Origin of the sequence: Bacillus marinisedimentorum (genome assembly GCF_001644195.2) — a bacterium.
Classification (GTDB): domain Bacteria; phylum Bacillota; class Bacilli; order Bacillales; family Bacillaceae_O; genus Bacillus_BL; species Bacillus_BL marinisedimentorum.
On sequence record NZ_LWBL02000026.1, the window covers coordinates 115,344 to 173,014 of the forward strand.

A 57,671-nucleotide genomic window follows, 5' to 3' on the forward strand; every position below is an offset into this window, starting at 1 on the left:
GCCGAATATTTTGAAGGAATGGAACTGAAGACGAAGGAAAAGCCTTATGGAATGGTTTTGGCCTACAGCATTGAAGATGAACCTGTGAATGAAGCGGCCGTAAAGAAAACGGTCCTGGCCAATGCGGCATTTCTATTTGCATTGGTCAAAAATGCGGATTGGATTACGTTTGCTTTTGGAGACCAGCGGTATACGGTGACAAAAGAAGACTTGCAAAAGTGGTATGGAAAGGAGTTAGCAAGTTTTAAAAGTGCGGATGATTTGGAAAATCTCATTCAAATTTCTTTACGGGATGGAATGAAAGTGGATGAATTCTTTAATGACATGAACAAGGCGCAGGATTCACTTTAACTGGCTGGGAGTGCAAGTAAAAAGGGACCTATTAGTTAATAAGGTCCCTATTTCTTATCTAGATTTTAAACCGCCGCACAACCTCCTGAAGCTCTTCAGCCATCTGTGAGAGCGCATCTGCCGATGATGTGATTTCTTCCATGGAGGCAAGCTGCTCCTCGGTGGAAGCGGCGACTTCCTGTGACGACGCGGAATTTTCACGGGCGATCGCTGACAGCTCAGCCGCGCTAAGAGAGAGTTCCTGCACACTTGCGGCCATTTGCTGTGCGGTTGCCGATACTTCTTCGATTTGCGGTGCGATTTCCCGCATTCCTCCGACGATTCCTTTGAATTTCCCGGCGGTTTCCCCGGCGATTTCCATGCCGTTTTTGACGTTATCACTGACATCCGCCATCGTTGTGACAGATCGCTCGGTATCTTGCTGGATTGCTGCGATCAAATCGGAAATTTGTTTTGCTGATAGTTTGGACTGTTCGGCGAGTTTCCTGACTTCGTCTGCGACGACAGCAAAGCCTTTGCCGTGTTCACCGGCTCTGGCCGCTTCGATTGCAGCGTTAAGTGCCAGCAGGTTTGTCTGTTCGGAAATACCGCTTATGACCTCGCTGATCTGTCCGATTTCTTTGGAGCGTTCACTGAGCGACTTTATGCTCTCGTTTGATTCAATTACCGCCCGGTCGATTGTGTTCATCTGATCGACGGTTTGTTTTACGAATGTTTCTCCGGTTTCGGCATGTTCGGCTGTTGAGTTGGCGAACTCGAAAACTTTATGGGTGCTTTCCGCGATTTTTGTAATGCCTGCTGAAACTTCTTCGATGGCAAACGTGTTTTTTTCCACTCCGCTAGTCTGGTTCTCGGCACTTCCGGCAATTTGTTCTATGGCTGAGGCGACCTGTTCGGTTGCGCTTGTCGTTTGGTCAGCACTTGCTGACAGCTGTTCGGATGCTGATGCTACGCTTTCGGATGTTGTGGTCACTTCCGTTATCAAGGATCCCAGTTTTTGTTTCATATTCTGGTAACTTGCAGCGATGACGCCAATCTCATCTTGTGAATGGTCCCGGATATCAGCGGTGAAGTCCCCTTCTCCCGCTTGTTCAAGGACCTCAGCGATCACCGTCAGGCGCTTGCGGATTCTGCGGGCAAACCAGATGCCAATAAGGTTGGTTATAAGAATGATGACGGCCAGTGCACCAAAATACACTTTATTGAAGCTGCCGAGTGTCGCCTGGATAAACTCTTCAGATGCCCCTACGTAATAAATTCCGATGATTTCGCCGCTGCTGTTTTTGATCGGCATATAGGCTGTTTGATAGTCTTTCCCGACGACATTTGCTTCGCCAAGAAAGACTTTGCCGTTTTTAAGCACAGTCTCATTCACTTCCTGCGAAACCGTCGTGCCGACCGCGCGTTTTCCATCCTTCTGGACATTCGTGGATATTCTTGTGTCCCCCTGGAAAATCGTCACCGTATCATGTGTCAGTTCGCCGATTTCATCGACGATTTCGTAGTTTTCGTTCAGTTTGGTATCGCCTTTGAAAAGACTCCCGCCCTTTATTTCCCAATCTCCCGGATATTTTTCATCAATATATCGATAAGACAGTGCGAGGTCTGACTTTGCTTTTTCAACAGCTGAATCTTTCAGTCCGCTTTTGACCTGAGTGTTGACGATGATTGAAACACTAACGGCCGTAAGGATAATTACCGAAACGATAAGAAGGTTGATCTTATGTCCGATTTTCAATTTCTTTAAAACATTCATTGACGAGTCCCCTTTTGTGTTATTAGTTGGCACGTGCAAGCAACTGTTCGACTTCTCCCATATTCGGAAGTTTTTCGATATCGAGGATGATGACCAGTCTGTTTTCCAGCCTGGCTACACCCGTTATGTAATCTCCATTGCTTTGCAAAAGCGGAGGCGCCGGCTGGATTGCTTTTTTCTCAATATCAAGCACCTCACTGCCTGAATCGACCAGCAGTCCGACATTGCCTCCGTTTAAAATGGCGATGATAAGGCGCTGCTGGCCGTCTGAAGCAGGAGGTGACGAGACAGCCATCCGCTTCCGAAGGTCTATGACCGGCAACACCTCATCACGGAGATGGATCATGCCCATTACATCATCGCTCGCATCTGGTACAGCAGTAATTTTCATCACATGTTCTATCGACCGGACCTGACTGATGCCGACCGCAAATTCTTCGTGCCCAAGCTGGACAATGATATACTTTGATTCCTGGTTTACGTCGATCATTTTTCTCCCCCTTTTACATGAGAATTTCAAAATGAAATGGAAGGCGCCGGTTTGAAATTTGAAGTTAATACGGGTATAGCACCACTCCCCTGTCACAAACAAAAACTTTCCCCATAAAAAAACTGCCCGATACAGTTTCAGGCAGGCAAAAACAGGCTCAATTAATCTTCTTGAAAAGAAGAGCAACTGGCTGGCGTGTCTACTGTGATAGAGTTAGCCCCTGTAGCTTTGCGTCCCGGCTTTTCAGCCGGTTTGCCAAAAACAGATATGTGTCCCTGGTGTGTGAAAAGTAATATGTATATGTGAATATTGTCATGATTCCATTTTACTGCATGTGAAATGGTAAGAATAGGGTATTGGGTAAGCGTTCTCAAAAAGTTCATAAAATGTAAATTTATTCATCATGACTTTACCGCAGTACCTAAATAAAGGTTTATTGTTGTCATATTCGGCTGGTTCCCTTTATAATTATGTTTACTGAAAATTCTAAATGGGGGAGGCCTGTGGGGTGCCGATAAATATTCCAAAGTTGCTGCCAGCCCGCGAAGTGCTGGAGAAAGAGAATATTTTCATAATGGATGAAGAAAGGGCGGTCACGCAGGATATCCGTCCATTGAACATATTGATCTTGAATTTGATGCCTGAAAAGGAGAAGACGGAGGGGCAGCTGCTTCGGCTGTTGGGAAACTCGCCGCTGCAGCTTAACATTTCGTTTTTGCGCACGGTCACGCATGAGTCAAAGAATGTAAGCAAGTCGCATCTGGAACAGTTTTATATTTCATTTGATGATATTAAGCACCGGCGGTTTGACGGCTTGATCATAACAGGGGCTCCGATTGAACATTTGCCGTTTGAACAGGTGAATTACTGGCAGGAGCTCACGGAAATTATGGAATGGTCAAAGGAGCATGTCACCTCAGTCATGCATATATGCTGGGGTGCGCAAGCTGCGCTATATTATCATTATGGAATCGATAAGGTCGGGCTTCCGGGCAAGTGTTCCGGCGTGTACCAGCATCAAGTGTTGCAGGCGCCGGGCATTGAACTGCTGCGCGGATTTGACGATGAGTTTCTGGCACCGGTTTCAAGGTATACCGATATTGACCTTGATCAATTGGAGAAAAGCGGGCAAGTGAAGCTGCTTGCATCTTCACCGGATGCGGGCCCGTTCCTGATGATGTCGGAAAACGGCCGCCATGTGATGGTGACCGGGCACCTCGAGTATGACACGGGAACGCTCGCTGACGAATATGCCCGCGATACCGCGAAAGGACTCGATGTGGAAGTGCCGCGCAACTATTTTCCCGATAACGACCCGGAAAAGAGGCCGCTGAACCGCTGGCGCTCACATGCCCATCTGCTGTTTTCCAATTGGCTCAATTACTATGTTTACCAGGCGACTCCGTTTGAATGGGAGTAGACAGGTGCCTGTCACCCGTCGAAGTTTGTCGAAGAAAAAACCGGTCCGCAAATAGTTTGCGGACCGGTTTTTGTATTTGTTAAGGAAATTATAAAATGTAAGCGTTGAGGATAAAAAGCCAGAAGAGAACCGTCCAGCTCCAGGCGCCAGCGGCTATCGTCATAAGCGGAGATCCCCTCCGGGAGGAAAGAGCACCTCCCTGCGGGAACCCCCGCTTATGCGTACGCCGCTATGCGGGCGCCTTGCGCATTTGTTCTTGGAAGGTCAGGCGGCGGCTTTTTTCTCCGACTCGTCAACGACAGCTGCTCCGACAATATCGCCCATGACGTTGGAGGCTGTGCCGGCCATGCCGATGATGACATCGACGCCTGCGACGAGCGCTACGATTTCAAGCGGCAGGTTGAACAGGGATAGCACAGCCGATAACGTAACGAGGCCTGCTGCCGGTATGCCGGCTGTTCCGACTGACAGCAGCGTTCCAGTCAGAACGATGATGAACAGGTCGGCTAGAGCGAGCTGAATGCCTGTGACGTTGGCGGCAAAGACGATCGACACACCCATTCTGAGCGCCCCTCCGTCCGAGTTGAACACGGCACCGAGCGGGAGACTGAAGTTGGCCGTCCGCTCTGAGATGCCAGCCCGTTTGGCGGCTTCAATCGCCACTGGAAGGGAGGCAATGCTGCTTGATGTAAAGAACGCCGTCGTATAGGCATCTTTTGTTTTGCTGTAAAACTGCTTCAGCGAAATTTTGGAGCTTTTTAAAAACAGGCTGTAGACGAGAATCCAGAGCAGCACAATGCCAAGATAGAAGACACCCGTAAACCGGAGAAGCGAATTGAAAGTGTCCCAGCCCTGCCCGGCGAATGAAGTGGCAGTGATCGCCAGGATACCGACAGGCGCATAAAGCAAAATCCCTTTTAAAACGAGGAAGAACATTTCATTGGCGGCCTGGAAAACCCTCTGCAGCAAATCCCCGTATTCGTTCATCGCCTCATCACCAGAAAAACGCATTTGTGAGATGGAAAAACCGATGATAACAGCAAGAAACAGGATCGCCATCAAATTTCCGGATGAGAATGCGGTAAACAGATTGTCAGGAATCATATTCAGCAGGACACCTGCAAATGAAGGCGATTCGGGCTTATCAACGGATGCATCAGGCAGCGTCAGCGACTCGCCCGGATTGAATAGGAGGGCGAGACCGAGGCCAATGAATACCGCAGCGGCCGTTGTCGAGATATAGTAAAGGACCAGTTTCCCGCCCATCCTGCCGAGCTGGAGCGGGTTCATCTGATTGACCGCAAGCACAACGGTCAGAAAAACGACGGGAACGGCTATCAGATTCAACAGTTTGATCAAAACCGTCCCGAGCGGCTCAAGAAAACTGACGGACGGCCCGAACAGAGCACCGGCAGCAAGCCCGAGGATAAAACCTGCCGTCATTTTTATAAGCAGTGACGTTTCTTTATACTTCGTCCATAAATTCACCATTTTCACCATCGCTTTATTAGTAATATGTGGTTAGTATACCATAGACCGTTACAGGTGCCTGTCACTTGTCGAATTCAATGCCGACATAAATCGACAAGTGACAGGCACCGCGACCTTAATTCCCCGCATACCTGGAGTAATACGACTTTGCCTCAGTGACATCTTCCACCCCCTGGACGAGGACACGGCCGTCTTTGAAAAAGATCATGGTGATGCGGTCATCGGGGGAAAAACGGACGAGGAATGGTGTTGTCTCCGTTTTCCCTGCTTTGTCAAGGCGCCGGGCTGTTTTTTCAAGATTTACATTCAATTTTGTGCGCGGATTGATTTGGACAGTGTCCCTGCCGCAGAGGGCAGTATAGTTTTCTTGGCTGCTTTCTGATTGATCGAGAAACTCATAGTGATGATGGACACACGCCGGGCAATCAGGGTTACGGCCCTGTGAGATATCCATCTGGAAAAAGGAATTATGCCAGATCTCGAATTTTTCAAGATTGGGGCTCGGCCTGGCTCCGGTCAAGAGTTTCAGCGCTTCGACAGCTTCAAAAGACCCGATGATATCCGTGATCGGCGAGATGACGCCAATCGTATCGCATGTTTCCCCAAGGCCAGACGGCAGATCGGGAAACAGGCAGCGGTAGCAGGGGGTTTCTTCCGGCACGATGACGGCAAACATGCCCCGCGAACTGACGGCACCGCCATAAATCCAGGGTGTATTGAACTTTATGGCGGCATCATTGATTAAATAACGCGTCATAAAATTATCTGTGCCATCGACTATGACATCAAACCCTTTGAGCAATTCTTCCGCGTTATCTGGATTCAAATCCGCAAGCACCGGATCGACAGAGACAGTTGAATTGATCCTGGCCAATTTTTTCTCGGCCGCAATTACCTTGGGGAGGCGGTCAGCTGCATCGTCTTCATCAAACAGAGTCTGCCGCTGCAGGTTTGATTTTTCCACAAAATCACGGTCTATTATTCTTACAAAACCGACACCCGCACGGACAAGGTGGTTGGCGATGACTGTCCCCAGGGCACCCATTCCCACGACTGCCGCCCGGCTTTTCATCAATTTCTGCTGGCCTTCTTCGCCGATCGGCTGGAAAAGAATTTGCCGGGAGTACCGTTCCATTTCCGAGTTCATTTTTTATCCCTGCTTTCCTGAAACATTTACTTAAATTATAAAGCATAGATTAAGATAGGCTGAATAAAAAAAGGAGAAAATTACTATTCATAAAAAGGGATTTTAGCAGATAAGTCGAAATTATAAGATAGTTGTGCCGTGTTATTTTGACGGAGAAAAGAATGAAAGAGGTGTGTAGGATCAATGAATCTCGGCGGGTTTAAAAACAAAGAAGTGCTTGTGGATTTGACGAGCGGTGACATTGGCTACAGGGAGATCAATGAAGAGGATGCCAAAAAGTATATTGGCGGACGCGGTCTTGGCGTAAAATATGTTTTTGACAATGGCCCTGATGTGGAACCGCTGTCAGACGAAAATATTTTATGTGTCATGACCGGGCCGGTTTCTGGATCAAGAACATCAATGAGCGGCCGGCTTGCGGTTGTTACAAAATCACCGCTTACCGGGACAGTGACCGATTCCCATATGGGGGGCTGGACAGCGGCAAGGCTTAAGTGGGCTGGCATTGATAATATTATTTTCAAAGGCAAAAGTGACAGGCCGGTTTACCTTTATATCGAAAATGGCAGAGCGGAGCTGCATGAAGCGGCCGACCTGTGGGGCAAGAGCACAAGGGAAACTGTCAAAGCGATGAAGGATGAATATGGCGAAGAGGATTTGAGCGTCATGACCATCGGCCAGGCCGGTGAGCATCTTGTCCGCTATGCCTGTTTCATGAACGAACATGACCGTTCGGCAGGACGCGGCGGTACGGCAGCCGTTGCCGGATATAAAAACCTGAAGGCGATTGTCATCAAAGGGTCGCAGAAAGGCAATATGCCTGAGCCGAAACTGAAGGATGAATACAAAGAAGCGAATAAAAAAGCTGTCAAAGCGATCATGGAAGGCGGGCTGACCGCGCCGAACAAAGGCGGCCTGTCAGTATACGGTACAAACGTGCTCACGAACATCATCAACGAAGTCGGCGCGCTGCCTACAAGAAATTCGCAGCTTACCCACTGGGATGAAGCTGAAAAGCACAGCGGTGAATATGTCAATGAGCATCTTCTGGTGGCTAATAATACATGCCATGCATGCCCGGTTGCATGTAAGATTGAAGTCGAGGTCAAGGATGGCAAGTATAAAACCCGTGTTGAAAGCTTCGAATTCGAATCCTCCTGGGCGCTCGGTACGAACAGCGGATTGAGCAATTCGGAAGCGATCGCCTACCTGATTGACCGCTGCAACGAGTACGGAATTGATACAATCGAACTCGGCAACGCGTTCTCCGCCACGATGGAAGCGCATGAAAAAGGCCTTGTCGACGAAAAGCTTGACTGGGGCGATGCCGATAAAATGATTGAAATGACAAGACAAGTCGCTTACCGTGAAGGATTCGGCGATGTACTGGCAGAAGGTCCTGCCCGCGCAACAGCAAGCTGGGGAGCGCCTGAACTGTCCATGTCTGTAAAAGGCCAATCCATCCCGGCTTATGACCCGCGCGGCATCCAGGGAATCGGCCTTGGCTATGCGACAAGTAACCGCGGTGCCTGCCACCTGCGCGGCTACACAGTTGCGAGTGAAATCGCAGGCATTCCGGAACCGACAGACCGCCTTGTGCCGGAAGGAAAAGGCGAACTGCTGAAAATATTCCAGGATATGCTGGCATTCTCTGACTCTATGGATATTTGTAAGTTCTCCTCCTTCTCTGAAAATGCCGAGCATTATGCCGAGCAGTACAGCGGCATGACCGGCATTCCGATGACTGCTGAAGATGTCATGAAGGCAGGCGAGCGGATTTACAATATCGAGCGTTACTACAATAACCTGGCCGGCTTCGACAAGCGCGAAGACGACTTCCTGCCGAAGCGCTTCACTGATGAGCCTGCTTCCGGCAACAGTGAAGGATCCGTCAGCCGCATGGATATCATGCTTGATGAATACTATCAAGTCCGCGGCTGGAAAGATGGCGTCGTCACTGAGGAGAAACTGAAAGAGCTGGGGATTGTTACACCGGCTAAGCAGTAAAACAGGATACAGGTGAATGATGAAAGGCTTCCGCTGTGCGGAAGCCTTTTTGGTTTGATCGGGGTTGCCTACGGGATTGCCTGGCAATTGCCTCGCAATTGCCAGGCAATCATAGGTCTTTTTGACTATCCGCCAATTCGGGTTGTTTTATAACGGTAGTTTTTAATAAGTTCATCAAGCTTCTCAGCTGACTCAGCGAGGAAGCGGATATGGACAGCGTTTACGATGAACGTTTTGGTGATGGCGACATCTTCTTCCCTGAGTATCTGGCCGCTCCAGCCGTCGCCTGTGTAGATGAGGGGAAAGGCGTCGGTATCGCTCATTTTACGTCCGCCCAGCTCCTCGAAGTACATGCCGAGATGATTTAGATTTATGCCCCTGAACTCAAGGTCCCTGCTTTTCATCTTAACCGCCTGCCACCGGCGGGAACAGTGCAAACTGATCGGATTCCTTCACAGTGGTCTCAAGCCCGCTGGCATGAATAATATTTTTGCCGTTAATAAAAACATGGACAAACGGTTTTAACGTCCTTTCTTCCGTAAACACTTCTTCTTCAAGGCCCGGATATGTTTCAGTCATTTTATTCAATACATCAATCACCCGATCGCCCTCAGGGTGGACCTCCACTTTATCTCCTCCGCAAATATCACGGAGATTGGCAAACACTTTGACTATCAAATCAATCGCCCCTTTCTTCCATACTTCTATATTACGGTGAGAAGCGGTGCCTGTCACTCACCGAGTTTTGTCGAAAAATGCAGGTGCCTGGGAATTGCCTGGAAATTGCCAGGCACCTCTATGAATCGACAAATTGTGACAAGTGACGGGTGCCGCGGAATGGTACAATAATTCTGACACTTATCATTAAGGAGGTACATATTCATGGGTGAAACTGTTTCCTGCAAGACTTCCATTTTTGCTTTCAGTAAAGATCATGAACCTGTCCGCCGGGTAAAGAGTGGAGAGTCGGTTACGATTGAAACATACGATTGTTTTGAAAATCAGATCACCAGCGAGAAAACAACGATGACTTCCATCGATTGGAACCGGGTGAATCCGGCAACTGGCCCGATTTATGTAGAAGGTGCGGAACCGGGAGATATTTTAAGGGTTAAGATTGATGAACTGAAAATCGGGGACCGCGGTGTCATGGCGACAGGCAAGGGACTTGGCGTCATGGGCCACCGCCTGGAGGAAGAGTTTGATGTGAAAATTGTGCCTGTCAAAGATAATAAGGCAATCTTTGATAAAAAAATGGAAATCCCGCTCAATCCGATGATCGGTGTAATGGGGGTGGCTCCGCAAGGGGAACCGGTTTCCTGCGGCACTCCCGGCGCTCATGGCGGCAACATGGATACGAAGCTTGTGACAGAAGGAGCCGTCCTCTATTTCCCAGTTTTCGCAGAAGGGGCGTTATTTGCCACCGGTGATTTCCATGCTGCGATGGGAGACGGTGAAGTGTGTGTATCAGGGATTGAGGTGCCGGGCGAAGTTACGGTTACACTTGATGTCATAAAGGGGCACAAACTAGAATTCCCGCTTCTCGAAAATGATGAAGGCTTTGCGATGCTGGTCTCGGCCGAAACACTCGATGAAGCAGTCAAAAAGTCGGTTGAAGATATGATTGATCTGCTGCTTCCGTATACGGGCCTCACGTTATCTCATATGACCATGCTTATGAGCGCTGTCGGCCAGACGCAGATCAGCCAGGTCGTCGATCCCCTTGTCACTGCGAGATTCTTTGTTCCCCGATCCGTTTTTGAAGCTTATGGAATTACATTATTTGAATAAGGCGAAAAGGGGATCTCCATTGTGAGATCCCCTTTTGTTTATAGATTGCCTGGCAATTGCCAGGCACCCCCATGAACCGACAAAACCCGACAAGTGACAGGCACCACCCGAATATTACAAATCGCTCGACTCCATGCTCTGGAGTTTCTTTTCTTTTTGTTTCTTTCCGTTTGTTGTTGGCGGAGCAAGGCTAATGATGGTGTCGCCGGGTTCTCCTTTCAGTTCGATTTCTGTCTCATCGGTGAAGAACTGCAGGACTCCGGAAGCTTTGACGATGACCATCAGAATGGTGTTTTCACTGCGCTCTTTCAGGTACTGCCCGTAAGTGTACTCTTCCGAAAGGGTTGTTTTCCGGAAACCAAAGCCCTGTGAAATTTTTGTATATAAGTCTTCAAGCGGCGGGCCGCCGTTGAACAGCACTCTGCCGCCGATGGTATTCCGCTTATTTTCGATGTCCTCACCTTCGCTGTTCTTAAGCCTCACTTGATAAAGGTTGCTGCGTCCAAGCGTAGGGACATACGTTGTGCAAACGAGTGTGTTATAGGCATCGTGTTCTGTTGCTGCAATCAGATATTCATGCTGGCTCATATCAAGCCGGTATTCAATTTGTTCTGAGAGAACGTCGCCGTGATAATAGGGGACATCCCGGTTTCTTGCACTATACAGCCTGCGCCAGGAAGAATCGACAACCATTACAGGAATCTTAAGATCCTTCAGGGTCGCAGCAAGTTCGGTTGTAAACCGGTTGCCGCCGACAATCATCACACCCGGCTGCCCCGCGCCTGCCAGACCCAGCTTCCGGCCGAGCCAGCCGAGGGAAATTCCATGAACACTGACGGTTGTAAACACCAGCGCGAATGTTAAGGAGTTAAGCATCGTTGCGTCTTCAAACCCTGAATCAAGCAAAATACTGGAAAAATAACCGGATACCGTCAGGGCCACAATCCCCCTCGGCGCAATCCAGCCGACCAGCGTTTTCTCCTGCCAGCTCAAACCGCTTTTTATAGTGGCCAGAAAAATGGAAAGCGGTCTGACAAGAAAAAGCATAAGCAGGACGAAAATGACGATGTTCCAGTTGAATATATCAAGCAAGGTATCTGTTGTTAATGAAGCAGTCAGCATAATGAAAATAGCCGATGTCAGCAAAATGGAGAGATTTTCCTTGAAATGCCGCATTTCAGCGATCGACGATAATCTCATATTGGCAAGTGTCATCCCCATAGCAGTAACGGCCAGCAATCCAGTCTCATGGGCAATTTCATCCGCAATGATAAAGCAGGCGAGAACGAGGATGAACACGACCGGAGACTTCAAATACTCAGGAACGAGCCCTTTTGTAAACGAAGTGCCGACCGCCTTGCCGATTCCCCAGCCAAAAAATATCGCAAAAATCGAGGCGGCCAGAAAGTAAATGAGTTCTCCTCCCGGGGAAGAAATGAATTTGATTATCTCAAAAGCAAAGACAGCAAGAAGTGCCCCGATGGGATCGACTATGATGCCTTCCCATTTCAATATTTTTGCAGGGCGCGCTTCCAGGCTGGCCTGTCTCAATAGCGGCAATATTACGGTCGGACCTGTGACAATGAACAGCCCGCCAATAACGAACGCCACGGCCCATGATAAGCCCGCAATGTAGTGGGCTGTGAGAGAGCCGAGCAGCCAGGCCAGCGCCGCACCAATCGTGACGATTCGCAGCACTGGTTTTCCCAGTCCTCGGACTTCACGGAAATCCAAATTCAAGCTGCCTTCAAAAAGAATAATGGCAACAGCGAGAGAAATCGTCGGTTCATATAGTTTTCCAAAAGCGACTTCAGGATCGATTAGTCCGGTAAACGGCCCTGCAAGCAGACCGACAACCGACATAAGGACAATGGCAGGGAACCTGAATCGCCAGGCGGCCCATTGTGAGGCGACGCCGAGCACACCTATGATCATCAATACGACTAAAAATGAATCCATCATAACTACTATCCCCTTCATGATTCGCACGTTAGTGACTGATAAAATCCGGTATTGCGAATTAGTGCTATGTAAAACGTTATTTGTCATGCCAGATAAGTACTGATAAATTATACTTTGCAGTGAAAAACAAATTTGATGCACCAGGTTTCTTCATACTGTTTCTGATGTATTCCCCAATTTCTGCGGGGTCAATCCTTTTCCAGTATCAGTTAAAATGTGTTTGGATATAAAAGGCTATGCTATAATAATTTCATAAATCAGGAAGAAGCGGGGGGAACCTCATGATCACCATCAAGGAAATCGCAAAGCTTGCCAATGTATCTCGCACAACGGTCTCAAGAGCGCTGAATAATTCCGGATACGTAAGTGAGGATGCGAGAAAACGCATCGAAAAAGTGATAGAAGAAACCGGATATGTGCCAAGTGAACATGCGAAATCGCTTCGTACGAAAAAGACAAAAGTAATTGGCGTGATTTTGCCGAAAATCAGCACAGAAACAGCCAGCCGGGTTGTAAATGGCATTGATGAGGAATTGGCCGGGGCTGGCTATCAAATTTTGCTTGCCAACACCAACCTCGATCGTTCAAAGGAAATCGAGTATTTGAAACTTTTAAAAAGCAGGCAGGTCGACGGCATTATTTTGCTCGCAACAAATGTAAGCGATACGGTTACAGCAGCCATCCATGATCTTGATTTGCCGTTTGTCGCAATCGGACAGGATATCCCGGAAGCCTCAAGTGTCCTCTATGATGATTACCATGCTGCCAGGGACATAACCAGGCTGTTTATCGAAAAAGGACACGAAAAAATAGCGTTTATCGGTGTAGATGAATCCGACCGGGCAGTAGGCTATTTGCGCAAAAAAGCATTTCTCGACACGCTTGATGCAAACGGAATAACGGTCAGGGAATCCTGGGTCAAAAATGGACGCTTCACAATCGAATCAGGCTATGATGCCATGAAAGCGATTATCGAAACAAATGAAGAAAAACCGACCGCTGTTTTTGCCGTTACCGACCGGCTGGCAGTTGGGGCAATGGAGTATTTGAAAAAAAACGGCTATCACGTACCGAACGATGTGGCAATCGCAGGAATCGGCGCATCAGAACTTTCAAAGTATGTAACGCCTTCTTTGACCACTGTTGCTTATCAAAACGAAGAAGCAGGGCGTACCGCTGGGCGCTTGATGTTGAAAAAAGTGTTAAACAGCGAAAATTCTGCAGAGAAAGTGGTTCTTTCTTATAGACTAATCAAACAAGATAGTTTATGATGAAGATGTAACCGATTCCATAGTATTTATGTATGCTGTGGAATCGATTACATTACTTTTTTATGTGGAATCGATTCACCATTTTTGGGTCATTTTCAATGAATAGGGAATAATAACCCTTGTATGTATTTCTTTTAATAAATAGGGAGGAGTGGACAAGTTGGATAATCGTCAAATTGCACAAGGCATCATCGATGCAGTCGGCGGCCAGGACAATATCATGTCAGCTGCCCACTGCGCTACCCGTCTGCGCATTATGGTCAAAGACAAAGAAAAGATTGATACGGACAGTGTTGAAAAGCTTGATAAAGTCAAAGGCGCTTTTTATAATTCCGGACAGTTTCAGGTTATCCTCGGAACAGGAACAGTAAACCGCATTTATGAGGAAGTCGTGAATCTCGGTGTGTCGGGGTCCACCAAGTCAGAGCAAAAAGAGGAAGTGAAGAAGCAAGGGAACTGGTTCCAGCGCGCCATCCGCACGTTCGGTGACGTGTTTGTGCCGATTATCCCGGCCCTCGTCGCAACCGGCTTATTCATGGGTCTGCGCGGACTTGTCATGCAGGAACAGATTCTGGCACTATTCGGCTTGACGCCAGATACAGTATCGGAAAACTTTATTCTGTTCACTCAGGTTTTGACAGACACAGCCTTTATCTTCCTGCCTGCACTTGTTGCATGGTCCACGTTCCGGGTATTCGGAGGAAGCCCGATTATCGGTATTGTCCTCGGTCTCATGCTTGTCAGCCCGGCGCTGCCGAATGCATGGGGTGTAGCAGGCGGTGACGTGGAACCGATCATGTTCATGGGCTTCATTCCGGTAGTCGGATATCAAGGATCCGTCTTGCCGGCGTTCATCACTGGTATTATCGGGGCCAAACTGGAAAAGTGGATCCGCAACCGCGTTCCGGAAGCACTTGATCTCATTTTAACGCCATTTTTAACATTCCTGATCATGATTACGCTGGCACTATTCCTGATCGGCCCGGTTTTTCACACGCTTGAGCAGATTATCATGGAAGGAACAACTGCTGTTCTTGGCTGGCCGCTTGGCTTGAGCGGACTCTTGATCGGCGCCCTTCATCAGGTAATCGTCGTGACAGGCGTCCATCACATTTTCAACCTGCTGGAAATCCAATTGCTGAATCAGTTTGGGGAAAATCCGTTTAATGCAATTATCACAGCAGCCATTGCAGCCCAGGGCGGCGCGGCGCTGGCAGTTGGTGTTAAGTCGAAAGCGAAGCGGATGAAGGCACTTGCACTTCCTTCTGCACTATCGGCATTCCTCGGTATCACCGAACCGGCAATTTTCGGTGTCAATCTCCGTTACATCAGACCGTTTGTGATGGGTCTTATCGGAGGTGCAGCCGGTGGATTCCTTGCCTCCATTCTCGGCCTTGCCGGTACGGGAATGGCAATTACGGTCATACCGGGTACACTGCTGTATCTGAACGGCCAACTGTCAAGCTACTTTCTGGTGAACCTTGTTTCCATCGGAACTGCATTTGTCCTGACATGGCTGTTCGGCTGGAATGACAAAATGCTTGAAAATAAGTAAGCTATAGAGGAGCCTGGAGGGACTTATCCCCTTTGGCTCCTCTTATTCGTTTGTAAAGGCAGGAAATAGGAAATGGTTAAATAGAAGGGATGTTAAGCATGAGAATAGGAAAGATTCATCATGTAGCGGTCATTTGCACAGATTATAAAAAGTCAAAAGCATTTTATACCGAGATACTCGGGCTAAAACCGGTGAATGAAGTATACCGGGAAGAGCGTAACTCGCATAAACTTGATCTTCAGGTTGGAAATCATGCGATGATTGAGTTGTTTTCATTTCCAAATCCGCCTGCACGGCCAAGTTACCCCGAAGCGGCAGGGCTCAGGCATCTCGCTTTTGAAACGGCCGATCTTGATAAAATGATAGAGTATTTGGCAGAAAACGGCGTCGAATGTGAACCAATCCGCATTGATAATGTGACGAATAAGCGGTTCACTTTTTTCAAAGATCCCGATGAATTGCCAATCGAACTGTATGAGAACTAACGGAGCACATTAATCTATTTGCAGAGGAAGAATAATATGGCGAAAACACGCAGTGAACGCGGCAGAAACAAGAAAAAGAGGTGGCTCTACTGGATTGGGGGGATGCTGCTCATTTTTATTCTGGCAGCAGGCGGATATGCATACTATTTGTATGATAAAGTAGCGGATACAGCCGGAGATATGCATGAACCATTGAAAAAGGAGAAATCCGATAAACGAGCGGAAGACGTGGTTGTTGAACAAAAGGATCCTATATCGGTTCTGCTCCTTGGCGTAGATGAACGTGCCGGTGACAGGGGCCGATCGGATACGATGATCGTATTGACTGTCAATCCGCAGAAAAACTCGATGATGATGTTTAACATCCCGCGTGATACAAGGACGAAAATTGTCGGTAAAAACAGCCAGGACAAAATAAACCATGCCTATGCTTTCGGCGGTGTGGATATGTCAGTTGATACAGTCGAGAATTTTCTCGATATCCCCATTGATTATTATGTAAAGGTTAATATGGAAGGTTTCCATGATATTGTGGAAGCCGTTGACGGTGTGACGGTTGATAACAAAATCAAGTGGACCGATACGGGTTATTATAAAAAAGGCCATACGTATGAAAAAGGTGAAATCACCCTCGAAACAGGCGATGAAGCACTGGGATATGTAAGGATGAGAAAACAGGATCCGCGCGGCGACATGGGCCGGAACGAGCGCCAGCGCCAAGTGATCCAGGGTATCATAAAAAAAGGTGCCAGCCTGTCGGGTGTGATGAACTTTGGTGAAATCATGGAAGTGCTTGGCGGCAATGTGAAAACGAATTTAACATTCGACGAAATGAAAGATCTTCAAAAGCATTATGCAGAGTCACGCAAAAATATGAAGTCATTTGAAATCGACGGCCACGGTGAGACAATTGATGGGATCTGGTACTATATCGTTCCTGACGAGGAGCGGGAGTCTGTTTCAGAGAAGGTGAAAGAGCATCTAAGGCAGGAGTGAAAAGTGACGACAGAAATCCGCCGCGCAGGCTGGCAGCATCAGCCGGAAACAGGCGGATTTTTATATTACATTTGGTTTAAAACCAAAGACATAGCCGGTGAAAGTTGGTAAAATCACATCTAAGCATAACAAACAGAAGTGGGATGATTGAAATGGGCAATACAAAAGTGGTCCGGTTTTCGTTTTACGGAATCGGACTTTTAATCCTTACACTCGGTATCGCATCAACCATTGTGGCAGGAGTAGGCACGTCTCCTTTTGACGCATTGCTTGTCGGCATGTCACAAATGGTGGGACTGACTCCAGGGAGCTGGGAGTTCCTTGTCGGTCTCGGATTAATTGGTATAAATGCAATCGTCATGAAGAAAAGGTTGAACCTGCTTGCCTTGATGACGGCTTTTCTGACAGGGGCGGGCATTGACTTTTGGCTTCTCGTCTACGGGCATACATGGCAGCCTGAAGAAATGATGGGACAGTGGTTCGTTTTTCTGGCTGGTGTCGTCATCGTCGGCTTTGGCATCTCCACGTATTTACAATCGCGATTTGCGCCGATGCCCCTCGACGAATCGATGCTGATGCTGAGGGAAATGTTTAACATGAAGATGTGGATGGCGAAAATGGTGTTATCGCTCATGTTCTTAATCCTGGCATGGCTTGTCGACGGACCGATCTGGCTCGGGACCATCGTCGTTGTATTCCTGAGCGGCCCGGTGATTGGTTTTTTCTATCCTATCATGGAAAAATTCTCTGGTAAATTTGAAACGGGGATAGAGCCTAAGCCGGATTTAAAGCAGAGGGAGTCCGTTTAGGCGATTGGACAAAATTTTTTGGGGTGAGGGTTTAGGTTTGGTGAAGGTTGCCTGGCAATTGCGAGGCAATTGCCAGGCAATATTAAGAAAAGGGACGATTCAAATGACAAAGTGGTTTATTCGGCTGCTCCCTATCCTTTACATGGGAATGATTTGGCGGATGTCCGCCAAATTTAATCCTGGAGACACGGCGGGCATTAATTTAGCAGAAATATTTAAGTATGTATCCATTCCAGTATTCGGCCAGGAGGGCGATGGAACGCCTGTTTTGGAACTGGGAATTATTTATGAAGCTGCTCACTTGATTGAGTTCGGTATCCTATACGTTCTATTGGCACTGGCCTATCTGACTTTTAATAAGCTTACGTTTAAAGCCGAAATTGTCCTGGCTTTTATCGCCATGAGTTACGGTTTAATTGACGAAATCCATCAGGCCTTCGTCCCTTACCGATCGGCCACAATCAATGATTTTGTAAAAGATACAATCGGCGTGATCGCTGCCTCTCTCCTGGTGCACACTCTTTATTTCAAGAAAAAGCGAAGCGGATTTGCAAGCTTTCTGCCTTCCCTTCATCCTTCTGGGAAGGAAAGGGAAGTGTGAGACTGTATGCAGTGTCCTCTTGATTGCCTGGCAATTGCCAGGCATTTTTTGTGCCGCAGAATTTGAAATTTTGGCAGGTTGCACAATATTTAACTCGAAGTTATCAGGGAAGATAACTTGGGAGAGGGGCGGTAATTAATTCATGAAATTTGATCATCTTGTCCATTTTTCAATAGACCCGGTGCAATCGATGGAGGAAGCCGGCCGGTATGGGATTCGGGCGTTTTTTGGCGGCGAGCATGAACCATGGGGAACGTATAACACACTGGCTTTTTTCGGCCTGCCATATATTGAGTGGATTGGAATCCGTGATTCGCGCCGAACAGAAGCAGAGCAGGATAATAGATTAATTCAGCAAGTGGCTGGTGAGCAGCACAAAGGAGATCACCTTCTAACTTTTGCGATGAGAACAGATGATATCAACCAGGAAGCCAGAAAGTTTGAAGCGAAAGGCATAAAAACAAAAGGCCCCCTTCCTGGCAGCCGGCTTCAGGAAAACGGGGAGCTGCTGAAATGGAGCATGCTGTTTATCGAGAATGAAAATGAAAATTCTGTTTGTCCGTACCCATTTTTTATTGAATGGGGCGAATCTGACGAAAAGCGACTTGAACGCCTGCAAGAAATGAAAAATGAAAAAATTCATCTTCAGGCGATCTATATTGCGGTCTCTGACCAACAGGCTGCATTGGCAGAATATCAGTCTTTATTCGGCTTAGAGGTAAGTGGAAGCTTCCACTCTGCTGAATTGGGTGCAGCGTGCACTCAAGTATACCTTGAAGGATGCAACCTTATTTTTTGCGAGCCAGCTGGAGATGGTCCGGTTAAAGAAGTAATCGAACAATATGGTCAGGTACCATTTAAAGTAGGATTAATCAAACAGAGCGGTGAGGGGACAACTACATTTCTCATCGGTAAGGTCCCTTATCAAATAACCAATCGGCCATAAAGCACTATATTACTACTAACAAAGAGCAGCTTGCATGCTGCTTCTTTTTTTGTACAGTTCGATAAAACTGGTTATAGCTTTGCACAAAAGTACCAGTACGGTCTTGTGTTTGTGTTAAGACGGTGTGATAATAAGGCAAAAGAAAAGCCGCCCCATGAAAAGGCGGATCAAAGGGCAGCATTGGCAGCAACTGAAACGACAGTCCCGAGAATAACCGCTCCCAACACAATAAAGCTGTAGAATAGCTGTTTCTTCCGCTTTGGCGTCAGCCATGAATCTTCCATCTTTCTTATCCTCCCTCATCATAAACCGAAGAAGGCCGTTTCGGCAGCTGGCTGGCATATGATCACAATAGTCATCATGAAGCCCCTTTAGCTTTGCGTCACCATTTTTCAATAGTTTTGCCGTTTCGACGATTTATGTAAGATCTTGTCAAAGTGCTTCCTTTTAATAATAGGAAATATTTAAGGGAAACACAACCAGTAATAAGTGTTTTGTCTTATATACTTATGCATTTTTTAAAGTGTCAGTGCAATTGTACTGTCTTTCAAGGTAACTATCTTTAATCATTTCAATAAAAGGTTCTACAAGTACAGGATCAAACTGTGTCCCGCTGCAGTTTCTTAATTCTGTAAAAGCCTCCTCGAACGACTTGGTAGCTTGATAAGGTCTTTCCGTTGTCATTGCATCAAAAGCGTCGATTACGCTTAGAATACGGGCGAGCCTGGGTGTATCTTTTCCTTTGAGTCCATAGGGATACCCTTTACCGTCATAGCGTTCATGATGTAATTCAACAAGAGGAGATAAATGTTTTAAGTGTTTATGTTGTTCGATTAAGTCCTTTCCCCAAGTTACATGTTTTTTTACAATTTCCCACTCTTCAGACGTCAATTTACCCTTCTTTTGAAGAATAGTACGAGGGATTTCTATTTTTCCGATATCATGAATTAGGGCCCCAAGTATTAGGGTTTGCTTTTCGTACGGATTCAGATGTAATCTACTGCTGAATTCAACCGCATATTTAAAAACACGTTTACTGTGCTTATACGTATTTACGTCTTTTGCTAAGAAGAAACTTAGTGGCTGCTCAAGTTCGTTAATTTCCTTTTCCATATCACTTATTATAAGTTGCCCAGTATCCTCATTAAATGCCAGTACCTGGTTTTTACCTTTTGCTTTTGCCAGATACATTGCTTCGTCTGCCTGATCAATCAACTGTGATTTATCATGCATTCCTTCTTGAAACTCAGCTACACCGACTGAAAAACTGATACAGCCAAAGGGGAAAATTTCTGCGCCTTCAAAATAAGTGTCGTTAATTTTTTTCCTCAATTTGTTCATGAAAACCAAGGCATCGTCCTGAAGTGTGTCAGGCATTAGTATTGCAAATTCTTCACCGCCATAACGGGCAACAATCCACTCTTCGTTTGTTACTTCTTCTTTCACCTTTTTAGCAACAAACTCTAATAATTGGTCTCCTTTGTAATGACCATGCGTATCATTGTATTTTTTGAAATCATCCATATCAAACATAGCTAATGTAAGTGGTTTATTGCTGGATTTTGTATTTTTGAATATTTTTTCGAGTTCCTCTTCAAAGTATCCATGGTTGTATAAGCCGGTTAAATAATCTTTAATAGCTTTTTTCGAAACCTCTTCAAAAAGCTTAAAATGTTGTTTGAATGTTACGGCTACCAGCATGCCGATGCTTGAGTATAAGAACAATCCGAAAATATGATGTGTGTGAACTAAAATCATTAATATTATTGATAGGAGTAGAGTAGTTATATAACTTGCTAGCGATTCTTTTAATACGTTCAAGTAAAATGTGAAAAAAGGCTCGGATTTTAACAAAGAATAATATGCCATTACCAGCGCCGTGTTTACTAAGAAATAAACCGCAAGTGCTACCATATAAGAATAAAACATTGAATTATCAAAAGGCCCAATTGAAGAGCCAGTCAACAAAAATGCTTTATAGGCAAGAACGATTGCGATAGAGTACACTGATAGATTCATAAGATGCATTTTGGTAGTAAAACCCTTATTAATAAAAGCTATAATTATGCTAGAAAAGATTAGTAAGTATAAAGAGTAACTTAAACCATAAAGTAAGAGTGCTGCAAGATATATAGAAGAATCCATAGAAAAGTATGCACCTGAAGGAGGCAACCGAATAGTCCAGTGACTTAAGACGAGTATTGATCCTATGAAAAAGTAAATACGGACCCATTCGCTATGTGTGGGGATATTATAGTCAATATTTAAAAGAAGAAGTAAGATGCCGCCAATAATTATAGAATTGGCATACAAATTAAAGAAGTTTATCTTAGTTTTGAAAGAAGCCAAATTCATAAAAAACCCTCCAAAGCCGAATGGGAAGGGGTCTTTAAAAAACCCCTCCCCATAAATGGATTACTTATGGTCCCACTCGGAAACCAGAAGTAAGAGAAATTATTACAGATGCGATGATGACTAGGTTAATTAAAACAGATTTCTTGTTCATTATATCACCTCCTTAAATATTACACATGTCTAATTTCTCGTTTATGATTATGTTTTAACATGAGATGCTGTAAAAAAATAAATGCTCCGATGTTCATGATGATATCACCAATACTAATAACCTGGCTACGAGGGTACGGTGGTTGAAGTGCAATAATATCACCAAGAAAACCAAGGTTTGTAGTATTATTCAAAATTGTATGCTTGGCATATAGGCCGTTCTTTAAAGCATCTATATAATGTGGATCCAAAACTGCAGCCGCTTCAACTGAAACAGGCATACGTCCTCCATTCACCAACATAACAATAAAATTTAAAAAGACACCAATAAATAAAATTCCAAAACCTTCATAAGAACGGTTAACCCATAGGAAATACAATCCGACAATGTATACGAGCATAAATGAAACAGAACTAAAGTTAGCTATCCACTCAAATGAGTTCTGCGTAAAATATATTATAAGCTGTACACCAAGCAAGACAGGGAAAACCCATCCGAATTTTAGTTTAAGATCTGCAATGCCTTTCAAATTCCCGCCTCTAAAAAAACCGATAAGCAGAGATAGAATTATTCCATCAAAAACCATCATATTCCTCCGCAAACTTATATTCTAAATTAAATTATAATACAAGAAATTCCATCAAGTTACATTATATCAAAAGAATCGGAAAAAATAGTTATAAAGTCATAACTTTGTCAAATCATTGTAAATAATAGGAGGTATTCAGTCGTTTTACAAGCAATTCGTCAGTTTTTGTAAAATTTTCCGAAAAATTATTTACACAATTATCAGATAACTATATACTACTAATTAGCGTGGTTTCTACTAATTTTTTACTATTAATAAGAAAATAGTCTTGCAACATGTGCTAGCTTTTTAAAAAAGGAAGGTGTTAAATTGATCAATCAAATTATCCTTGTCGGAAGGATGACAAAAGACCCGGAACTCCGCTATACAGCAGAAGGTAAAGCGGTTTCCAATTTCACTCTTGCTGTAAATCGAAATTTCAAAAGTCGAAACGGGGAATATGAAGCGGATTTCGTCAATTGCAATGTATGGCATAATTCAGCCGAGAACACAGCCAATTATTGCAAGAAAGGGTCTCTTGTCGGTGTGACTGGAAGAATCCAATCACGCAAATATGAAAATAATGAAGGAAGGATGATTTATGTAACCGAAGTTGTCGCGGATCGTGTTCAATTCCTGGAACCAAAAGCTTCTTTGCAACCCTGAAGCCCTCTGCCCCTCTCCATAACCTCAAACTAAACACTCCATGTTTCTTCACCTTAGTCTCCTATTGTAGAAATCACGCTGCAGGGAGCTGCCATGCTCCCTGTCTATTTCATAAAGAAGGGGGAAATTGTGAAAGTGGTGATACTAACCGAGAAGCTGGCCCAGAATCTCGTTTCCGAAACTTCGAGAATCATTGAGCATGACATCGAAATCATCGACTCTACGGGAAAAATAATCGCAGCCAGCGACAATGCAAAAGTCAATCAGCCGGCCGATCTTCTCGACCAAATAAAAGAGGCCTCCCAGAAATCTTACATAACGGAGAAAAACAAAACATACACAACATTGCCGATCGAATTTAATAATGAAAAAGTGGGGTTCATCAAGCTTGAAGGTTATCCGCATAAGGTATCTCGTTTTGCCATGATGATCAAAGTAGCATTAGAGGCGGCCCTGCTGGAAGTCTCTCAAGAAAAACAGTCCGAGATGGAACGGAGGCTGAGGGAAGAAGTTTTACAGGAATTGATTTTTGGGACAGATACGCCGGCCGTCACCTGGAACAAGGCAAGGCAGCTGAAAATAGACTTGAATGACGGCAGGATTGCGGCCGTATTCGAGGTGCTCCCGTTACAGGGTGAATCAGACAAAAAGCAAACTGCCGCAAAGAAAATTACCGCTTCATTGTATCGCAACCTATCCGCTAAAGACCTGGTAGCTTCACCGCTGCCAAATGTGGTTGTCGTGCTAAAGCATATTCCGATGTCTGAAAAGGATGATTTTTTAAATGTTGCCCAGTTTGATATCGAAACAATGATAGCTGGAATTGAAGAAGAATTCGAAGTAACGGTAAAAGGCGGCATCGGCAGGCGGTTTAATAGTATTGATCATGCTTCTGAATCATATAAAGCTGCCATGATGACTTTAAAGGCCGGTAAAATACTGTATCCCGAGAAAAACGTATATACGTATGAAAGCCTTTCTTATTTCACATTACTGGGAGATGCATCAGACAAGCAGGAGTATGAAGATCTTATCACTCCTTATCATCAAATTGTGATGGGTGATAAAACAGGTGAGCTTCGAGAGACATTTAAAGCTTACGTAAATGAAAACGGCGATCAGAAAGGTGCATCTGAAGCTGTGTTTATCCATCGCAACACATTGCGCTACCGGTTGGAAAAGATTCACCGGCTTACTGGAAAAAACCCAAGGGACTTGAAGGATTTAATTCAGCTGTATGCTTCGATGATGCTTTATGAGTTTACACAGCTGCAGGAAAATTGATTTTTTGTCCTCTTGCAATGAGAGGTGATTCCACAGATGAGTTTTTAGAAAGGAGGTTAAAAATATGGGGTGGAAGAAGAGCTATCAGAATTGGAAACAGAACAGCAAAACTGATCAAACCATGATAAAACAGCTTGAAGAAATAGAAAACCGGCCAGAAGAGCTCATTGACTGTTTTTCTGGCTCACTAAAAATCAAAAGAAATGGAATTGATGGGTACTTTGGTCCCGGACCAAACCGGTTGAATAAATATACCATTCGAAAGCTGTCGAAGAGTATTGCATTATATTCTAAATCAATAGAAATAAAAGAAAAGGTTTCAGCATCAAACGGTATTGTCATCGCTTATGATCGGCATAAAGAGTCCCCGGCGCTTGCCGTTGAAGCTGCTCGTACACTTGGGAAGCATGGGATAAAAACGTATTTATTTAAGTCAATAGAGGAACCGGCTGCTTTGAACTTTGCTGTAAGCTACCTTGGTGCCCTGGGAGGTCTGGGGATTTACTGCGCATCTGAATCTTATTCTGAAGGACTGGCAGGCATATCATTATGCGGCCCTGCTGGATGCGAGCTTCGAGAGCTGGATATCAGGGAACTGACACAAGGAATGCAGAAATTTGAAAATGAATTTGCCATTGAGGTGGCTGATGAGAGAGATTTGTTCGTCAATCAATTGCTGGATTTTATAGAAGGAGCGCCGGAAATATCTGAACATGAAGAGAAAGCCGGTACTACCCATATATGTTAAAATAAAACATATATCCGGCCGGTGCTGTCCGGCTTTCTTTTATTTAATCGAACGTTCATTGTTTATGGGAGAAAATTTCTTCATAATGAAGTATAGTTTTAGTGGATAACCTGATTAGTGAACAAAAGAGTTTGGGAGTGAGGCATCTTTGGGCAAACAGCCGATTTTTTTGAATCCAGTATTTAAGGAACGAATCTGGGGTGGAACGACATTAAGGGATGAGTTCGGGTATTCCATTCCTTCGGATGAAACCGGGGAAGCTTGGGCGATCTCGGCGCATCCAAACGGGCAGAGTACTGTCCGGAATGGCCAGCATGAAGGGGCGTCTCTTGGAGAACTGTGGAAAACATACCGGCACGAGGTGTTTGGAAATGCTTCAGGTGAAGTTTTTCCGCTTTTAACGAAGATTCTTGATGCAAATAAAGATCTTTCCGTTCAGGTTCACCCGGATGATACATATGCAAAGGAACATGAAAATGGTGAGCTTGGCAAGACGGAGTGCTGGTATATCATTGATTGCAAAGATGATGCCGAATTGATTTATGGGCACCATGCCAGAACACGCCGAGAGCTTGAGGAAATGATTGAAAACGGACAGTGGGGTGACTTGCTTCGGCGTGTGAAGATCAAGCCAGGTGATTTCTTTTATGTGCCAAGCGGAACGATTCATGCTCTTGGTGAAGGTACGCTCGTGCTTGAAACCCAGCAAAGCTCTGATACGACTTATCGTGTTTATGATTATGACCGTGTGGGTGCAGATGGGCAGAAACGGGAGCTCCACCTGGCTAAAGCGATTGATGTAACGACAGTTCCGCATGTCGATGGAGAGAATGATCTGTCGGTAAATCAAATGGCTGGCGGAAATGTGACAACTCTTGTGAACAGCGAGTTTTTTACAGTATATAAATGGGAAGTGAAAACTGAACTGAAGCTCAGCCAGGACAAACTTTTTATGCTTGGAAGTGTGATAGCTGGCGAAGGACAACTTACGAATGATGCCGGTGAGGCATCCGGACTCAAAAAAGGTGACCATTTTATATTGCCTTATGGACTTGGGGATTTCGTGATTCATGGTGAGCTGGAGGTAATTGTTTCTCATTTATAAAGATAAAACATCATAGGGGGAGCGTATATGGATTGGAAAACTGAATTTGACCGCTGGAATAACTTCGCGGAATTGGAGCCGGAAATACGGCAGCAGATGGATGAAATGGCTGGCGACGAAAAGAAGATGGAAGACAGTTTTTACAAAGAGCTTGAATTCGGAACAGGCGGCATGCGCGGAGAAATCGGCGCCGGTACGAACCGGATGAATATTTATACTGTGCGGAAAGCTTCAGAAGGGCTTGCCAATTATCTTGAAGAGACCGGCAATGATTATAAAAGCCGCGGTGTTGTGATCGCTTATGATTCACGCCACAAATCACCGGAGTTCGCGATGGAAGCTGCCCGGACGCTTGGCCGGCATGGGATAAAAGCATACGTTTTTGATGAATTGCGCCCGACACCGACACTTTCCTTTGCGGTCAGGCACTTAAATGGAGCAGCAGGGATTGTGTTGACGGCAAGCCATAACCCGCCGGAATATAACGGTTTTAAGGTGTACGGTGATGATGGCGGCCAGCTTCCTCCCAAAGAAGCCGGGGAGCTTGTTGAAAAGGTGAATAAGGTTGAGGATGAGCTGCTGATTGAAGTTGCCGATGAAATGGATTTGAAAGACTCAGGCTTGCTCGAGGTGATTGGTAAAGAAGTCGATGATGCTTACCTTGAAGAGTTGAAAGGAATCCGTGTGAATCCGGAAATGATCAAGAAACAAGGCAGTGATTTGAAAATAGTATTCTCACCGCTTCACGGTACGGCCAATAAACCGGTGCGGAGCGCGCTAGAAGCTTTCGGATTTATGAATGTTGCCGTGGTGAAAGAGCAAGAATTGCCGGATGCCGACTTTTCAACCGTTAAGTCTCCAAATCCTGAGGAGCATGCTGCCTTCGAAATTGCGATTAAGTACGGCAAGGAAATCGACGCAGATATTTTGCTGGCCACTGATCCGGATGCTGACCGTCTTGGAGTAGCTGTAAAGAATCCGGACGGGGAATATGTTGTGCTTACCGGTAACCAGACCGGGGCTCTTATGCTGGAGTATTTGCTTTCCCAGCGGAAGGCGAACGGCGTACTTCCGGAAAACGGAATCGTATTTAAGACGATTGTTACTTCGGAAATCGGCCGGGTCATTGCCAGGGAGTATGGGATTGCAACCGAAGACACACTCACAGGCTTTAAGTTTATCGGTGAAAAAATTAAAGAATATGAGCAAACAGGGGAATATGAATTCCAGTTTGGTTATGAAGAAAGCTATGGGTACCTGATTGGTGATTTTGTCCGTGACAAAGATGCTGTCCAGGCTGCATTGATGGCCGCCGAAACGGCTGCTTATTATAAGTCTCAAGGAAAGTCGCTTTACGATGGGCTGCTGGATATCTTTGATAAGTATGGATACTATCAGGAGACGCTTCATTCGATGACCCTGAAAGGAAAAGAGGGCGCCGAAAAAATTGCCGGCATGATGGACCAGTTCCGCAGCCAGCCTCCTGCAGAAGCGGCAGGACTGAAAGTGGCAGCGATGGAAGATTATCAAAAGAGCGAGCGGACTGAACTGGATACCGGTAATAAGAACGACATTGATTTACCGAAGTCCAATGTGCTGAAGTATTTCCTCGAAGATGGATCCTGGTTCTGCCTGCGCCCATCAGGCACAGAACCAAAGATTAAGTTTTATTTTGGTGTGAATGCTGAAACACTTGAAGGCAGTGAGCAGAAACTGCAGGACATTAAAAATGCGGTATTGAACCTGGTTTAATACTGTTTAACTATATGCAGCGAGCATTGAAAAACCCGGCGATAATGCCGGGTTTTTGTGTGGGGTGGGGCTAGTTGCAAATAATGCCTGGCAATTGCCTGGGACTTCCCAGGCAATTGCCAGGCAGCTACATTCCATTTATCTACACGTTATACAAATGGCGGTCAGGTTCTTCAAGTACTTTATCTTCCATATATTTGTGGAAGAACCACTCTCCGGCTGCAAGTGCCAGTGAAGAAACAACTGCTGCCATCAAGGCATTTTCAATTGTCATTCCAGCCAACAGCCAGATGAGCAAAAAGGTCAAACCGAAATCCGACAATGTCGCTACCAGGTTGTTTGTCTTGGGGAATATAAGTAAATCACCAATAAAATAGGCAACAGAACCTAGAATTACAGTCAAGAGCAGGATGTTTCCGAAGCTTATCCCGTAAAAGACACCCAGTACAAGGTACAATATTGCAATGGTCATGACACTTTTTATTCCAAGGGCTTTTAAGTGATCGTCCATGTTCATGTACCTCCTTTCGTGGTGTATAGGACATTTATCTTTACCCGATACATTCAAAAATTAATCAATAATGGGTTTATTTACCATATTCCACCCAAGGAAGCAAGTCCACAAAAAGGGCGGTCCGGAAGTGATAGGAAGAATAAAGAAAGCAGCTTCTGGCATCATAACCGAAACAATGATTCCAGCTGCACCAGCCCATCCTGAAACCCACCCTGCTTTCGTGAACAGTGAGCCAGTTTTGAATTCAGCCTCCATGGATTTGCTTAATAAAGATGAGCCAATCCATATTAAAGCAATGGCAAAATATCCGCTCAATAGTCCAAGACCGAAAATAGCACGATACAGAATAAAGGCCAGCGAATCGGGGCTATCTTCAGCCGCGGAGGCGATAATCGGCAATGTGACCAGTTCAGCCGCTAAAACAACGGTCCATATGGACAGGGAGGATATAAATAGCCGCGCTGCGTTTCGTGCGCCCATGTACGATTCTTTTAAATAGAACTCTGCACTGGATAGACCAAGAAGCCATAAAAAAATCCCGGCAAGCATGATGCTGTGATCAAACATCCATCTCAGGTAAGAATTATTGATATCGTGAAGGGCATGGGAACCGTCCCACGGGTCAACCACCGGCGGATGCAGCAGGGTTGATATCGCAACAAGGGCTGCACCGGCAAGAATCGAGATGCCCGCAGCTTTGTTTGATAACGAATTTCTCATTCAGTCCACACCTCCAAAACCTGTTTAATCCTACTCTACCCGAATTAAAAAGGGGTTAGACTTAGTTGCAAATAATGCCTGGCAATTGCCTGGGACTTCCCAGGCAATTGCCAGGCATTTTATCATTCTTACTGTCCGCCCAGCCTTTTAATGATGTCACTTTCAAGGTTTTTCATGTTATTTTCGAATTGAGACATGTGTTTTTCAAGAGATTGAAATTGCTGTTCGATTTCTTTTACTTGTTTTTGGATTGCATCGATAAACTTTCCATCCATTTGAATGCCACCTTTTCATCGTTTTATTACTAAATTATTCGAAAGGGTGGAACTGGTGAGCTGAAAAACAGAGATACTGAATCGGGAAGCCGTAACAAATCTGATGGCAAAATCGTCTAATCGATAAATAAAGAAATAGCCAGGAAAGGCGGGTCAATATGAAACGGTTTAAATGGGTCTTTGCTGTGATGGGAACGGTTATCCTCATATTTACGGCAGCATGCAGCGGCGGCAATGAAGAATCGGTTGTAACAGAAGATAATGTCTCGAAAAATGAAATGGCAACCAAGGAGGAGAGCGAGCAGGAAATCAGTGGGGAAGCAGGAGCAGGGGATGCGGCATCTACTGTTGAAGATAAGGTGCAATCTGAGCGGAAGGTTGCATATGAAGGCGATTTGTCGCTTGAAGTTGAAACGCTGGATGACTTTTTGCCGTTAGTTGAAAAGAAAACCGCTGAGCTGGGCGGCTATATGGTTGAATCCGCAGTTTACAAGGAATCCGAAGAACATAGGGGAGCACACCTGTCTGTCCGAGTTCCTTCCAAACATTTTCAGGATTTCATGGTTTATGTTGAAGAAAACAGCAAAGAAGTTAATAACCGAAATGTTCGGGGGCAGGATGTGACAGAGGAGTATGTGGATCTGGAGTCTCGTCTGAAAGCCAAGAAGGCCGTTGAAGAAAGGCTTTTGGCGTTTATGGAAGAAGCCCAAAAAACTGAAGACTTGCTGAAAATTTCAAACGATCTTGGCCGTATCCAAGAGGAAATTGAACAGCTTCAAGGACGCATGAAATATCTCGATAACCGAATCGAGTATGCAAGCATTACGATGAATGTTTCTGAATCCTACAGCCCAAAACTGCAGGATAGGGAAGAACTAAACACCTGGGATAAAACAAAGGATACGTTTATCACTACACTTAATGGACTGAGTGCTTTCGCAAGCTGGATATTCGTTGCACTTGTAGGCTTCTCACCGGTGCTCATTTTGCTGGCGATTATTGGCGCGGCCGTCTGGATGATTATGAGACGGAGGAAGCGGAAGCAAGGAGAATCGGGGAAATAATCCGGGGAATACTGCCTGGCAATTGCCAGGCAATTTTTTTTTTTGCCAAACATGTAAAATTGAATTTTAAGGCCGTTTTACTTCTGAAAAATTTAATTTTTCCCAGGAGAAAATTCAATTTTTACCCCTTAAAACCACTGTAAAATTGAATTTTTGCTTTTTTTCAATTTGAATCTATTCCTGTATGATTGGTTTATCTTAGAGGAAAGGAGGTTAACGATTGCGGGACCGTTATATGGAAGAGCTGCTGCGCAGGTTAGCCGAGGTATACAGCGATGTGAAGAGGCTGAAATCTGATTCTGTCACGAGGGCCGAAATCGAGATGATGGAAAAGAAGATGGATGCATTATCCCAGCAGGTTGCTGAAAATACCGAACGGGTCCATCCCTTTACTGAACAATTGAATAATCAGGTTTCGTAAGACTTTTTTATCCAACTACACTCTACCCGAGGGCAAATGGTACTCCCTTGCCAGATGAGGCCCTCACCAGAATCGGAAATTCCACCCTATCCAAACCCAAAACCCTTTGAAATCCACCTTGCATTTCTCGAGGTAAGATTGCCAGCCGTCCATCCGGGCGGCTGTTTTTTTTATGTTTGCTATTCGTTCACCAATCACACTCCATAATTTTACAATAACTGCAAACTGGTTTAACAGCAGGACAGTAACAATTATAATAAGATAATGGAAAAGTAATCGCCAGGTACTGATATCTTTAGAATAGGAGGGAGATCAATGCGTATTGCAATTGCCGGCACAGGTTATGTAGGTCTGGTAACCGGTGTTTGCCTTGCTGAAATCGGTCATGATGTGACCTGTTATGATATCGATCGTGCAAAGTTAAATCAGTTGAAGCAGGGGAACTCGCCGATTTATGAACCTGATTTACCACAATTGCTGAAAAAGAATATTTCGAGTGGCAGGCTCACCTTTACTGATCTTCCCGAAGAAGCATACCGGCAGGCAGAGGTCATTTATATTGCAGTCCCGACACCGCAAGCCGCCGATGGTTCGGCGGATTTATCTTATGTGAGCAGTGCAGCGGAACGTATTGCCAAATCTGTTGTGAAAGATGTTATCGTTGTTGTAAAAAGTACTGTTCCTGTTGGAACGAATGAGAGAGTCGGCGATCTGGTCAATGGACATTTGATGGTTCGTGGCTTAAAGGCGGATGTTGTCTCCAATCCTGAGTTTTTGCGGGAAGGCTCGGCGGTGCACGATATGTTCAATGGGGAGCGGATTATCATCGGTTCAGAATCTGAGCGGGCTGCGGAAATTGTGATTTCAATTAACGAACCGTTCGGAATACCTTTTTTAAAAACAGATGTACGAAGTGCAGAAATGATCAAGTATGCATCAAATGCTTTTCTGGCTGCCAAAGTCAGTTTTATCAATGAGATTGCGAGCATCTCTGAGAAGCTTGGTGCTGATATAGAAGCTGTAGCGGCCGGGATGGGAATGGATAAGCGGATTGGAGATCAGTTTTTACGGGCAGGGATCGGATACGGCGGTTCCTGTTTCCCGAAGGATACGCGTGCACTTGTTCAAATTGCCGGCAATACCGATCATAAATTTGAGTTGCTTGAGTCTGTCATCAAAGTGAATAACAAGCAGCAGTCCGTTTTGTTTGATAAAGCAAAGGGACGATTCGAAAATTTGAAGGGGAAAAAGGCGGCGGTTCTTGGCCTTTCCTTCAAGCCAAACACCGATGACATTCGTGAAGCAGCTTCCATCGTTCTCATTAATATGCTGTTGTTTGAAGGGGTGGAAGTCACAGCCTATGATCCAGCTGCCCTGCAGAAAACAAAAGCAATTCTGGGCAATCGAATAAAATATGCAAAGAACGGAGAAGAAGCTTTACAGAATGCGGATATGGCTTTCCTTGTTACCGAGTGGGATGAAATCAAGGATATCCCTTTTGATGACTATACCGCGCTTATGAAGAAACCGGTCATCTTTGACGGCCGCAACTGCCATTCCCTTGAGGAAGCGGCAAAGCATCCGGTCGAATACTATTCGATCGGGCGGCGTCCGGTAGTGAATGCCATGGAAAGCACTTTTTGAGGGCTGCGAAATGCCTGGCAATTGCCTCGCAATTGCCAGGCATTTTTTGTTCCTCTAAATTTTAAAGTTCATCGTTTTTTACAAATCCCACCTACACAACTGGCACTAAACCGGAAGATATGAAGGAATCTTCATTTTACTAATATTCAAAATCAGGATAAAATATTTTATAACAGCACGATCACCCACCTATGACCCTCCACCATATTTGAAGGAGCGTGAAACATGCCTCGAAACCGGATTGGCTGGTTTCCGGGTGCCCTGTATCACGTTGTCTCCAGAGGGAGCCGGCGTGCTCCCATTTTTTTTCACGACCGCGACCGCCTTAAGTACTTTAACCTCCTCCATGATACACGCCAGGTATTCCCTTTCGAACTTCATGCCTACTGTTTGATGACCAATCATGTTCACCTGCTGATTGAAGTTGATGAGACGCCTCTCGGTCCAATCATGCAAAAACTCAACCACCGATATGCCGTCTATTTCAATCGTACTCATGAATCAAGCGGGCATGTATTCCAGGGTCCTTATTTTGCAACACAGATTACAAGTATTGACGATAAGCTGGCGACTTCAAAATACATTCACCTGAATCCGGTAGAAGCAGGTCTTGTGAAAAATGCAGAAGACTACCCCTGGAGCAGCTGCAAAGCGTATGTAACAGGAGCATTCGATTCCCGTCTTACCTCAACCTCTCTATTAACCCACTTTAAAGCACCGGAACGTAAAGCCTACTATGATTTTCTTCAAGAACCTGAATTCTCAGTCGACTTTTCAAAACTTAAGCCAGATTGGAGGGATTCACGGCAACAAGATCCTGCACGGGCGAAAGTGGAGAAATGAAATATAAGTAGATATGCAGTGAAAAGCCATAATGGTAATTCGTTATGGCTTTTCGTCATGAGGTATTTTCTGTCTGTTGTAATCATGTTGCCACATCAGTTGTTGGCAGTTTCAAATGCCAAATATCGAAGGGAATGCGGTTATAAAGCAAAAGAGAATAACAAAGAGATAATCTTGCCCGGCAACAGTAACAAGGTTTGAATAAACAGCTGCCATTTGGTATAGAAAAAGAAATGAGATGAGCATCATGATAAAAAGAAGCAAGATATGGTATTGACATGTCGTTCTTCTTAGCAAGGAACGTACTATGTAAGTAAGAGGGTTGGCAATGAAAAAGAAAAATTGGAAAGGCAAATATAAAAATAAAAGGCAATGACAAAAAATCGAATCTTCTTTCAAGCACCATTCCGTATATAACCAGTAAAACAAAAAATGCCAGTGTGCTTATGGTTGTTCCCTTAACATGCTTAATAAAATATTGAATTTAGCTCTCCTTAATGTATGTAGTATGTATCCGCCATTCATTTAATTTTAAAAAAATCAGGCTGCTACTAAAAATTCCATTTTCCTCTTAAATCTATACTTCAAAATGGAAAAATGACTTAGGAAAAAATCAATTTTAGAACTATGAGAAGCCTTGAAAATTCAATTTTAGCCATTTTACAACAAAAAAGAACACCGATAAACTGAACAGTGTAATTCCTCTCACCTCTTTGGCACAATCCTCTTACAGACACCACTAAAACAACTAAGCCCGCCAGCCGGGCACTTCACCATGCGGGCCACCTGCAGGTGAAGTGGAGATCGTAACTTCCTCAGTTCCGTTTCTCCAAAAAAGCCGCCGGATCAACGTGATTCGGCGGCTTTTAGTATGATGTGTTTTTGTTGTTTTCTGGATTGCCTGGGAATTGCCAGGCAATCATAGGTCTTTATACTCATAATTGCCTGGCAATTCCCAGACAACCCCAAACTTCATTCCAACTCAAACAGTTCCCTTAGTTCATCAATGGACAATTCGGTGATCCATTGTTCGCCGCTGATGATTTGATCGTTGAGTTCTTGTTTCGTTTGCAGCATTTCGTCGATTCGTTCTTCGAGTGTGCCGGGTGAAATGAGCTTGTGGACGTGGACGAAGCGGTTTTGGCCGATTCGGTAGGCGCGGTCTGTCGCCTGGTTTTCGACGGCCGGGTTCCACCATCGGTCATAGTGGATGACATGGTTGGCCGCTGTCAGGTTGAGTCCGGTCCCGCCCGCCCGCAGCGAAAGCACGAATATCGGCACTTCCCGGTTCTGGAAACGGCTGATCATGTCATCTCGGGCTTGCTTGGTAATCCCGCCGTGCATAAACAGCACCGGCACGCCGAATTGCTCCTTCACCACTTTTTCAATTAGGTGGCCCATGCCGACATACTGGGTGAAAATCAGGCACTGCTCGCCTCGGTCGAGGATGTTTTCCACGAGCTCAATTACTTTTTCCATTTTGGCCGACCGTTTTACCGGTCTACGTGCTTCCTGTTCTTTTAAAAACAGTGCGGGATGGTCACATAATTGCTTCAGTCTGTTCAAGGAGGAAAGAATCAATCCGCGCCGCTGCATTCCTCCGAGTTTCTCCACCTGGTTGAACGTGTCGTCGACGACCTGTTCATATAGGGAAGCTTGTTCGGCCGTGAACGGACAGTATTCTTTTTGTTCCTGCTTTTCCGGCAAGTCGAGTGCAATTTTTGGATCCGTTTTTGTACGTCTTAATAAAAACGGCTGAATCAATTTTTGCAGCTGTTCGACTTTACCATGTTCACTGTCGCGTTCCACTGGCAAAATGAACCGCTTTTTAAACGATGCAAGACTTCCGAGATAACCCGGGTTCAAGAAATCCATAATTGACCACAGTTCAGAGAGCCGGTTTTCCATCGGAGTGCCGGTCAGTGCCACACGATGGTCGGCACTCAAGCTTCGGATCGCCTTACTCTGTTTCGTCTGGACGTTTTTAATATTCTGCGCCTCATCTAGGCAGACCGCACTCCAGATCATCTGGCTGATTGTCGTCCGATCCTGGGCGGAAAGCCCGTAAGTCGTCAACACGACATCTGCTTTCATGGCTTTGTATAGAAAATCGGTATCTTTTTTCCGTCCGGGTCCGTAATGGAGGTGAACCTTAAGATCAGGAGCGAAGCGTTCAAGCTCTTTTTGCCAGTTTCCGATCACCGAAGTCGGTGCGATGATAAGTGCCGGACGCCGGACTTGATCTTCCTTTTTCATATATAGCAGATAGGCGATTAACTGAATTGTTTTGCCGAGACCCATATCATCCGCAAGCAGGGCTCCGAGTCCAAGCTTCCGTAAATAAGCAAGCCAGCGGTATCCTGTAAGCTGATAAGGACGAAGCGTGCCGTGCAGTTCATCCGGGAGCGGCTGTTCTGGAAGATGGTCAGTTTCAAGCAGGCGGCTGAACGCCGTTTCCCAGTCATCATTCAGCTGAAAAAGTATTTCGTCGCCATCATCTTCGGATAGTTTGTTTTGAAAAACATCGATTGCCCGGCGATTTTGCTGCTTCTCCTTCTCGAGCCGCTTTTGCAAGCGGGATATCGTGGCATCATCCAGCACAAACCATTGATTTTGTACCTGTACGAGCCGTTGATTGTCCTTTACAAGCTGTGCAAACTCGTTTTCGCTAAAGTCTTTATTTCCAATCGCCACTTTCCAGTTAAAATCAACGACAGAATTGAGGCCGACGAACGAATGGCCCGTTGTGAACGGTGAGGTCACTTCGGCCTTCAGTTTCGCCCCTGGCCTCTTGTCATTTGCCCACCATGATGGAAGCATAACCGTTACCCCGGCACGAGCAAGTAGGATGCTCATTTCGTTTAGAAACGTCCATGCCTCCTGATCATCAATTCTCGTTATCAATAACCCGTGCTCGTCCTGCCATGAATTGCCGGCGAGCTGTCCCCAGTATTTCCTTTCCTGTTCTGCCTTCTGAAGATAATTCTCCCATCCATCAGGGAATTCGTGGTCCTCCAGCCCATAATGATGACCGGTTTCTTCATCCATCAGAACCGTTTCCAGCTTCCAGTCCTGCTGGCCACCCTCAGGTTCCTCAAGCCGGAGCGCAAACGAAAACGGCATTTCCGTAGCCTGCCAGCCGATTTTCTCGAGCCACATTTCCTCATCAAGGTGTGCCGGAATTGCCTGGGAATTGCCAGGCAATTGTGGGTCTTTTTGCTCATGGTTGCCTGGCAATTGCCAGGCACTTAACCGTTCTGTCACTTCCTGCAGGTGAGGGTCTTCAATAGTTCTTTCGTTTAGTACAGCCGAAAGCCAGCCCTTTGCAAAGGGGGTGAGGTTTGTTCCTTCGGCTGTCCAGGATGCTTTGCCGTTTTTCCAGGAGGTGAAGTCCGGTTTATATTTTTTTTCATTAAGGATATCTGCAAGTTTTTCCGCTGTTTCCCTTGCTTCATCTGCTTCGCCGACAAATAGTACGGGCATGAGTGAGGGAAGGAGGGTAAGCGCAAAGAAATCGACCGCATCACCGGGGGAAAGGATGACCTTGTTCAATTCGACCTCAAGTTCTGTCCCGTACAATGATGGTTCATGCCAGGCGAAAACGGCATTTTTCCACTTGTCGGGGTCAAGCGCCTCTCCTGTTTCATCTTCGGCATTGATGAAAAATCGATAGTTTTCATTCCATATGCAATTGATCCTTAGAAATTCCGCGTTAATCATGGAGTAAATTCCCTCTTTTCAATTCCTGTTGGAAGGCGCGCAGCCGTGCTGTTTGTTCAGTGAGCCGGCTGATATAGGCCTCCCATTTCCCGGTTCGCTCTAATTTTTTATAAATGCTCTGCAGATGCTCTAGCTCAGCGGCCGCTTTTTCATAGGCAGGGCGGCTTTTTTTGTTGATAAGAGCGGTGATTGACTGATGGAAGAGCGGCAACAGCATTTGCGGCGCGTTTTCTTCAATCTGTTTGATCTGTCCCTTTTTAAAATCGGATGCGTTATAACCCATTATAATTTGCAGTTCCACCCAGCGGCGGTAATCGTTGATCCCTTCAAGATAATCGGAATAATGGGAGTAGCTGTAGGGCAGGAGCCGCCGAAGCGCATGGCCGTAACTCGCTTCTTCATTGCTTTGCTCGGCGTACTTTTTATAAAAATCAAGCAGCACCGTTGTACGTTCCGTGCTTCCCTCAGGATTCTCAATTTCGAATAATGCGGCCGTTTTCTTTGCGGCAAGATCAAGCCAGCGTTTTGAACGGCTCCATTCCCCGTTTTCCTGACTTAATTTAATCCAGTAAAACGTATAGTCAACAGCAGCCGCTTTTAAGCCGGAAACGACATCAAATGCGATGTCGTCATTCCCTGACATGTAAGCGAAATGAGCGATGGCAATATTGTATTCAACCGTGAACGGATGGCCGAACGTTCCGGAAGACTTCAACACGTTTTCCTTGATGCGCGGCAGCATCTCAAGATCGATGCGATTGAGCCACTGCAGATCTTGATACAAAGTGCTCATAATGCTTCGGTAAAACCAAAGTCTGTCAGCAGCAAATGCTGGATCGAAGGTTAACAGATTTTCGATATGAGGCAAGCTTTTGGCCAGGGAATCCTCGTGTTCCCCGCTGGTGGAATTATTGATAAGATTGCCTGCAGTCCCAATAAGCCCGTCAAGTTCTCCCCGGATTTTTTCAATATACGGCAGGGCGTGCGCATACTGGCTCTCAGAGTAAAAATTTGCACCGGTGAAGGAAACGAGCTTCATGAATCCGGTAATGCCGGCCATGATCAGGTACAATGATTTCCGGAATGGATCATTGGGCTGGAACTGGACAAGCCCAGCATAATAGCTGTGATAAATATAGCCGAGCATATCGTGCGGGCTCCGGTTGAAACTCGCACCCGCCTGATGTTTATCGAGAAAGCGGACGTACTCCTGATTAAAAAAGGCGACCCATTCTTCGGGATCATACTCGTTAAACGGAAGCTCCGCTGCATTATGGGGATTTGATTTCGTTTTGAAAATGAGGTTTTTATGCTCTTTTTCTTCAGTCGGTGTTTGGCGCCAGTCTTCTACAAGTGCACCAGGACTGTCAAAATTCACGTAGACTGCGAAAAATGCGCCAAGCTGGTGTTCGCAAATCCCCGGTGTGGGACACGCACATTCGCTCAGCTCGAAGAAGTCCAGGTTCAATTCGACCTTATAAGGGGCGAAATCCTGGACGGTCGCATACAGCATTTCCTCGTCCGCTTTGATGTTATAGACACTGCCGCTGCGATACAGCTGCAGCCCGCTTTTAATTAACTGTTGATCTTTTTCGTTATCGGGATTGAGCAAATACCCAATCTTATCCGCACTGTGGCTGACCAGTTCCCTTGAAACCTCATCCGCAATCATGATGCACCGCTCCTAACGTCCAAATGTCTATCCCTCTATTATAACCGAGAATAACTGGAAACGTAAGAAACGGGGTTTTTGTGCTTATTAATGAAAAATTATGTTTTGTGAAAAAAGCGGGAACAAAAAATGCCACGCAATTGCCTGGCATTTGCCAGGCAATTGTGCGACACCAACCTCCACGACCCTAAGCTTCCATAAGAGAAGGGCCAGCCCCTTTTACAAGCTCAAAATCATAGGCATTTTCAAGGTAAACCTGATGCCAGAGCATAAACGTAAGGACGGTCCAAATTTTTCGGCTATGGTCCCGTTTTCCGGTGACGTGGTCTTCCAGCATAGACAAAACATATCTTTTATTCAGCAGATGCTCGGTGTGGCTGTCTTTGATCGTCTTTATTGTCCAATCATAAAGTTCATCCTTAAGCCAGTGGCGGATTGGAACGGGAAAGCCGAGTTTTTTCCGGTTCAGGACATGGGCCGGGACTACGCCGTCCATCGCTTTCCGCAAAATCCATTTGGTCGTCTGGTTGCTGATTTTCAACTCATGATGGATTTGAGAGGCCAGGTCGCACACCTCTTTATCGAGAAAAGGCACCCGCAGTTCAAGAGAATGCGCCATCGTCATTTTATCTGCTTTCAGTAAAATATCACCCCGCAGCCAGGTGTGAATATCGATATATTGCATTTTATCGACAGGATGAAACCCGGCACACTCTTTATAAAAAGGTCTTGTGATATCCATAAAATGGACCTTTTCATTATAGTTAGCAAGCAGTGACTGCTTTTCCTCTTCTAATAACATTTTTGCGTTTCCAATATAACGTTCTTCAAGCGGTGTTGTTCCCCGTTCGATGAAGCTTTTCCCCCTTACGCCTTCAGGCATTAAATCAGCCAGAGTGCGAAGTCCTTTTTTCAGCAAGGCTGGCATGCTATTGAATATCTTTAGGGACTCGGGCTCCCGGTAGATGTTATATCCGCCGAATAATTCATCGGCACCTTCACCGGATAAAACAACTTTAACGTGGTTACGGGCTTCTTTTGCTACGAAGTATAGTGGAATAGATGCAGGGTCTGCGAGAGGATCGTCCATATACCAGATGATTTTCGGCAATTCGTTTATAAATTCTTCGGGGCTGACCATCAGGGAGATATTTTCTACGCCGAGCTTTTCGGCAGTTTCTTTTGCAATACTGATTTCGCTGTAGCCGTTTTGTTCGAAACCGACCGAAAACGTTTTGATCGCCGGGTTGAACTGCTTTGCGATGCTCACAATCGCCGTGGAGTCAATGCCGCCTGACAGGAATGAACCAACCGGAACATCACTTCGCATATGGATTTTTACAGAGTCGGTAAGCGTCTGCCGGATTTTTTCGGCAAGTTTATCAGGGGTTCGATGCGTTCCGCTGAACGAAACATGCCAGTACTGGCTGATATTAAGCGGTTCACCGGGCTTTTTTATAAAATGGCTGCCGGGCGGCAGTTTATGGATCATTTGCGACATCGTCATCGGTTCAGGAACATATTGGTATGTCAGATAGTGCTGGAGAGCGGTGTAATCAACCAGGTCGTTTGGCATGGCGGCAAGAAGGCTTTTTTTCTCGGATGAAAAATAAGTATTGCCAGAGTTGGTGTAGTAGTAGAGAGGTTTAATGCCGAAAGGATCGCGGGCGCCGTATAGTTGCTTTTCATCTTTGTCCCAGATCAGGAAGGCAAACATCCCCCTTAATTTTTCAGCTGTTTTTTGTCCGTAAATGGAATAACAGGCAAGGATGATTTCGGTATCTGAATCTGTTAAAAAGGAACAGCCTTTGTTCAATAGGTCTTGCTTTAACTCCAGGTAATTGTATACTTCACCATTGAACACGATCCAGTATCGCTCATTTTCATAAGACAGCGGCTGGTGGCCGTGTTCTAAGTCAATGATGCTTAGCCGCCTGAAACCGAAATGTACCCATTCATCGAGATAGTAGCCGGAATCATCCGGTCCCCTATGTACGAGCAGTTCGTTCATTGTTTTGAGGAGCGCTTCATCTTCTTCTTTCACGTGATCCTGTTCATTATCATATAGGCGTCCTACAAATCCGCACATCCTTTTCCCCTCCGGTATTGAAAATTGAAAACAAATGGTTTTTGTTCAATTAGACAATTATGCAGGTTTTACCATATAACGAGGTTCAAAGAGTTTTTGTTTCACAGGTGGAAAGAACTTTGCGGCAATTTTAAATATTAGGCTTTGTTAAAGCTTAATGTTGGTTTTTTCACTAGTTGATTGGGGTGGAAGGTGCGAGACTCCTGCAGGACTAGCGGGACAGGTGAGACCCCATGGGAGTGGAGCAAAAGGAGGATCTCGCCGCCCGCCCAGTGGAAAGCGAGTACCTGCAACGGAAATCAACACTAATGTTTAACAGAGCCAAATGTTAAAAAAAGCAGGACATCTTTCTGAGTTATTCTTAAGAGGTTTATGAATGGTAAAAAAAGGAGCAATACGGAGGCTTAAAGAAAAATAACCATGAAAAAGGACCAGCGTAACCTTACTAACGCTGGTCCCTTTCCGTATATAAGGGAGGGGGGAGTTGCATGCTTATATGTTGTATTCCACGCTAACAGGATTTTAATCACTTTAAACAAAAAAACTCCATTACGTTTATGTGACGGATTAATCTTATTGTAATGAGTTTTGGTTGCCAGGGAATTGCTCGGCAATTCCCTGGCAATTAAAAAAAACAATAAGCCCACCTTAATTGAAAGTATGTCTATATCTACAAAATCTAAAATAAATGCATTGTTTTGGTGCCTGGCAATTGCGAGGCAATTGCCAGGCACCACATGATTGCACACATAGCCGGGTTATGGAAGAATAGGAGTTAAGAAATGAGGAAGAAAAGGTGAAGGCAGATGGCGCGGAAGAAACTTGAGCATCAGGAGTTAATGAAGGTGACGGAGGCATTGCTGCTGGAGAAGGGCTATGATGGCTTCCATTTCAAGGCACTTGCAGAACAGCTGAATATTGGCCGGAGTACGATTTATGAGTATTATGCGAATAAGGAAGAGCTTGTGACCGCATATATGCTGGATGTCATGCAGAAGGTTATGGCTGAAATCGGTGAGAACGCCAGCATTGATGATCCGCTGGAACAAATGAAAGCCCACCTTCAGACATTCATGAAATATTCCCAGGTCCATCACATTATTCAAATGATTCCTCTCGTTAATCCTGCCGCTTCACCGCGTGTGAAGCTTGCGCTAAAGAAATTATCAGACGACCATAAAGTCCTCTACCGATCTATGATCCATTTGATTGAACGCGGAAAAATGAACGGACAAATTCGAACCGATTATCCGAGTCCTGTCATAGCGAGTATGTTTTTTATTGCCATCCAATTAACGCCTGATACCCAGGAAACAGACTATGCTGCCTGGGGTGACATGATCTTCAATCTTATTTATGAAGGTATGGGATAGGAGATCATAAAACAAATTGACGACAGTGTCGCAAAGTAGGATAATTAAACCGACAACCACGTCGGGAAAGCAGAAATGAATAGGCTCGGCTTCCAAGAAAGAAAAGCCGGGTTTGTTATTTGCTTTTTCCGACATATGTGTCGGGTATAATGAAAACCAGAGGGGGAGCCAGTAAAATGAAGAATGCGCTCAATGCCGTCACATTCTTTTCCAGCAGTAAAAAGGGTGCCAAAATTGTCCTGATCTCATGGGTTATTCTTGTCGCCATACTCAGTATGATTGCGTCTCCAGCAAAGGACTTCGCCGTAAATGTCAGTGGGAGCGATCTGCCGGATAGTGCCGAGTCCGTCCAGGCGGAAAAATTGCTGCAAAACTATTTCCCGGGTGAAGAGGGGATGCCAGCACTCCTTGTATTCAACAACGAGGTTGGGTTGACAGGGGACAACCTTGGACAGGTTGCAAATGTCTCCTCCTATTTTCGTACCGAAGAAAAACCCGAACATGTAAAAGAAGTCATCCCGTTTGATGAGCTCCCGCCGCCCGCGCGCCAGGGCTTTGTTTCCGATGATAAAACGACGCTTGTTTTGCCGGTGATCTTAAAGGACAACCTTGAGATGTCCGAAATCAACGATACCGTAACGCTTTTAGAAGAGCGATCTGCTGATATGCTTACTGATGATGTCTCCTTGAAAATTACCGGTCCGGCCGGCATTGCCTCTGATACGATTGCGATTTTTGCAAGTGCTGACCTGGTGCTGTTGTTTTCAACCGTAGCCTTGATTTTGGTGCTGTTAATCATCATCTATCGTTCACCCCTGCTTGCTATTATCCCGCTCATCGTAGCAGGTCTTGTCCATCAGGTTGTTGACCGTGTGCTCGGCCTGGTCGGCAAACAAGGATGGTTTGCGATTGAAACACAGTCGCTTTCCATCATGATGATTCTCTTATTCGCCGCCCTGACGGATTACGCGCTGTTCATCTTTTCCCGTTTCCGTGAAGAGCTTAAGAAAACAAATGATAAGTATGCGGCCATGCAGGAAGCGATGAAACATGTAGGCGAACCTATTTTTTTCAGCGGGGCCACCGTTCTTGTTGCGATGCTTGTACTGCTTGCGACCGACTACAAGCCGTATGAAAATTTTGCGCCTGTCTTTTCCATCGCGATGGCGATTATCCTGGTGGCAGGCCTGACACTTATTCCGGCATTGTTCGCCCTATTCGGCCGCCGTGCGTTCTGGCCGTTCGTTCCAAAAGTCGGAGATGAAGTGATCAAGACGACTAGCTTTTGGAACCGTGTTGCCGGTTTTGTCGGTAAAAGGCCTGTCATTTCCAGCGGAGTCATCGCAGCAATGCTGCTTATTTTCTCCCTGAATATGTTTAATCTCGATTTCTCATTCAATATGATCAAGTCCTTTCCTGAGGACATGGGGTCACGCCAAGGTTTTGAATTGCTTGAAGAAAAATATTCAAAAGGGGAACTGGCGCCGACGAATGTCGTCATTGCATCTGAAGACGGAGAAGCAATCGATGTGGAGAAAGTGGCGGCACTCCGAAATGAGTTGGCTGGACACCCGGGGGTGGCTGCCGTCACACCGGAAGAAATCAACCCCCGAATGCCGACTGTCGTGTCGGGAAGCGGTGAAGCTGTTAAACTTCAGCTGAAATTCGAAAACAGCCCATATGACCAGGAGTCACTCGACCAGCTGGTTGAACTTCGAAATAGCAAAACAGAAGTCTTGAAGGCGAGCGGTTTTTCGCCAGATACAACAGAACTCGTATTCGCAGGGGAAACCGCCCACCAGGCTGATGTGCGTGAGATGAATAAAAACGATACGTGGCTGGCCGTCATACTCATCACGATCTTCATCACGGTTATGCTGGCTATGCAAACCAGGTCGCTCATCGCCCCGATTTATATGATCCTGACCATTCTGCTTTCATACAGTGCAGCAATGGGATTGAGCACCTTCATTTTCGACAAAGTGATGGGGATCGAACAGATCAGTTACCGGATTCCGCTGTATACATTCGTCTTCCTTGTCGCTCTGGGCGTCGACTACAACATCATGCTCATTTCACGGATCAAGGAAGAAGCCATGCGCATGCCGATTAAAGAGGCTGTCTATCAGGGGCTGTCCATGACAGGAGGCGTCATTTCGTCCGCCGGCTTGATTCTTGCGGCGACGTTCGGTGTACTCATGACCCAGCCGATTATGGAACTGTATTTGTTTGGTTTCACTGTGAGTGTCGGCATTTTGATGGATACGTTTCTGGTCAGAGGCATTCTTGTTCCGGCAATTGTTCAGTTGACCGGAAAGTGGAATTTCTGGCCGTCGAAAACCGTTCAGGATAAAAAAGAAAAGCCGCAAACTGTATAAAAGCATAAAAAATAAGCCGGGCATCCTGCAGATGCCCGGTTTTTTGTGCATTAGAATGAAAATATAAAAAGTAGTGCTCAATAAATGCCTGGCAATTGCGACGCAATTGCCAGGCAATCCCATAGGCAATCCCATACCCTCAAAAACCGGCCCATTTATCGAACGATTTAATAATTAATTTCGTATGCTGTAGTGGAAGTGAAATATAAGACTAATCTAACAAATGAATTGTTTTTTCGACTAATACATCAAAGTTCCTAGTATTCAACCGAAAAGCACTAGCATTTTACAAATTTGCCGTTATAATTATATTCATGTTGTGACCATTTATTAGGTGATAACGGTTTAACAATGGGAAAATCGGCTATTTAAAGAATACATGTTAAATACAGGGGTAAGTTACTGCAAATCACACAAAGAAGGTGTTTTTTAATGACTCCAAGGAAATCAATGAATATCGATCAGGAGAAGTTAGTAGAGATAATGAAAGATCTTTACTATAAAGGCCAAAATTCAGGGAAACATCTTTCAGCACAAGAATTGGTTGAAGAAATTTCCGGAAAGCTCCAAACATTCAGCTTGAAATAGTTTAAGGTAGCGTAAAGTTAACCTGTTCTTATGGTTTGTATAAAATGGTACATTAAAAGAGAAGGAAATGTATATCAAAATTGGAATGGGATTATAAGAGGAAGATAGTTAGAGAAAGAGAATTCAAGAAAATAAAAAGGCTTTTATAAAGAGATTGACCTCTTTATAAAAGCCTTTTTGTTATTTTAATCCCAGTTCTAACAGTGCAGTTCTTGAGATGGCTTTTTCACCTCCCAATACATAGATAGGTAATGTTTGTTCGGCAACATAGTCTTTTACAGCTGACATGCCCCTTATGTGATGTGAAAGAATTATATTACTGTTTAACCTGTTGGCTAATCCTGCAGCAGCAACCGCATCTGGATAGTCCTCATATTCGCTGCTAATTGATGTCCCTCTTACTAAGAGCATTGAAGAAGGTTGTGGAATTAACGATGCAGCTTTAATATTGGTTTTGAAACGATCATCGCCGGCAATCCGCAAGGTTTTGATGCCTTTACTGTTTAGTTCATGTTCAATTTCAGGGCTGACAGCATTCCTGCCCCCGAATATTGTGACCTTATTTATGTTAGTTGGCATATCCCTAGGTAAAGAAGTGGATTTTGTTAGATAAACTGGGATATTTTCAGCAGCTGCCCAGGCAGATGCAGATAGCGCATCTGCTACCGTTATACCATTTACGAGTATTGCTTCTCCGTTTTTGTAAGTCCCTGCTACTTCATTAATTTTTAAGGCTGTATCAAAGCGGTCTTTGCCAGAAATTCTTACCACCTTATAATTGTTTGAAAGTTTGGTTTCAATCGTATGATCAATTGCATTGTTTCCACCTAATAAATATATCTTTTGAGCCTTTAATCTTCTTAACTCAGTTTCTAACGATGAAGGGAGAGTTGATGAGTGTGTCAGTAGTATAGGAGCATCCTTGACTCCTGCAAGGCTGGCAGATGATAAAGCATCCGCAGGATTATCGGACCGTGCAATTATTACCGATTTTTCTGCGGAATCCAATCCATTTGGCCATCCTTTCTTAGATAACTCTATAGCAGTGTGAATCCTGCTGTTTCCAGATAATCTTGTGACAGTAGAAGCGTTTACTTTCAAAGTATATGGACTATCAGACCATCTGAAATTATAATCTACAACTCCTACTTTATATTCGCCGGGTTGTGCAATGAAATTATCTATCTCATTACTCCCTATTGATTGATCATCAATATAATACTCATTCTCTAATGAACCATTCTGGTAATATTCTACTAACAGAACTAAATCATTTATTGGATTGTTTTCTAAATTTATTTCAATATTAGTTCTTTCCTTAACGCTGAATGAGTACCAATCAACATCATCTGGTAAGTTAATTGTATTCTGATAATTTTTATTTAAAATAATGGCTTTTGGTGACTTGTGATTATTACTGACATCGTTAAGTGTAGATGGAATGTCTGCTGTTAGGGCGTTTAGTGTGTCAGGTTGTCCAAAACCTGTCCGGGGATTCCATCCTTTCTTGGTTGAGCTTTCGATGAGCCATTCTACTTGAGAGGGGGTGAGGTTCTCTCTTTCGCTTACAATCAACGATGCAAGACCACTTATCATTGGGGCGGAAAATGAAGTTCCATTAACAAGTGTGTAATCTTTTCCATAGTCTGTGGTTCTTATTTTTTCTCCAGGCGCTGAAATATCAAGTTGTTCTCCATAGTTTGAGAAGTCGGATCTCATTCCTTCTTCATTCACACTTCCCACACTTATTACAAAGGGGTATGCTGCAGGAAAAGAAACTGGAGAGTTTGAATTTCCGGAAGAAGCTACTAAAACAATGCCCTCATTAAAAGCAGTAAATAAAGCATCGAATTCTGCTTCACTAAAGGTATCAGATCCATAGCTCATATTTATAATATCTGCCCCGTTATCAATTGCATAATATATCCCGGTTAAAATATCCTTGAGATTAATATAATTTAAAGAACCTATAATTACAGGAAGTATTTTAGCATTTGGATTTATTCCGGCAATTCCTTCATTATTATTAGAGTTTGCAGCAATTATACCGGCAACATTTGTACCATGTGAATCACTGACCTGATAGTTTGATGTTGCGAAAATAGGCGGCATAAGCCTTCCTGTTAAATCAGGATGAGCACTATCAATTACTGTATCTAAAACAGCTACAGTTACTTCCGCATTGTTATTTAACAAACTCCATGCATCTGGTATTAAAAGCTGATTTAAAAACCATTGTTGATCGATATATGGATCGTTAGTGAGAGCATTAGGTTTAATTATATAATTAGGATTTACATATAAAACTTCTGTTAATTTGGATATGCTGTCAACCTTTTCATCAAATTTCACTCCGTCTTTAATCCTTGCCATCAGTAAATTGTTTTTCTTTAGATATGCAGGTGTTGAAAGGATTTCAAGTTCAGAATCACTCGGCAATAATGCTTCTTCTTTAGTTTTAATAATAATCTGTCTATCGTATATATTCTTTTCATCCAAAGACTGAAAACGTTTTTGGGTTTTCAGCTTTGGTTGATATTCGAACTTTTCCGCATGAACTGTCCCTAAATAAACTTGAGTTGGTACTATTAGCGACAAAAAGAATAATAGTAAAACTATTTTTTTAATGTACATGTACTTCCTCCCTCAATTATGTCTCTTTATTATTATATCGGATTACAAGTATAAAAATTAATAAATTTAGTAAAAAATGGTTTTTTTCTGTCGATATAAAGATAAAGGTTTTGAAAGTATCCCAATAAACACCAAGAGGGGGGATGTCGAAAGTTGTTGTAATGTTTGTAATAAAAACGTAGTTATTTAGACACAAAATGACAAACTGGAAAATTAGCCCTTCTAAATCCTGTAATTTCAATGATATAATTCAACTTGTTAACGTACACCTAGATTGCGGAGAAAAAGGAGAGAAGAACATAATGAAAATATTAAGCCGTCTATTTGTGAGCTTATTAGGAATTGTATTTTTATTTACATTCCCAGTAGACGCCCTGGCGGAAAAAGTGGTGGTTATTGATCCTGGTCACGGCGGCAAGTACACTGGCACTTGTGGATATACAAGAGAAAGCGGAAAGGATATTTGTGAAAGGGATGTAAACCTTGGGGTCGGTTTAAAATTAAGGGATGAGTTGAAAAAAGCCGGTTTCACTGTTTACATGACACGTGATACGGATAAGCATTTTTCTCCTTATCTTAGGACAGCTGATGGAGATGACACCGGCGGGGATTTTGATGTCAGGATGACCTTGGCTAATAGCTATGCAAAAGAAAACAATGACAATAGTGTTTTTGTGTCTGTTCACCATAATGCTAGTCCTACCTCTCCTTATGTAAAAGGATATGAGACTTATTATTATGATGGAGTGAATCATTATAAGTCATCCTGGCCGCCTGACCCTATACAACTTGGATATTTGGACTTTAGTAAGAGACTGGCATACAGCATTCACCCAAATGTTGTAAAATCTACTGGAATGTACGATCGTAAAGTACATAACGATCAAAGCTTTTATGTAATCCGTAATGCTCAAATGCCTGCAGTCCTTCTAGAGCTAGGTTATATGACTAATAGAGATGAAGAGAGATTAATAAAATCTGATAGTCGACAACAGAAGGCAGCAGAGGGAGTAACACAAGGGATTATAAATTATTTTAAAGTGTTTGAAGTTCAAGATGCAACCAAAAAGATCTTAAAGGTCTTCAGCACAAAAGAGCAGGCAATAAGTTATGCTAAAGAACAATCTAAGTTAGTTAAGGTTTTTGATAAATACAATCAGAATTATGTGTATTCTAATGCACGGTATACTATTGTCCATAAGCAGAAAGGCACACTGGGAGAATATGCAACAAAAGAGAATGCTGTCGGTGTAGCTAAACAAACTGCAGATACAAGAATTGTAGACTCTGAAAATAACTGGACAGTATGGTCAAATTATTTGGCACCTAAGTATAAAGTTACCCTCTTAGATGAAAATCAAACGTTGAATTTTATAGATTATAACGAAGCGTTAGGATTTGCTGAGAGACACTCTAATGCCCGGATTACCAAAAATGAAACAAATCAATTATTGTGGACTAATGTTTCAGGAGAGAATCCTCAAATCGTCTCAAAGCAAACAAAAATTGCAGGTTCAAGCAGATACTCTACGGCTATAAGCATTTCAAAGAAACTATACCCAAATGGCTTTGCCGATGAAAAAGAACATAAAACTGTTATTTTGGCAACAGGTGAGAATCCTTCAGATGCCCTTTCAGCTGGTCCGCTGACAAGAGTGTATGGAAAAGCCCCAATTTTGTTAACAAAAACAGAATCTCTATACTCTGGTGTTAAAACGGAATTAGAGAGACTAGGCGCTAAAGAAGTAGTTGTCATTGGTGGCCCAGCAGCAGTTTCAGATTCGGTGGTAAACGAATTGAAAAGCTTCGGCGTTCTTGTAAACAGAATTTCTGGAGCAAGCCGATACCATACTAATCAAGAAATTAACAAAAAGCTTAATAATGTGAATGGAGTCTTTGTAGCATCTGGTGACAGCTATGCTGATGCTCTGGCAGCAGCCCCTATTGCAGCAGCAAACAACTGGGCTATTTCATTGACGGGTAAAGACAAAATAATGGATAGTTCCCTTTCTTACTTACAGGGAAAGAAATCGATCATTCTTGGCGGTACTGCAGTAATTTCTAACAATGTCCAACAACAGGTTGCCGGTGTAACAAGTGCAGAAAGAATAGCGGGTTCCAGCAGGTTTGGAACTCTGGCTAAAGTACTCTGGTATTTTGATGGCTCAATCAATTCGAATACTGTCAATGTTACAACTGGCTGGAACTTCCCGGATGCTCTGGCAGCAGCTCCATTATCGATGGATAATAGCGCTCCTTTAATTCTGGTAGGAGATCAATTACATCATTCATTAGAGTCATATCTATTAAAGTATGCTGAGAAAGAAAGTGTAACTGAAGTAAATACAGTGGGCGGGGTCGTTGCAGAACAGGTTTCACAATCAATCACAGATAATGTAAGGTAACAAAATAGTCCGGTAAGTAGTTTTTTAAACTTACCGGACTGTTTTATAGGAGGAGTACTTAAAAATGTTAAAAAAAATGATTGTTTCTTTGTTAATTTTTCTCCTTTTATTAACAGCTGCTGGCTGCAATAATAATGACAAAGAAGAAGTGAACGAAAACGAGGGATCAATCGATAACTCTTCAGAAGAAAAGAAAGAGAATGACGTTCAGGATGAAAACCAGGAAACAGAAGAGATAGAAGAAAAGGAAAGTGCTGAGGAAGATAAGAAAGAACAAGTAAAGGAAAACGAGAAGGAAGACGCAAAGTCTGATGAAAGTAATAAAGATGATTCCATGTCCCAACAAGGAATGGAATTATATAAGCCTGCTAAAAAAATGAATAAGATTTTTATAGATAAAGAAGGGAATCCGGTATTCACAGAAAAAATAACAGCTATTAATAAAACTCATGTTCAAAGGACAATGCAATTTGGTGATCTTGAAACATTGCAAATCCTAAAGTGGACTGCAAATGATATTTCTATTGTATTTGAAGAAGAAAACCCTGAAAATCCTGACAACAATAGATTAGAAGATTTTGTTGTTGTTGATGACCCTGAAGTTTTAGTTGGCGAAAAGGGAAATGGATGGAAGGTTGTGGACGATAAGTCGCAAGTTGAAGTACCTTACCAAAACTTTAGTGATGTTTTAGTACTCCAAAAGGAAACAGATGATGGCGCAGGTAATACGATTATTCAAACACAGTACTATGCTTCGCAGTTCGGTTTAATTAAGGAAGAATACGAAGTTACCGGCGACCAGGGATATAAGGAATCTCTTTTACTGAACGATGTAAATTAGTGATAAAAGGCGGGGGATACAAGTGAAACAGAAAATAATCTATATTTTCTTGGCGGCTATTCTTATCGTTCCAATGTTTACGGCACCAAATGCAAGTGCGGCAGATCACGAAGTTGCTGTCAAGCTGGTAAATTATTTGGGAAATAAAAAATCTATTACTCTTAAAGTTGTAAAAGGAGAATATAAGGTTGTTGAAGATAGTACAATTACTTTAGCTTCAGGCAAAACTTATTATGTAAAACAAGTTAATGGCAAACTCGAGTTATATGAAGGCAGTTCTCGTTTAAAAACTTTTTCTTCAAGTGTTAACATTGAGCCTGTAACATATGGGGTTAATAACTATGTATCGATAAATAGCAGAGAATACCTTGGTAATATGGAATTTACAATCGAATCAAATTATGTAAGGCCAATAAACAGGCTTCCACTTGAAGACTATTTAAAAGGAGTAGTGCCTTATGAAATGCCAGCTTCCTGGGATAAAGAAGCTCTAAAGGCACAGGCGGTTGCAGCTCGGACATACGCTCTGGCAAGGATCAATCAGGTTATAAATGATACAGTAACCTATCAAGTTTATGGAGGATATATATGGAGTTCCTCTTATTACAGTAAATCGAACCAGGCAGTTTCAGAAACATCTGGCATGGTGCTCCGTTACGGAGGGAAGTTGATCCAAGCTTTATACTCTTCAAGTAATGGAGGACATACCGAATCAAATTCAGCATATTGGGGTACCCCACAGTTGCCGTATTTAGAAGCGAAACCAGACTCATTTGACCCGCAAATCCCATGGTCCTTAGCAATCAATAAACAGCAAATTGATATGTCATCGCTAGACCTGGTCAACCCTGAAAAATGGTGGAGTTCTGTTCAGGAACAAACTGAGGATGCAGCTGAAATTGGAAACATAAAATCATATATAAAAAAGAGTTATCCAGCCAATACGGATATCAAGGTTATAGGCGTTCCCGATATAAAAGTGACTGAAAAATCATCCTATGGAAAAGCGCGTAGAGGTACAATTAATGTTCAGTATTTAGTTAAAAATCCTGATGGTTCATATCATCGAGAAGAAGGAAGTCAACTATCAGAAGATTATGCTGAACAGTTAGCCGGCCCATCAAGATATCAAACTAGTGTAGCTGTATCAGAAAAGGGATGGGAAAATGCTAACTCTGTTGTCATTGGCCGCGGAGACATTTCTGTAGACGCTCTTGCAGGAAGTGTTCTAGCTAAAAAGCTTGATTCTCCATTGCTTCTGACAGAGTCAAATGAGGTGCCAACGAGTGTTCTTAATGAAATTAAACGGTTAAATGCTTCGAATGTATATCTTTTAGGCGGACAAGCAGCCATTTCTGATACCGTGACCAGGCAGCTTGAGGATGCCGGACTAACTGTATCCAGAGTAAGTGGGAAAAGCCGTTATCATACTGCTGTGGAGGTTGCACAAAGTATTAACAGTCCATCGGAAATCGTGATCACAAGCGGTGATGAAAAGTCTCCGGATGCCTTATCCATTGCATCTTATGCAGCCAGGAACCAGCTGCCGATATTGCTATCTAAAAAAGATGCTTTAAGCTGGGATGTAAAAGAATATATCAAAGATAATAACATCTCAAAAGCATACATTATCGGCGGGACCGCTGCAATTTCGGATTCTGTAAAAGAAGAGATCGCCCAATTGGGAATATCAAATGTAGAAAGAATAGCCGGCTCGGGGAGATATGCTACAAGTGTTGCAATCGCCGAACGGTTTAACTTCGATCTTAGCAAAACCTTTTTCTCAAGAGGCGATGTGTTCATTGATGCCTTGCCTGGCGCAAGTCTTGCAGCAAAATACAATGCACCGATTATTCTGACTGAGCAAGATCAGCTAGCCGGTGCAGCTGAAAACTGGCTTACAAAGCTGAATACACGCCCACGCATTTTTTACCTGGGGGGGGATTCTGCTATCAGCCCTGAGACCAGATCAGAGATAAAAAAATTGCTATTAGGTAATATTGAAGTTCAATTACTTAATAAAGAGAATGTAGATATTAGTGTTCTAAGATTTATGATGGGCGGCACTCTGTTTAAGAGTTTCCATATTGATAATGTCACAGACAGCTCAGGAAAACTTACTATTTACGGTAAAGGTTTTGGTCATGCAGTTGGCATGAGCCAATACGGAGCTAAAGAGCGTGCTGAGGCAGGAAAAACGTATCAAGAAATTTTAGGCTTCTATTATCCGAACACCAATCTTGGTAACTAGTGGAAAAGAGGGAGGCATATCTCCCTCTTTTTTTGTTGAAATTTGTAATTTCCTTGTAATATTTGCAACTATTTATTTATGTTAAGATTTGTAATAGATAAAGACAAACTTAGACAAACAGGGAGGATTTTTTTTGGGGGCTAAAAAAATCATTGGCGGTCTTTTGCTTGGTACTACAGTCGTGTTTTCATCACCACTTTTAGGGTCTGCTGAGGAATATAATGTTGAAAGAATTAGCGGTTCGAACCGGTATGATACGTCTATAGAAATCTCAAAAGAAGGCTGGAATAGTGCTGATACTGTTATTCTTGCGGTAGGTAATAATTTTCCTGATGCTCTTTCAGGTGCTCCATTGGCACACAACTTAAATGCACCAATTCTATTAACGGACAGTAAAACTATTCCATCCGGAGTTTTAAGTGAAATTAGCAGGCTGGGTGCAACAAATGCAATTATTTTAGGTGGGAAAAATGCAATATCTGAAAATGTAATAGACGTCTTAGAGAAAAAAGGCATTAATGTTAAAAGAGTCGCAGGGAAAGACCGCTATGAAACTTCGCTGAAAATTACAAATATGATGACAGATAAAGCGAATACTGCTGTTATTGCGTATGGGAAAAACTTTCCTGATAGTCTCGCTATTGCTCCTTTTGCATCGCAAAAAGGATACCCGATTTTGCTTACTGAAAAGGATACAATTCCAGAGGAAACAAAACTTGCTTTAAAAGGAATTGAAAGAACAATTGTGGTAGGTGGAAAAGGAGTAATAAGCGATAAAGTTGTTTCTCAATTACCTTCTCCAACTCGCGTAGCAGGTGGAGATAGGTATGAAACATCGGCAAATATTGCTCAGAGATTTGGTTCCAGTTTCAAGCCGGTATATTTAACAAACGGAAATCAATTTGCAGATGCTTTAACAGGCTCTGTTCTCGCTGCTAAGAATGGAACGCCCGTAGTGCTAGTGAAAAAAGAAGCAATTCCTGATTCCGTAACAAAGCTGCTTAACGCCAATACTGTTACAGATTTGACGCTAATTGGCGGTAATGGTGTTATTTCTAGTAATATCACAAACGCTGACTCTTCAAACATAGATGCAATGATTTCTTTTGCAAAAACATATAAAGGTGTTCCATATGTTTGGGGAGGAACGACTCCATCTGGGTTTGACTGCAGTGGTTACTTAAATTATGTTTACGGTCATCATGGTGTCGATTTGCCTCGTACTGTGAGTGATATTTGGAGAGCAGGTACTTCGGTAAGCAGCCCGAGCCCAGGCGACATGGTTTTTTATGAAACATATAAAGCTGGTCCATCACATGCAGGAATTTATATTGGCAATAGACAATTTATTCACGCTAGTTCTTCTAGAGGTGTCACAGTTAGTACCATGGATTTAAGTTATTGGTCTACTCGATATCTTGGAGCAAAGAGATATAACTAAGTTTTTAAAAAAGGATCCCATATATCAGGGATCCTTTTTGTATGGATTAACATTTATATACTTATTTTGTTTCATTATGAATGTGAATGTAGATCAATAACAATATCTTCTATTTTTTTTGCATTGATTTTCCAGCTATAGTTTTCCTTGATGAATTGTTGAGCATTTGTTCCAAGTGTTTCTCTTTTATCAGGATGATCTGCTAAATAGTTAATTGCATCAAAAAGTTCATCATTAGAATTGTTAGACATGATAAGCCCGTTATATTGGTTTATTACTAATTCACTAATTTGGCCATAAGGAGGGGCGATAACTGGCGCCCCGGCTGCCATATATTCAAAAATTTTGAGTGGCGAAAAATGAAAAAAGTCAATGTTATGATAGGGTGCTACTGCAAAGTCAAAAAGCTTTAGGGACCCTGGTACATATTTATAGTCGAGGAATCCGCTTATATATACATATTTTTGCAGCTTCAAGTCGGATATTTTCTGTTCTAGTTTTTTCCGTTCCTCACCACCGCCAATAACTAAGAAACGGATGTTTTTATTTACGGCTATAATATCTGGCATTATATCAATAACTCTTTCCACTCCATGCCATGTTTTTAAGCTTCCTAGAAAACCCACTACAATTTTATCATTCCACTCTTCTTTTATCTTTTCTATTTCAGGAGGTATCTCATTCATTGCAGAAAAGCTTTCGAAATCAACTCCGTTAGGTGTGACTACAGTGTTCTCCATATCATAGCCCTGTTTCGTAAAATACTTCTTTAATTCTTCGGAAACCACTAGAGTTGCATCTGCTTTTGCAAATATCCTTTTTTCAACAAATTTTGCAAAGGGCTTAATCAAATACATGTTTTTGATTTCTCTTTCATACACAGCTGAAGCATTCACTTCATATATAATTGGTATGTTATTAAATAGCTTGGCCAGTAAAGGTGAGAGATCGTATATGGCATACCGGTTAATGATAGCATCAGGTTTTTCGGCTCTAATAATTTTCATTAACCGGAAGAATCTTGGTATATTCATAGCAATAGATTTTAATTCAGTCAAAAGGTTCCTTCTAGGCGGACTATTTTTATTTGTTTGGTTTTTTTGGTCTAGCTGTTTTGAACTGCGTAACGACAGCTCTACTGGAATAACCTGATGGCCAAGGTTTCTCATGGCATTCATAAATTCTTTTGCATGGACCTGGGATCCTTCACCAGAATTGAACCAGGAAATATAAATGATTCTCATTCATTACCAACCTTTACCGTTTTATTGTAAAACAATCCCAGTATAGCAAAGAAAATTGTCATCGATTGTATATTGAACCATGTTTCAGCGACCATAGCCATAACAGCATACCCAACAATGATTAGGTTAATGCCAAGACCAAATAACTGAATGGACTGTGATCGATTTTTCGTCACACTTTTTACTGTAGACCAATAGAGATACCCAATAAATAGAGCACCAAGGGTAAGGCCTACTATTCCATATCGTGCCAAAACATATAAATATGAATTATCAGCAAAGTCAATAAAGCCTTTTTTCATTGGCCCCATGCCCAAGACAGGGGATTGCAGGAACTTTTCATAATTCATTTGCCAGTAATCATAGCGGCTTTTAAAGCTGCTTACCGACTCAAGTGATTTTTTTACCTTACTATTGTTTTCTTTTTGAGTTTCAGAATTTTGATTTTCATCAGTATCCGATTCTTCTGTATTGTTGTCTTCAATCTGAAGATTGGTCATTATTTGATTGGCTGCATAATCGAGATATTTAATATTTGGTACTAGAACTAAAAAGACTAAAACAAATAAAATAGAAATTTGGAGCCATAACATAAAAATCCGTTTTAATTCTTTTCTGATGAAAATCAGGTTAAAGAGAAGCCAATACATAATTAATCCAGCTGCAGTTATAACAGCAGTTCTGGAGGTGGTAAGAAAAACGCTTGTAATTGTAATAGCGATTAATAAGCTTAAAAGAATTTTCTTTTGTACCGTGTCAGCCTTATAGAAGTTCAAATAAGAGAGAAGCAAGGAGATTACGATAACTAAGAAAGAACCGTACAAATTAGGGTTAAGGAAAGTGCTTATTACTCTATGTTGGCTGATTAGCATATTATGGATAGCTTCAGTCGGTGTGTATATTAACCCAAGATTATTATTTACATTAAATAAATTTGTAAATTGCATAATTCCGAATACTTCTACAACCAGGACGAGGATAACGAAGCTTTTAAATAGTTGATTGGCAGACTGCAACTTAATATGTTTAGCTATAAGGTAAAAAGTCATGTAAAGCACTATTCTGTATAATTCAGTAATGTTCATAATTGTTTTGTTTTGAGGTTCTATGAGTGAACCGGCTACCGTTGAAATGATAATAACAAGGGAGCTTGCAAAGAGAAAGATCAATGTGTAGTCCTGTTTTACTTCAGAAAGGAAATTTCTATCTATAACACCCTTAATGTAAAAAAGGAAAACTGTAACAAATGCTAAAGCAAGTACAAATAACAAAATGCCTTTTACACTTATCTGGCCTAATAAGATTCCCGGGGCAGGTTTGAGTATCAGGATAGATATTAGGAATATGAATACTATAGTACGGTTAATGCCAGTATTATTGCTCATGCTTACCTCCTGTTGCATTTATAAAAAGAGTTTGAAGTCGGTCGTTATAAAATTGGGTCTATAAATATATTCATAAAATCAACGCAGTCGTGGAAAGACAGATTTCTTTTTTGTTTGGTTTTGTTAGACGTCGTTGCTGATTTCCGCTGCAGGGGCTCGATTTCACCATAGGCACAAGGGCGACTTCTGTTCCTGCTCCCTACGGTCGCACTCACAGTGTCTTCTTTGCCGCGGGGCGGGCGCTGAGCCTCCTCGTCGCTACCTCCTTGGAGCTTATTCAATGTCCTGCGGGGGCTCAGCTGTCCCGCTGCTCCCGCAGGGTCGAGCCACTTCCGCTCCAATCACTTCAACAAAAATCAAAATTGTATTTTAACAAAGCCATTTGTTTATTAACAACTGTGTTATCGCTTTTAATTTAACTCAGATATAAAATCCTTGAATTTCCCGTTCCCTTTAGGAATA

Annotated in this window: 45 protein-coding genes, 1 pseudogene and 2 riboswitches (2 of these 48 cut by a window edge); of the genes and pseudogenes, 27 read left to right on the forward strand and 19 right to left on the reverse strand. The window is 43.6% G+C overall.

The features are described from left to right. Positions 1-351: the 3' portion of a DUF4825 domain-containing protein gene (locus tag A4U59_RS08115; RefSeq protein WP_066172769.1), read on the forward strand. Its footprint begins 156 nt before the window's first position; the window shows 351 of its 507 coding nt (coding positions 157-507); its start codon lies beyond the left edge, outside the window; it ends in the stop codon at positions 349-351. 58 nt (positions 352-409) lie between these two features. Here the strand turns inward: A4U59_RS08115 and A4U59_RS08120 are convergent, their stop codons facing one another. Then, positions 410-2,107 carry a methyl-accepting chemotaxis protein gene (locus A4U59_RS08120; protein WP_066172772.1) on the reverse strand — a complete coding sequence of 566 codons (1,698 nt, stop codon included), beginning with the start codon at positions 2,105-2,107 and terminating at the stop codon, positions 410-412. Between the two features lie 22 nt (positions 2,108-2,129). After that, positions 2,130-2,597: a chemotaxis protein CheW gene (locus tag A4U59_RS08125; RefSeq protein WP_066172876.1), complete on the reverse strand. Its 468-nt coding sequence runs from the start codon at positions 2,595-2,597 to the stop codon at positions 2,130-2,132. A gap of 178 nt (positions 2,598-2,775) precedes the next feature. Then, positions 2,776-2,864, reverse strand: a riboswitch (cyclic di-GMP riboswitch). Positions 2,865-3,105: 241 nt separating this feature from the next. On the opposite strand from A4U59_RS08125, the gene metA reads away from it, so the two are divergent. After that, a complete protein-coding gene (gene metA / locus A4U59_RS08130) occupies positions 3,106-4,017 on the forward strand; it encodes a homoserine O-acetyltransferase MetA (protein ID WP_066172776.1) in 912 nt (303 codons plus the stop codon). A 264-nt stretch (positions 4,018-4,281) separates the two neighbouring features. Here metA and A4U59_RS08135 read toward each other — a convergent pair whose 3' ends face one another. Next, positions 4,282-5,508: a dicarboxylate/amino acid:cation symporter gene (locus tag A4U59_RS08135; RefSeq protein ID WP_066172777.1), complete on the reverse strand. Its 1,227-nt coding sequence runs from the start codon at positions 5,506-5,508 to the stop codon at positions 4,282-4,284. A gap of 115 nt (positions 5,509-5,623) precedes the next feature. After that, positions 5,624-6,655: a ThiF family adenylyltransferase gene (locus A4U59_RS08140; RefSeq protein ID WP_245680519.1), complete on the reverse strand. Its 1,032-nt coding sequence runs from the start codon at positions 6,653-6,655 to the stop codon at positions 5,624-5,626. Between the two features lie 183 nt (positions 6,656-6,838). Between A4U59_RS08140 and A4U59_RS08145 the strand changes: the two genes are divergently transcribed. Further along, positions 6,839-8,662 (forward strand): aldehyde ferredoxin oxidoreductase family protein, encoded by a 1,824-nt coding sequence (locus tag A4U59_RS08145; protein WP_066172780.1) that lies wholly within the window; start codon positions 6,839-6,841, stop codon positions 8,660-8,662. Positions 8,663-8,787: 125 nt separating this feature from the next. On the opposite strand, the gene A4U59_RS08150 is transcribed toward A4U59_RS08145, so the two are convergent. Both A4U59_RS08150 and A4U59_RS08155 read right to left on the reverse strand, forming a co-directional pair. After that, the gene (locus tag A4U59_RS08150) at positions 8,788-9,066 is read right to left on the reverse strand and encodes a MoaD-like domain-containing protein (RefSeq protein WP_066172783.1); all 279 of its coding nucleotides are present in this window, start codon (positions 9,064-9,066) and stop codon (positions 8,788-8,790) included. 1 nt (position 9,067) lies between these two features. Continuing rightward, positions 9,068-9,340, reverse strand: a complete 273-nt coding sequence (locus A4U59_RS08155; protein WP_066172785.1) for a ubiquitin-like small modifier protein 1 — start codon at positions 9,338-9,340, stop codon at positions 9,068-9,070. 204 nt (positions 9,341-9,544) lie between these two features. Between A4U59_RS08155 and A4U59_RS08160 the strand changes: the two genes are divergently transcribed. After that, the gene (locus A4U59_RS08160; protein ID WP_066172787.1) at positions 9,545-10,453 is read left to right on the forward strand and encodes an acetamidase/formamidase family protein; all 909 of its coding nucleotides are present in this window, start codon (positions 9,545-9,547) and stop codon (positions 10,451-10,453) included. A gap of 114 nt (positions 10,454-10,567) precedes the next feature. Here A4U59_RS08160 and A4U59_RS08165 read toward each other — a convergent pair whose 3' ends face one another. After that, positions 10,568-12,415 carry a cation:proton antiporter gene (locus A4U59_RS08165; RefSeq protein ID WP_066172789.1) on the reverse strand — a complete coding sequence of 616 codons (1,848 nt, stop codon included), beginning with the start codon at positions 12,413-12,415 and terminating at the stop codon, positions 10,568-10,570. A gap of 281 nt (positions 12,416-12,696) precedes the next feature. On the opposite strand from A4U59_RS08165, the gene A4U59_RS08170 reads away from it, so the two are divergent. The 7 genes from A4U59_RS08170 (at position 12,697) to A4U59_RS08200 (ending at position 19,078) form a co-directional block, all read left to right on the forward strand. Continuing rightward, complete coding sequence (locus A4U59_RS08170) at positions 12,697-13,686, forward strand: LacI family DNA-binding transcriptional regulator (RefSeq protein WP_066172791.1); 990 nt, start codon at positions 12,697-12,699, stop codon at positions 13,684-13,686. A gap of 160 nt (positions 13,687-13,846) precedes the next feature. Then, a complete protein-coding gene (locus tag A4U59_RS08175) occupies positions 13,847-15,241 on the forward strand; it encodes a sucrose-specific PTS transporter subunit IIBC (protein ID WP_066172793.1) in 1,395 nt (464 codons plus the stop codon). A 98-nt stretch (positions 15,242-15,339) separates the two neighbouring features. Then, the gene (gene gloA2 / locus A4U59_RS08180) at positions 15,340-15,726 is read left to right on the forward strand and encodes an SMU1112c/YaeR family gloxylase I-like metalloprotein (RefSeq protein WP_066172794.1); all 387 of its coding nucleotides are present in this window, start codon (positions 15,340-15,342) and stop codon (positions 15,724-15,726) included. Between the two features lie 36 nt (positions 15,727-15,762). Continuing rightward, positions 15,763-16,722 carry a polyisoprenyl-teichoic acid--peptidoglycan teichoic acid transferase TagU gene (gene tagU / locus A4U59_RS08185; protein WP_066172798.1) on the forward strand — a complete coding sequence of 320 codons (960 nt, stop codon included), beginning with the start codon at positions 15,763-15,765 and terminating at the stop codon, positions 16,720-16,722. Between the two features lie 152 nt (positions 16,723-16,874). Beyond that, on the forward strand, positions 16,875-17,531 hold the full coding sequence (locus tag A4U59_RS08190) for a YczE/YyaS/YitT family protein (RefSeq protein ID WP_066172801.1): 657 nt from the start codon (positions 16,875-16,877) through the stop codon (positions 17,529-17,531). A 103-nt stretch (positions 17,532-17,634) separates the two neighbouring features. Continuing rightward, complete coding sequence (locus A4U59_RS08195; RefSeq protein WP_083270750.1) at positions 17,635-18,132, forward strand: VanZ family protein; 498 nt, start codon at positions 17,635-17,637, stop codon at positions 18,130-18,132. A gap of 142 nt (positions 18,133-18,274) precedes the next feature. After that, positions 18,275-19,078 (forward strand): VOC family protein, encoded by an 804-nt coding sequence (locus tag A4U59_RS08200; RefSeq protein ID WP_066172802.1) that lies wholly within the window; start codon positions 18,275-18,277, stop codon positions 19,076-19,078. Positions 19,079-19,401: 323 nt separating this feature from the next. After that, positions 19,402-19,494: riboswitch (cyclic di-GMP riboswitch) on the reverse strand. A 91-nt stretch (positions 19,495-19,585) separates the two neighbouring features. On the opposite strand, the gene A4U59_RS08205 is transcribed toward A4U59_RS08200, so the two are convergent. Beyond that, entirely contained in the window at positions 19,586-21,433 is a 1,848-nt protein-coding gene (locus A4U59_RS08205) for a diguanylate cyclase (RefSeq protein ID WP_066172803.1), read from the reverse strand. Positions 21,434-21,603: 170 nt separating this feature from the next. Beyond that, on the reverse strand, positions 21,604-22,170 hold the full coding sequence (locus tag A4U59_RS08210; RefSeq protein ID WP_066172805.1) for a DUF5317 domain-containing protein: 567 nt from the start codon (positions 22,168-22,170) through the stop codon (positions 21,604-21,606). Positions 22,171-22,482: 312 nt separating this feature from the next. On the opposite strand from A4U59_RS08210, the pseudogene ssb reads away from it, so the two are divergent. The 5 genes and pseudogenes from ssb to A4U59_RS08235 form a co-directional block, all read left to right on the forward strand. Continuing rightward, positions 22,483-22,800, forward strand: a pseudogene (gene ssb, locus A4U59_RS08215) (single-stranded DNA-binding protein); the annotation flags it as partial. A 147-nt stretch (positions 22,801-22,947) separates the two neighbouring features. Next, positions 22,948-24,102, forward strand: a complete 1,155-nt coding sequence (locus A4U59_RS08220) for a sugar diacid recognition domain-containing protein (RefSeq protein WP_169823935.1) — start codon at positions 22,948-22,950, stop codon at positions 24,100-24,102. A gap of 64 nt (positions 24,103-24,166) precedes the next feature. Further along, a complete protein-coding gene (locus A4U59_RS08225) occupies positions 24,167-24,850 on the forward strand; it encodes a hypothetical protein (protein WP_066172811.1) in 684 nt (227 codons plus the stop codon). A gap of 148 nt (positions 24,851-24,998) precedes the next feature. Next, positions 24,999-25,955, forward strand: a complete 957-nt coding sequence (gene manA, locus A4U59_RS08230; RefSeq protein ID WP_066172814.1) for a mannose-6-phosphate isomerase, class I — start codon at positions 24,999-25,001, stop codon at positions 25,953-25,955. 27 nt (positions 25,956-25,982) lie between these two features. Next, a complete protein-coding gene (locus tag A4U59_RS08235) occupies positions 25,983-27,707 on the forward strand; it encodes a phospho-sugar mutase (RefSeq protein ID WP_066172816.1) in 1,725 nt (574 codons plus the stop codon). 142 nt (positions 27,708-27,849) lie between these two features. On the opposite strand, the gene A4U59_RS08240 is transcribed toward A4U59_RS08235, so the two are convergent. From A4U59_RS08240 to A4U59_RS21320, 3 genes are all read right to left on the reverse strand, one after another. Continuing rightward, positions 27,850-28,218: a YndM family protein gene (locus tag A4U59_RS08240; RefSeq protein ID WP_106406309.1), complete on the reverse strand. Its 369-nt coding sequence runs from the start codon at positions 28,216-28,218 to the stop codon at positions 27,850-27,852. Positions 28,219-28,278: 60 nt separating this feature from the next. Further along, on the reverse strand, positions 28,279-28,941 hold the full coding sequence (locus A4U59_RS08245) for a hypothetical protein (RefSeq protein ID WP_066172819.1): 663 nt from the start codon (positions 28,939-28,941) through the stop codon (positions 28,279-28,281). 128 nt (positions 28,942-29,069) lie between these two features. Further along, positions 29,070-29,216: a hypothetical protein gene (locus tag A4U59_RS21320; RefSeq protein ID WP_157888153.1), complete on the reverse strand. Its 147-nt coding sequence runs from the start codon at positions 29,214-29,216 to the stop codon at positions 29,070-29,072. Between the two features lie 158 nt (positions 29,217-29,374). On the opposite strand from A4U59_RS21320, the gene A4U59_RS08250 reads away from it, so the two are divergent. The 4 genes from A4U59_RS08250 to A4U59_RS08265 all read left to right on the forward strand — a co-directional run bounded on the left by A4U59_RS08250 (position 29,375) and on the right by A4U59_RS08265 (position 33,188). Then, positions 29,375-30,280 carry a DUF4349 domain-containing protein gene (locus tag A4U59_RS08250; RefSeq protein WP_066172820.1) on the forward strand — a complete coding sequence of 302 codons (906 nt, stop codon included), beginning with the start codon at positions 29,375-29,377 and terminating at the stop codon, positions 30,278-30,280. Positions 30,281-30,500: 220 nt separating this feature from the next. Then, positions 30,501-30,701: a hypothetical protein gene (locus A4U59_RS08255; RefSeq protein ID WP_066172822.1), complete on the forward strand. Its 201-nt coding sequence runs from the start codon at positions 30,501-30,503 to the stop codon at positions 30,699-30,701. A 315-nt stretch (positions 30,702-31,016) separates the two neighbouring features. Further along, on the forward strand, positions 31,017-32,345 hold the full coding sequence (locus A4U59_RS08260; RefSeq protein ID WP_066172824.1) for a UDP-glucose dehydrogenase family protein: 1,329 nt from the start codon (positions 31,017-31,019) through the stop codon (positions 32,343-32,345). Positions 32,346-32,570: 225 nt separating this feature from the next. Next, the gene (locus A4U59_RS08265) at positions 32,571-33,188 is read left to right on the forward strand and encodes a transposase (RefSeq protein ID WP_066172827.1); all 618 of its coding nucleotides are present in this window, start codon (positions 32,571-32,573) and stop codon (positions 33,186-33,188) included. Between the two features lie 972 nt (positions 33,189-34,160). Here A4U59_RS08265 and A4U59_RS08270 read toward each other — a convergent pair. The 3 genes from A4U59_RS08270 to asnB all read right to left on the reverse strand — a co-directional run bounded on the left by A4U59_RS08270 (position 34,161) and on the right by asnB (position 40,669). Then, the gene (locus A4U59_RS08270) at positions 34,161-36,908 is read right to left on the reverse strand and encodes a DEAD/DEAH box helicase (protein WP_066172828.1); all 2,748 of its coding nucleotides are present in this window, start codon (positions 36,906-36,908) and stop codon (positions 34,161-34,163) included. Beyond that, the gene (locus tag A4U59_RS08275) at positions 36,901-38,580 is read right to left on the reverse strand and encodes a hypothetical protein (RefSeq protein WP_066172830.1); all 1,680 of its coding nucleotides are present in this window, start codon (positions 38,578-38,580) and stop codon (positions 36,901-36,903) included. The genes A4U59_RS08270 and A4U59_RS08275 overlap by 8 nt, the downstream gene beginning before the upstream one ends. A gap of 187 nt (positions 38,581-38,767) precedes the next feature. Beyond that, positions 38,768-40,669, reverse strand: coding sequence for an asparagine synthase (glutamine-hydrolyzing) (gene asnB, locus A4U59_RS08280; protein ID WP_066172832.1), 1,902 nt, complete (start codon positions 40,667-40,669; stop codon positions 38,768-38,770). An 806-nt stretch (positions 40,670-41,475) separates the two neighbouring features. Here asnB and A4U59_RS08285 point away from each other — a divergent pair. The 3 genes from A4U59_RS08285 (at position 41,476) to A4U59_RS21325 (ending at position 45,008) form a co-directional block, all read left to right on the forward strand. Beyond that, positions 41,476-42,042, forward strand: a complete 567-nt coding sequence (locus A4U59_RS08285; RefSeq protein ID WP_066172834.1) for a TetR/AcrR family transcriptional regulator — start codon at positions 41,476-41,478, stop codon at positions 42,040-42,042. Positions 42,043-42,218: 176 nt separating this feature from the next. Beyond that, complete coding sequence (locus A4U59_RS08290) at positions 42,219-44,420, forward strand: MMPL family transporter (RefSeq protein ID WP_066172836.1); 2,202 nt, start codon at positions 42,219-42,221, stop codon at positions 44,418-44,420. A 450-nt stretch (positions 44,421-44,870) separates the two neighbouring features. Then, the gene (locus A4U59_RS21325; RefSeq protein ID WP_169823936.1) at positions 44,871-45,008 is read left to right on the forward strand and encodes a YwzD family small protein; all 138 of its coding nucleotides are present in this window, start codon (positions 44,871-44,873) and stop codon (positions 45,006-45,008) included. A gap of 180 nt (positions 45,009-45,188) precedes the next feature. On the opposite strand, the gene A4U59_RS08295 is transcribed toward A4U59_RS21325, so the two are convergent. Next, positions 45,189-47,642, reverse strand: a complete 2,454-nt coding sequence (locus A4U59_RS08295; protein WP_066172838.1) for a S8 family serine peptidase — start codon at positions 47,640-47,642, stop codon at positions 45,189-45,191. 302 nt (positions 47,643-47,944) lie between these two features. Here A4U59_RS08295 and A4U59_RS08300 point away from each other — a divergent pair, with 302 nt between their 5' ends. From A4U59_RS08300 to A4U59_RS08315, 4 genes are all read left to right on the forward strand, one after another. Next, positions 47,945-50,047: a cell wall-binding repeat-containing protein gene (locus A4U59_RS08300; RefSeq protein ID WP_066172840.1), complete on the forward strand. Its 2,103-nt coding sequence runs from the start codon at positions 47,945-47,947 to the stop codon at positions 50,045-50,047. Between the two features lie 64 nt (positions 50,048-50,111). Further along, positions 50,112-50,888 carry a hypothetical protein gene (locus A4U59_RS08305; RefSeq protein ID WP_066172842.1) on the forward strand — a complete coding sequence of 259 codons (777 nt, stop codon included), beginning with the start codon at positions 50,112-50,114 and terminating at the stop codon, positions 50,886-50,888. A 22-nt stretch (positions 50,889-50,910) separates the two neighbouring features. Continuing rightward, positions 50,911-53,139, forward strand: coding sequence for a SpoIID/LytB domain-containing protein (locus tag A4U59_RS08310; RefSeq protein ID WP_066172843.1), 2,229 nt, complete (start codon positions 50,911-50,913; stop codon positions 53,137-53,139). 133 nt (positions 53,140-53,272) lie between these two features. Continuing rightward, entirely contained in the window at positions 53,273-54,580 is a 1,308-nt protein-coding gene (locus tag A4U59_RS08315; RefSeq protein WP_066172844.1) for a cell wall-binding repeat-containing protein, read from the forward strand. Positions 54,581-54,654: 74 nt separating this feature from the next. On the opposite strand, the gene A4U59_RS08320 is transcribed toward A4U59_RS08315, so the two are convergent. From A4U59_RS08320 to A4U59_RS08330, 3 genes are all read right to left on the reverse strand, one after another. Next, a complete protein-coding gene (locus tag A4U59_RS08320) occupies positions 54,655-55,824 on the reverse strand; it encodes a glycosyltransferase family 4 protein (RefSeq protein WP_066172846.1) in 1,170 nt (389 codons plus the stop codon). Then, positions 55,821-57,209 (reverse strand): O-antigen ligase family protein, encoded by a 1,389-nt coding sequence (locus A4U59_RS08325; protein ID WP_066172848.1) that lies wholly within the window; start codon positions 57,207-57,209, stop codon positions 55,821-55,823. The genes A4U59_RS08320 and A4U59_RS08325 overlap by 4 nt, the downstream gene beginning before the upstream one ends. Before the next feature lie 410 nt (positions 57,210-57,619). Beyond that, positions 57,620-57,671 carry the 3' portion of a phenylacetate--CoA ligase family protein gene (locus tag A4U59_RS08330; protein ID WP_066172849.1) on the reverse strand. Its footprint extends 1,232 nt past the window's final position, so the window shows 52 of its 1,284 coding nt (coding positions 1,233-1,284); the start codon falls outside the window, past its right edge; it ends in the stop codon at positions 57,620-57,622.

What these genes read in the sequence shown, in the direction of transcription:
- A4U59_RS08295 (WP_066172838.1), bottom strand. Translation starts at nt 47,642, where the DNA reads ATGTACATTAAAAAAATAGTTTTACTATTATTCTTTTTGTCGCTAATA.
- A4U59_RS21325 (WP_169823936.1), top strand. Translation starts at nt 44,871, where the DNA reads ATGAATATCGATCAGGAGAAGTTAGTAGAGATAATGAAAGATCTTTAC.
- A4U59_RS08140 (WP_245680519.1), bottom strand. Translation starts at nt 6,655, where the DNA reads ATGAACTCGGAAATGGAACGGTACTCCCGGCAAATTCTTTTCCAGCCG.
- A4U59_RS08165 (WP_066172789.1), bottom strand. Translation starts at nt 12,415, where the DNA reads ATGATGGATTCATTTTTAGTCGTATTGATGATCATAGGTGTGCTCGGC.
- A4U59_RS08145 (WP_066172780.1), top strand. Translation starts at nt 6,839, where the DNA reads ATGAATCTCGGCGGGTTTAAAAACAAAGAAGTGCTTGTGGATTTGACG.
- A4U59_RS08260 (WP_066172824.1), top strand. Translation starts at nt 31,017, where the DNA reads ATGCGTATTGCAATTGCCGGCACAGGTTATGTAGGTCTGGTAACCGGT.
- A4U59_RS08195 (WP_083270750.1), top strand. Translation starts at nt 17,635, where the DNA reads ATGACAAAGTGGTTTATTCGGCTGCTCCCTATCCTTTACATGGGAATG.
- A4U59_RS08125 (WP_066172876.1), bottom strand. Translation starts at nt 2,597, where the DNA reads ATGATCGACGTAAACCAGGAATCAAAGTATATCATTGTCCAGCTTGGG.
- A4U59_RS08160 (WP_066172787.1), top strand. Translation starts at nt 9,545, where the DNA reads ATGGGTGAAACTGTTTCCTGCAAGACTTCCATTTTTGCTTTCAGTAAA.
- A4U59_RS21320 (WP_157888153.1), bottom strand. Translation starts at nt 29,216, where the DNA reads ATGGATGGAAAGTTTATCGATGCAATCCAAAAACAAGTAAAAGAAATC.
- A4U59_RS08300 (WP_066172840.1), top strand. Translation starts at nt 47,945, where the DNA reads ATGAAAATATTAAGCCGTCTATTTGTGAGCTTATTAGGAATTGTATTT.
- A4U59_RS08210 (WP_066172805.1), bottom strand. Translation starts at nt 22,170, where the DNA reads ATGGTTTTTGATGGAATAATTCTATCTCTGCTTATCGGTTTTTTTAGA.
- tagU (WP_066172798.1), top strand. Translation starts at nt 15,763, where the DNA reads ATGGCGAAAACACGCAGTGAACGCGGCAGAAACAAGAAAAAGAGGTGG.
- A4U59_RS08225 (WP_066172811.1), top strand. Translation starts at nt 24,167, where the DNA reads ATGGGGTGGAAGAAGAGCTATCAGAATTGGAAACAGAACAGCAAAACT.
- A4U59_RS08205 (WP_066172803.1), bottom strand. Translation starts at nt 21,433, where the DNA reads ATGAATTTGGCTTCTTTCAAAACTAAGATAAACTTCTTTAATTTGTAT.
- A4U59_RS08290 (WP_066172836.1), top strand. Translation starts at nt 42,219, where the DNA reads ATGAAGAATGCGCTCAATGCCGTCACATTCTTTTCCAGCAGTAAAAAG.
- A4U59_RS08240 (WP_106406309.1), bottom strand. Translation starts at nt 28,218, where the DNA reads ATGGACGATCACTTAAAAGCCCTTGGAATAAAAAGTGTCATGACCATT.
- A4U59_RS08135 (WP_066172777.1), bottom strand. Translation starts at nt 5,508, where the DNA reads ATGGTGAATTTATGGACGAAGTATAAAGAAACGTCACTGCTTATAAAA.
- A4U59_RS08270 (WP_066172828.1), bottom strand. Translation starts at nt 36,908, where the DNA reads ATGATTAACGCGGAATTTCTAAGGATCAATTGCATATGGAATGAAAAC.
- A4U59_RS08305 (WP_066172842.1), top strand. Translation starts at nt 50,112, where the DNA reads ATGTTAAAAAAAATGATTGTTTCTTTGTTAATTTTTCTCCTTTTATTA.
- A4U59_RS08275 (WP_066172830.1), bottom strand. Translation starts at nt 38,580, where the DNA reads ATGATTGCGGATGAGGTTTCAAGGGAACTGGTCAGCCACAGTGCGGAT.
- A4U59_RS08190 (WP_066172801.1), top strand. Translation starts at nt 16,875, where the DNA reads ATGGGCAATACAAAAGTGGTCCGGTTTTCGTTTTACGGAATCGGACTT.
- A4U59_RS08245 (WP_066172819.1), bottom strand. Translation starts at nt 28,941, where the DNA reads ATGAGAAATTCGTTATCAAACAAAGCTGCGGGCATCTCGATTCTTGCC.
- A4U59_RS08235 (WP_066172816.1), top strand. Translation starts at nt 25,983, where the DNA reads ATGGATTGGAAAACTGAATTTGACCGCTGGAATAACTTCGCGGAATTG.
- A4U59_RS08285 (WP_066172834.1), top strand. Translation starts at nt 41,476, where the DNA reads ATGGCGCGGAAGAAACTTGAGCATCAGGAGTTAATGAAGGTGACGGAG.
- asnB (WP_066172832.1), bottom strand. Translation starts at nt 40,669, where the DNA reads ATGTGCGGATTTGTAGGACGCCTATATGATAATGAACAGGATCACGTG.
- A4U59_RS08320 (WP_066172846.1), bottom strand. Translation starts at nt 55,824, where the DNA reads ATGAGAATCATTTATATTTCCTGGTTCAATTCTGGTGAAGGATCCCAG.
- gloA2 (WP_066172794.1), top strand. Translation starts at nt 15,340, where the DNA reads ATGAGAATAGGAAAGATTCATCATGTAGCGGTCATTTGCACAGATTAT.
- A4U59_RS08325 (WP_066172848.1), bottom strand. Translation starts at nt 57,209, where the DNA reads ATGAGCAATAATACTGGCATTAACCGTACTATAGTATTCATATTCCTA.
- A4U59_RS08265 (WP_066172827.1), top strand. Translation starts at nt 32,571, where the DNA reads ATGCCTCGAAACCGGATTGGCTGGTTTCCGGGTGCCCTGTATCACGTT.
- A4U59_RS08150 (WP_066172783.1), bottom strand. Translation starts at nt 9,066, where the DNA reads ATGAAAAGCAGGGACCTTGAGTTCAGGGGCATAAATCTAAATCATCTC.
- A4U59_RS08170 (WP_066172791.1), top strand. Translation starts at nt 12,697, where the DNA reads ATGATCACCATCAAGGAAATCGCAAAGCTTGCCAATGTATCTCGCACA.
- A4U59_RS08250 (WP_066172820.1), top strand. Translation starts at nt 29,375, where the DNA reads ATGAAACGGTTTAAATGGGTCTTTGCTGTGATGGGAACGGTTATCCTC.
- A4U59_RS08120 (WP_066172772.1), bottom strand. Translation starts at nt 2,107, where the DNA reads ATGAATGTTTTAAAGAAATTGAAAATCGGACATAAGATCAACCTTCTT.
- A4U59_RS08200 (WP_066172802.1), top strand. Translation starts at nt 18,275, where the DNA reads ATGAAATTTGATCATCTTGTCCATTTTTCAATAGACCCGGTGCAATCG.